Source organism: Priestia sp. SRI_019, from assembly GCF_057586255.1.
Genome location: NZ_JBYCZN010000002.1, coordinates 1,496,001 through 1,553,671 on the forward strand (window position 1 = coordinate 1,496,001; position 57,671 = coordinate 1,553,671).

The window sequence follows — 57,671 nt, forward strand, 5'->3', positions numbered from 1 at the left end:
ATCCGCTCTCCCCTTTTACCGTGATTGACTATATCTTAGCTTATTTTTTATACAGCATCTTCCATCTTGTCATAAAGAGGGTTTTTTATGTCGCGAAACGTCCTTTCCATCTTGTAAATCATGGTAAAATAGTGTGGTAATATCCAATAGAATGAAACAAAGAGGGTTTTTATTTATGAAGGTAGGATTAGTGGACGATCATTCATATGATTTAGAGAAATTGAGGATTTCTTTAGAAAGAGAAGATGATATAGACATACTTTTTTCGACTAGCAGCGCGGAGGAAGCTTATAACGAAATTAAAAAAAATCAAATTGATTTATTAATTACAGATATTGAAATGCCTAAGCTATCAGGTTATGAGCTTGCAGACTTTATCAATGCTTACGCACTTGATATTCAAGTCATCTTTGTCACTGGGCACAGCGGCTTTGCCGTTCATGCATTTGAACTCAACGTTTTAGACTACATTATGAAGCCTTATTCTAAAGAGCGTCTGTTAAAAGGCATTCAGCGTTTTCATCAAAAAAAACAATCAACTGACACAAGAGATAAGCTTATTTTAAAACAAAAAACCGAAATGCAAGTGCTGAACAAACAAGATATTATATTTGCAGAACGAACGGGTCGCTCTACCACAATCATAACGACAAATGGAGAATTTAGTACCTATCAATCATTAAACGAAATTGAAAAAGAATTAACAGCGACTCATTTTCTAAGGTCGCATCGAGCTTTTATTATCAACATTTCCTATATTCAAAATTTCTCCCTGTATACTAAGCACTCCTACTCGGTGATGTTTCAAGGCACCGAAAAAACAGCTTTAATCACGAAAACAAATTTAGACATCTTGCAAAAAGAATACTTTTAAAGGAGGGACTATCTAAAATGAAACTATTTTACACACTAGTTTTACTAACCGTGTTCGTGCTCCTCTTTTTTAAAGACCTGCCTGTTAGTTTACATCTCCTACTTAGTTCTTTTATAATGGGTTCATTTTTTATATGGAGAAAGAAATACCAAACGGCTCCTTTACTAACTATAAAAAAAGCAATCGTACTGACGTCTTTTTTCCTGCTTTTATTTAGCCTATCTTCACCTTTTAGTGTTAGCTTAACCGTTATCGCAATGATTGGTTACATGACCGACATGTTTTCGTCTTATCAACAATACATATTTGTAACCAACCGGGAAAGCAGTGCTTCACGTGAAATTCAAAAAAACAATGAGCTTTTTCAAGCGTTAAGAGCTGAAAGACATGATTTTATTAAACATGTCAGTGCCGTGTCCTATCTTCTAGAAACAAACCAAAGACAGCAGGCACAAGAGTATATTCAAGATTACGTTGAAGCTTTGAATGATACCCATTCATATATTCAAGGTGAACATTCGCACGTTGCTTCTGTTGTACATCAAAGCAAGAATCAAGCACATACGTGGGGAATACATCTGAATGTTCAATTAGATTCACCGTTATCACAGCTGCCTTTAAAGCACCTGGACCAAATGAATCTCATCATGAATTTACTGCATAATGCTTTAGAAGCCGCTCATTCTTCTGAGAAAAAAGAGATAACCGTTTCGAGTATGATTCGAAGCGGCATTTACATTTTAGAAGTCAGCAATTCTACTGCTCCTTTATCACGAGAACGTCAAGATCACTTGTTTACTTCTTTTCATGTTACAGAAAAGAAAGAACGCCACGAAGGCCTTGGCACGTGGATCATTTCTGAACTTGTTTCCAACTACCACGGACGCTTGGAATATACGTATCACGATTTAACTCTTTCCATTAAAATAAAATTTCCAATAGTCGTTGCCTCAAAACAAGCAACATAGCCGCTGCAGCCCAAGCGGCTTTTTTTCGTATGAGCCTCTTCTATACGCACACACTATAAAAAGCACCGAAAAAAAGAAATATTTCACACTTGTTTTAGCTCTTTTATCGTCACTTTTTCAGTTTTTGATTTTTTATATGCAAATCTATTGCATTTCAAGTAAAAAACGAATATTATATATCATGTTGCTTTTAATGTTCGTTATTTTTGGAGGTTACTTATGTTTAAGTTAAAAGAATATAACACGGATGCTAAAACGGAGATTTTAGCTGGTATTACAACGTTTTTAACCATGATTTATATCGTCATTGTGAACCCAGTTATTTTGTCCAGCGCCGGCGTTCCTTTTGATCAAGTATTTACAGCTACTATTATTTCAGCAGTCGTAGCTACGCTATGGATGGCTCTTGCAGCTAACTATCCAATCGCGATTGCTCCCGGTATGGGAATGAACGCGTACTTTGCTGCTTTAGTTGTTGGTTCAAATGGAAGCATCGACTATGCTACTGCTTTTTCAGCTGTATTCGTAGCGGGTATTATCTTTATCATCCTATCGTTAACATCGTTTCGTGAAAAATTAATTGAAGCTATTCCAAACAATTTAAAGCACGCGATTAGTGCTGGTATCGGTTTATTTATTGCTTTTATCGGGCTTCGTTCAGCCGGTATTATTGTTGCAAATAAGTCAAATTTAATTGGACTTGGTGATTTGCAGTCTGAAAAAGTAGTTTTAACACTGATCGGACTTGCGATTACAATCATTTTATATACGCTAAATGTAAACGGCGCTTTATTCTTCGGTATGATTATTACCGGATTAATTGCTTTCTTTAGAGGACAGCTTTCATTTGATAAAGGTTTGTTTGCTTCCCCTCACCTTCCAGACGGCTTAATGATTTCAAATCCTTTTGCTGCTTTTGGAGATGTTATTCATCATGATTTGTACACAGTTGTTTTTTCTTTCTTACTTGTGACGATTTTTGATACAACAGGTACAATGGTAGGCGTAGCTCAACAGGCCGGTCTTATGAAAGGTAATAAGATGCCTCGCGTGCGTCAAGCATTGCTTGCTGACTCATTTGGTACAACGATTGGAGCTTTATTTGGTACAAGCCCAACAACGGCTTACGTTGAATCTTCATCTGGTGTAGCAGCAGGCGGACGCACAGGTCTAACGGGCGTGACGGTAGCCATTCTATTTATTGTTGCAGCGTTCTTTAGTCCGGTTGTAAGCTCGGTTTCTGGCGTAGCAGCTATTACTTCCCCTGCATTAATTATTGTCGGAAGCTTGATGATGGGTGCTGTAGCTAAAATTAATTGGAATGACTTTGATGAAGCGTTCCCTGCCTTTTTAGTTGTTCTAGCGATGCCTCTTACATCAAGTATTGCAACAGGAATTGCGCTTGGCTTCATTTCTTATCCGTTAATGAAGCTGGTAAAAGGAAAAGGCAAACAAGTTCATCCACTTGTGTATGTCTTTGCTGTTTTATTTCTCTATCAGCTCATCTTTTTACCGCATTAAAAAAGCTTGGAGAGAAATCTCCAAGCTTTTTTTATTGAAAGTGATTGTTATTTTCTTTTGTTTGATAAAGATAATTTTCCACATAGATTTGTTTTGCATCAGAAGCATTCTTTATTCCTTCTTCTGGATCTAGCTCGATACTTCTCTTTTTAGCTATATAGTCCACTAGCGCCCCAAATCCTAAAAGACCGCCTATGATCCCAGCAAATACAATCCATATTGGCAATCGCTTCACGTCCCTTTTCTTTTAATTGTATCATCCTCAGCACAACAGGTAAATATTAACATAGTTATCCATTTGTAAATAAAACGTTTTTTACCAAATATACGTAAAAAACTTCTTTGTATTTGGTATACTAAACTCACGGCATGTTCTACAGAGAAAGGGGCTTAATTGCATATGAACAAACAGCTTGGAACATTAATGTTTGTTATTTTTATGGTATTTGTCGGCTTCGGAGTGATCATCCCCATCGTACCTGAAGTTATTCGTGCCACGGGTGCAAGCACGGTCAATTTAGGAGTACTAATGGCTAGCTATTCGATCGCATCTTTTATTACCGCACCTTTTTGGGGGAAGCTTTCCGATATAAAAGGCCGCCGTCCCATCTTACTTTGGGGCTTACTTGGCTTTAGTGCAAGCTTTTTTCTTTTTTCGGTGGCAGAAAACTCTCTGACTCTAATGTATACGTCACGCATCATCGGAGGTTTGTTTGCCGGAGCGGTTATTCCTTGTGCTTTTGCATATGCTTCTGATAGTACAGATGAAGAAAACCGCACGAAAGCAATGGGACTGTTAGGAATGTCGATTGGCTTAGGCTTTATTTTTGGACCGGCATTAGGCGGTGTCCTTTCATCTTTCGGCTTGTTTGTTCCCTTCGTTATCTCTGGTATCTTATCACTGATTATGACAGCGTTCTCATTCTTTACGTTAAAAGAATCTTTACGAAAAGAATCTGCTGATAAAGTACAGACATCGAGGTGGCATGACTTCACGTCAGATTTTCAAGGAGCTATGAAGTATTTATATGTTCTTTCATTTTTAGCGACTTTTACGCTCGCTGGTTTAGAAGCTACTTTTCAATTTTTTCAAATAGCGAAAATCAATGCTACTCCTACGACAATCGGATGGATGTTTATGGCGAGCGGTTTAACTCAAGCGCTGATTCAAGGCGGTGTGCTGCAGCGATTTAAAAAAGGAAATGAAAAAAAGCTGATGGCTATTGGCTTATTGGTTTCAGCAATAGGGTTTACGTCTATTTTATTATCTTCTAGCGCCGTTAATGCTACCTTATTTTTGTGCATATTTACAGCAGGTAATGCCCTTATTCGTCCTTGTGTCCTCTCATTAATTACGATGAGAACCAAAGTAGGATATGGCTCTGCTTCGGGGTTAACCGCCTCAATGGATAGCTTAGGGCGTATTTTTGGCCCTCTGCTTGGTGCATTTGCCTTTAAACTCAATATGACGCTGCCTTTTATTATTGGGGCAGTTGTCACTTTAGCTGCTTTACTGCTGATTCAGCGCCATACAGCTCTAGATTATTCTGAGCAAACACTCTCATCGTAGAGGCTGGGACAACATTATTTTAGTTGAAAGAAGATCCGAACGCGTTGGATTCTTGCTGGAGAATCCGGAGAATCCAACGCGTTCGGATTTTTTATTATTATGAGTATGCTAGATGCGTTGATTGGACAGCGAGGCGGAGAAGCGGAATAGGAGCGGAAGCGACGAGGAGGCTCAGCGGCCGCACGCGAAAAGCGAAGTCTTGCACGAAAATCAACAGCCAACTCCTACCTTATGTCGCTAATTTGTTGGTCTTTGGATTAATTTAACGATGTCTCAATCTCTTTTCATCGTTACTAACACAAGATTATCAGCAGCTGCAGTACGTTTTATAATTAAAAACTGATGCGCTTTGTACAGCTTAATCGCAGGTGTATTTCGCTCGGCTGTCGACACGATGCATTCACATTTTGAATATATTTGAAGTACATGTGTTAAAAGACGGCTTCCGATTCCTTTTCGAAAGTAACGAGGACGCACAACGAGGCGGCAAATCGTTAATCGCTCATTCTCTATTTCAAACGACAGCACGCCAGCTAGCTTACCTTCAATCATTTCTCCGATAAACACTTCCTTGCTGTTCATAATATCTTCTTTGCTTTCTGTAAGCTGAGGAATATCTGAAAAACCAATGAGCCTTGCTTCTTCTTGATAAGCTTCTATTTGTACAGCTACTATTTGAAGAGCGATATCCACTCTTTGATGTTCGAGGATTTGAAGCATGAAAACCACTCCATTTCTTTCACAAATTTAGACAAATTCCATGTTTTCACTATATCCAAACGCCTTCCTTGTACATATTGTATTATGTACCGAATTAGCCAGGAGGTGTTTATATGCATATCACTGCTGAAAGAATTAGAGAAGCAACAGAAGCGATTGCTTCTACTGAGCTTGAAACGTTTATGTACCAAGAGCCAACTGCTCTTCACAGACGCTCTCGTCGTCGTTCTACTCGTCGCACTACTCGCCGTTCTACTCGCCGCACTACTCGCCGCACTACTCGTCGTTCTACTCGCCGCACTACTCGCCGCACTACTCGTCGCACTACTCGCCGTTCTACTCGCCGTTCTACTCGCCGTTCTACTCGCCGCACTACTCGCCGCACTACTCGCCGCACTACTCGTCGTTCTACTCGCCGTTCTACTCGCCGTTCTAGCCGTCGCCGCTGTCGCTGCGGTTCACCTTGCTGCTCATACCCATGGTTTAATAAATCATTTGGCTGCTGCTTTAAAGGGCATGGCTGTCGCCGCTAAATAAATCTAAAGCAAGTCGAGTTTAAACTATACGCGGCTTGCTTTTTTTAAGATTTTTATTTTACATAATCATTCGTTTTACTCTTCTTAAAAAAGAAAACAACGTATAATAATGGGAAAGAATCTCTCTTAAGAGGAGGCCTATCCATGCACTTATCTTTTGATCATCTTGTTCATTTTTCACCTGATCCTATTAAAGCTCAGAAAGAACTAAACGAATACGGGATAAATGTCATTAAAGGCGGCATCCATGAAAAATGGGGCACTTTTAACACATTGGCTTATTTTAACCTCAGCTATATTGAATGGCTTGGGCTTAGAGACATCGCGTTCGCTCAAACTGTTACAGATAATGACCTTATTCAGCAGCTTGTTAACGAACATACGCCGTTTGGTCATTTTGGGCGATTTGCCCTTCGTACAGATGATATAGATTTGCTCATAACCAATCTGAAAGACAAGGGCTACAGTGTAAAAGGCCCTGTAGCGGGTTCTCGTCAAACCAATGATGGAGAAAGACTTCAATGGAAAATGTGTTTTATTGAAGCTGACCACGATTCCCTGCCTCTTCCTTTTTTTATTGAATGGGGTGAACCAGAAGAAAAACGCAAGCCAAAGCTAGCGGATCTTTCTTCCCACCAAGCTGGTCAGCTGCAGCTAAAAAATATTTACTGTGCTGTACATAACCTCGAAGAATCCATCAGCAAGTGGACGAAACTGCTGGGCGTTCAGTCTGGCGAAAGCTACAAAGACTCTTTACTTGATGCACGTTGTCAAAAACTATATGTCAATGGAGGAAACCTTATTTTTTGCAGCGGAACACAAGGTGTTGTCCATGATACATTAAAAAAAGTTGGAGAGCGTCCATTTTTGGTTGAATTGGATCACGCTCTAACATCGCAACAAATTACCGTACAAGGAGCTTCGTTTAAATTCAACAAATAAAGATCCGCAGGCGGATGTTTATTTCTGCGCTTCTTTTATAGCTTGATAAATGAAATGAGGCAAAATTTCAAAGGAATACTGAACGTCTAATCTTTCGGTCCATTGATGCGCATCTCTTCCCAGCGGTCCAATGTTCAGCACCGGCATCTTCAGCTCCTCTAGCTCTTCTAGCGGGATATGATACCCTTTATTCCATAGCGGCATATTGGCTACTAACGTGTTAAATGTATGAAGCGGATGCTGCAGGCTGGCATAGCTTAAATCCGAAATTCCGCCAAAATAACTTTGTTCAACTAGCTCCACTTGGAATTGCTCTTTGGCAGTTGCCTGTACGTTTGACAAAATCTCTTGTACAAAGGGATCATCATGTGAACAAACGGCCGGATAAAAAGGCGGCGTAAAAAATAAGACCATCATCGGAGCTGCTTCTTTACATAAACCAGCTAAAGAGTTTACTAAGTTAATGGTTTTATTTCTATCATCATCCTCTTGTTCCAAAAGTGCCGCTTCCATTTCTTGCACATATTTTTCACCGTGCTGTTTGACTGCATGAGTATAAAGTTCTTCATACGTCCATACGTTCACGTCAAGAGATGAACCCTCCATTCCCGCAGCGTACTGCCTAGCGGCTTTATTATAATGTTTTTTCACATTCAAAGCCGCTTTGTCAGCCGATTTCAACAGCAGATCTGTTACTTCTTTAAGAGAGCGGTTTAACATAAATAAATTAAATAATACAACGGCAGAGTGCGGAACTTGAACTGAATACTCTTCTTTTAAATCTTTTTGTATCAGCACCGTAGGAGGTGGACTCGTTTCATCTCTTACTTTTTCGCAAAAATCAACGTTTAATTCTATTTCTTTTGTTAAATAAGAAGCTAGTAAATTAGCATTTAACCCAGCTAGCGGTTCCCCTACATGAGTTTCTTTTCCATAACACAAAAAGCTTGGCATGATCTTCCCAATCGATCCTGAGTACACATAGTTCGTTTGATCTCCGGGATAGCGGCTGAACACTGGTTCTGCATTTAGCATGAGAGAAAAATCCAGCTGATGTTTGCGGGCAAGTTCTAAAAGAACAGGCACTGCTTTTCTCATCCCAAGCGAATTTACTTCTTCATCCGGCACCGACAGCAGCAGGATGTTTCCGTCAAACTCTCCGTTGCATGCTCGTTCAACCATACTGATATGCAGGGCAATGCCTGCTTTCATGTCCATCGTTCCTCGGCCAAAAAGCCAGTCTCCTTTTATCATATCCTTTTGTACGTGTGCTGGAACTTGTTCCATATGGTTATAAAAAGTACTCGTTAATGTATGAGCGTGAAAAGCATCTTTTTTCCACTGTCCATAATCTTGTACATCCACTACATCGTAATGACTTACGAGTACAACTGTTTTATTCGTATTTTTCCCTTGAACAAAAGCTGTGACAATCGATCGCCCGTCTCCTGTTGAATGAAGCTCGACCTGCTCGTTTTTTTGAAAGTAAGGCAGCTTCAATAAATACGACGCTATCGATTCAGCCATTTCCACTTCTGCCATCGTTCCTGTCACGCTAGGTATAGAAACCAATTCGCTTACAAGTTTTTTTAACTGTTCTTTTGTTTGATACAAAGATGTTTTGTTCGACATACCCTTCATCTCTTTCCTTTTTCTAAATTTTCTATCAAACAAAACCATTCGTCAATCCCTTTGACAGAGACCCTTTCATTCTATCCCTATGTATCATAGTATGGCGCTGCCTTTACGCACATGATAAAAAAAGAGTGCGCGGCTAGGGATAGCACCGCACACTCTTTTTTTACTTTTGGTCATCTTCTAAAAAGTCTAGGATACGATCAATAAGCTGTTCGCTTCCTGCATCGTTTCCGTGTTCAAGAGACATTTCCATTTCAATGCTCCTTTCATAAAATATTCTTGTTTTATAACATACCACAATTCATTTCGAATGTAACCTTTAATTTGTGTAAAAATTTCGACAATTTATGATTAATTTTGAAACCTAGTGAGTAATGATTATACCCACCAGATTCTTCGGTTGTCAAAAAACATGCTTTCTATTTAAAAATACTTAAAAAATAGAGGCGCGAGCAGACTTCTATAACAGACAGCCTACTCGCTCAAGCTTGGAACAGCATGATGAATAAATTTCTAGTTCATTTGCTTTTTGTACATCTTTAATATCTATGCCTACAGCATATGTACGAACTTGGTTTTCGACCACAATTTCGTAAAATGTTTCTAATTCACGATAAGCTACTTCATAATGCTTTCCTAATAATTTCACGGCTTCCTTTAATGCTTTCTCTCCTGTATGTGCTGCAACTGCTGTATGACTCATAAAACCCTCTCCTTTTAGAAAAATAAAAAAAACTCATTTTGCTTTGATGCAAAATGAGTTTTTCACCCGTTTTATCACCCAAAGCACATGCTTTGCTGGTAGGAGCACCTTACATTCGTAGGTTGCTGTGGAGTCAAAGAGCCAGATCTCTCGTCCACTCGTGATAACTTTTTTAATTTAAAATTTATTTTATCAAACAATTTCATCCGCGTAAATAGAAAAATAAAAATATTTTAATTTTTTTGGTAATGGAATGAATTCAAAAAATGAAAGCTTAGATTAGCAAAATAAGAAGCTGCTACAAGTAATGCCTCTTCATTTAATGAAAAAGAAGGATGGTGCCATTCATATTCTCCAGCTGTACCCATCCATACAAAAAATCCTGGTACATGCTGCTGATATACGGCAAAATCTTCTCCTCCAGGCGATTGTTCAGCTTCTACGACTTGATAACTAAGATCTTCTGCCGCTTTAATAGCCATTTTTTCCAGCGTATCATCATTGTTGACTACAGGAAGATATGGATACCATTTAACGTCTACTGAAGCCCCGAAAGCTGCGCCAATCCCTTCAGCAGTTCGTTTCATAAGAGCCGGTATTTTTTCTCTCGCTTCTTCTTGAAAGGTACGCACCGTTCCTTCAAGCGTTACTTTGTCAGGAATGACGTTCCACGAGCTCCCTCCGTGGATTTGAGTTATGCTGACAACAACATTTTGAAAGGGGCTGAGATTACGGCTGACAATGGTTTGTAAACTAGTAACAATTTGACCAGCAGCAGCAATCGGATCTACTGTTTTTTCAGGGATGCCCGCGTGACCTCCTACTCCTTTGACGTCAATTTCAAAACGATCAACGCTTGCCATTAAAGGTCCCGGTTTGATACCTATGGTCCCTACAGGAAGATCCGGTTTGTTATGCATCCCAAATATCGCTTCCACTCCTTCAAGCACACCTTTTTCCACTAGCATTTTTGCCCCAGAAGCCGTTTCTTCGGCTGGCTGAAAGATAAATCGAACCGTACCGCAAAGCTCCTGCTGACGCTCTTTAAGAAGGATAGCTGCTCCGATTATAGAAGCCGTGTGAAAATCATGGCCGCATGCGTGCATAACACCGTTCACTTCAGAAGCAAATGGCAGATTGGTCTTTTCTTCAATTGGCAGCGCATCAATATCAGCTCGAATAGCGATAGTAGGTCCCGGCTTTCCTCCCACAATTTCTGCTACTGCTCCTACGTCTAATTGGAATGCATCCGCTGTAGAAATATCATAGTGCTTTAACCACTTTTTAATACGTTTAGTTGTTTCATATTCTTTCATTGAAAGCTCTGGAAACCGGTGCAGCTCACGGCGTATGTCTATTAGCTCATTTAGTAGTAATTGATCTGTCATCTTTATCACTCTTTCACATTTCTTAATTTAGATCACTTCTCTATCTTTTACGACAAAGAGTGTACCTCATTGAATTTTTTATAAAGAAATACGGTCGTATAACCTTCTGCAAGGTGCTTTTCTTTAGCTTGAACATATCCTTTTCGTTCATACATCTCAACTAACCAAGGATGTTCTTTTGCTGTTCCTAAAGACACACCTGGTGATTTAAACGTATTTTTTATTACCTCTTCCTCTACTAGATACAGCAGCTTAGAACCAACGCCTTTCCTGGCAAACGACGGGTCTACTGCAAACCACCAAAGGTGCGGAACAGCAAACGGACCTGGATGTTCTCCCCAAGGCATTCGTATCGACACAGTTGCAGCGATTCTTTTATCTTCTTCATATACATAGCAAAGGTTTTGAGAAATATTTTTCTTAACGAGGGCAAGATCAGCAGTAGCTGCTAAGAAAGGAATGCCTAGCTCTCGAATAGGCTTATATGCTTGTAGAGTTAAGTTCAATAAGTTATCTGCGTCGTCATTTGTTGCCAAACGGAATTCATTTTTCATCTCTTCGTCTCCTTATGTAGTGCTTAAATATTTTATTTAACTTATAAGTTTACTAAGAATTAAAAAAGACAGACTGCCGCCTTGCGTACTCACTATACAACTGCTTTTATAACGTGTCAATTCTATTTATCGTTTTCTATAAAGGGTATAAATAAAACAAATACACGCAGAAAACTGCGCGTATTACGTACATATCAAGATAGACTTCAGGACTCACTTACCGTAGATTTTAAATTAGCGGCCAACACCACAAGTTCTTCTATAGATGCTAACTCCTCCTGTGAAGCCGCAGCTACTTCTTCAGCGTAAGCAGCTGCTTGTTTAGCGATCTCCGAAAGGGCCATGACAGACTCCATTACCTTAAATGAATACCCATCAATCTCTCCTGTTGCCTTTGTCATTTTGTTCATTTGTCCTTGAGCGGCAAAGACATCTTCAATAATTGTGGAAAACTGTTGCGTTACATCTTCGACAGTGGCAATGCCAAGCGTGACTTCTTCTGTATTGACTTCCATGTTTTGATAAGCCTGCTTTGCCTGCGCTTCAATTTCTTTTAACAGATGACTGATTTGTATAGCGGACGTTTTAGATTCTTCCGCTAGCTTACGTACTTCCCCCGCTACTACAGCAAAACCTTTTCCATGTTCTCCAGCCCTTGCAGCTTCAATAGCAGCATTAAGTGCAAGAAGATTTGTTTGTTCAGCAATTCTTGTAATCGTATTAATAATGCGGCCAATCTCTGCGGAACGATCTTCGAGCCCCTTTACTTCACTGGTGGATATCTTAACTGTTTCATAGATTTTATTCATTTGATTCGTCACCTCTTTCACCGCAACATTTCCCGTAGAAGCATGTTCAGAGGCTCTGTTCATCGATTGTTGTACCTTTGAAGAATGATCAGTCATTTTCTGAAGTAGCTTGGCCATATCCACCATAGCTTGCTCGGTTTCAACCACACTTGACAACTGCTTATCAGAACCCGCAGCAATCTCTTGAATAGACATCGTAACTTCTGTTACAGCTGTTTTTGTTTCCTCCATGCTTGCAAGCAATTGCTCTGAGGAATGACTGACCGTGCTTTTTGTTTTACTTATTTTCTGACGCAGCATTCTCATGTGAGTCATCATTTCATTAAATGAAGATATGAGTGTACTAATCTCATTTTTCCCTTTCAAAGGAACAACATCTACAGATAAATCGCCGTTTGAAATCCCTTTCATTGTTTTTGACAAATTTTCAACCGCAATTATGTAGCGACGTATGATAAAATAGAACACGGTAGTTGTAAAAGAAACAAACAGAAATGTAATCACTAGCGTAATCGAAGCTGCTTGCTCTTGTTTCACAATAAGATAATAATTTGTTACTTCAATTACAGTAGATGTTATGGCCACCATGGCTGCAATCATACATAGCATTTTCATGCGTAAACTTTGAAAAACTTTTTTCATTTTTTCATCCCCTATACAATCTAAAGACATAGAATGTCTAATCTATATTAGTAGTATCGGCATATTTTTATATTTTTTTGTAAAAACTAAAGAAGAATTGAAACAATTATTATTGGCGCTTTTCCACTAAACATTGGAATACATATCATTCTGCAAGGCGCTGCAACAGCAGTTGATAACTGTCTGATTATTCTTTCATTTGACCAAACTCTACCTTTGCTTATAAAATGAAGATTTGTAGAAAGGAGTACGAAAAATTTTATGTATACGTATCAAACAGGCAATCAAACAATTGACTACAAAATTGAAGTCGTTCCAAATAGAACCGATATCACGGTGCAAATTTGTGACAAAGAAGGGGTAAAAGTTATTATCCCGAGAGGTCTTAATGAAAACAATGTGCGTTCAATCATCGCACGCAAAGCAACATGGATTTTAAAACAACTAAACGGTTCACAGACAGCTGAGGAAAAGCCAGCTGCTCCAAAGAAAGAAGCAGTAAAAAAAGAAACAGCTAAAAAAGAGGCTCCTAAAGCAGCAGCTTCTGCAGCTAAAACTGGTTCTTTTGAAGAAGGAGACAAATTCCCTTACCTAGGACGTCAATACCGCTTAAACATCGTTCGTGGAGATGTAGCAAAGGCTGAAATGACATTCCGTGCAAAATTTATTGCTACAGTACCTGAAAGCTGGAACGAGCAGCAAACAAATGAAGGTATTGGACAACTATTAACAGAATGGTACCAAGGCCGCGCAGGTGAAAAATTCCAAGAAGCTTTGAAATCTGTTAAAAAAGCAGCAGACAATGCTCCTGAATCTGTTAAGTGGGACGAGTTAGGTGAAGAATACGCTACGACTCAAGATAATACAATTGTATTAAACTGGCGTTTGCTAACAGCTCCTCTTGCAACAATTGAATATGTCATTGCTTCTCAATTTACAAATGCAGATGAGTTATTCGAAGATGCAGCTGAACGCAAACAGTGGTTAAGCGATAACACCCTAAACGCATTTTAAGTTTATACATAAAAAAAGCACGCGGCGCACGCGTGCTTTTTTTATGACAATGAAGTATTATATCCACTCCCTCCCCTCAGAAATTCCACTCTACCAGGTCTTTGGACATGTCAAAGTTTCTACACCAATCGATATATTGTGTTTTAAAAGAAAGATATATATAATCAAGAAAATGTTTGATTTTGTTTAAATGTGGATACGTATACCTATAAGCAAGATGGCAAACACTTAAGGTAAGCAGTTTTGCTATAAAAGTTGTAAAAGAAAGGAAGTGCAGCTTATGAAAGGACAGAGCTTTTTTATTTTAGGACTTATATTTGCTCTTATCATTGCTGTTTTAGCTGTAATTAACAACGATCCTGTACAATTTAACTATGTATTTGGTTCACAAAAATGGCCTCTTATTTTAATCATCTTAACAACGGCCGTGTTTGGAGGAGTTGTTGCTGCTTCATTGAGCTTTGTGAAAATTGTTCAACTAAGAGGACAAGTGAAACAGAAAAACAAGCGAATTGCTGAGCTGGAAGAAGAAGTCAAGCAGCATAAGCCTGTTGAGCCTGTTGTGGAAGAAGAACCAAATCAACCAGCTACTCAAACTGAGCGCGCTCAGTTATAATAAAGAAGAGCCGTTATTCTAGAGAATAGCGGCTCTTTTCATTTTTTGTTCCGCCCAGCATATTTTTGGCATATACGCATAAATAGATAGATAGATATGGAAAACTTTAGTTCTGAATGGTACAATCAACACTGTTATATCTCTATGAAAAACTTAAATTGACAGTCTTACCGTTAAGAAGGTGTTCATCCATTATGGTCAATAAAAAAATAAAGCGTGAAATTCTTACATACACAAGCGTCATCCTTGGCACCGTTTTGCTTTCTATTGTCGTTCAGCACTATTGGTTTCAGCCCTACACTGTAAAAGGCGATTCTATGAAGCCTATTTTGCACGAAGGCAATCGAATTATTATTAACAAACACAGCAAGCTGGAGCGCTTTAACATTGTCGTTTTGCAAGCTCCCTATAGCAGTGATTTTCTAGTAAAGCGGATCGTGGGCTTACCAGGAGAAACGGTCGAATACAAAGATGATGTTCTCTATATAAATAACAAAGTCAAAAAAGAGCCGCATCTTCATAAATATTTATCCAAGGTGCCCGCTTACGAACGATTTACTGAAAATTTTTCCACGTACGAACTGTCTCCAGACGGCACGATACCGGATGGATACGTATTAGTGCTAGGTGACAATAGACGCATTAGCCGAGATGGCAGGCATTTTGGCCTCACTCCGATTTCTTCAATCATGGGAGAAGTCAATATGAAATACTGGCCTTTAAAGGAAATGACTTTTATGCATTAACACATAAAAAGAGGTTGAGACATAACGAAATGAATCCAATCTAAAGACGAATAAATGGGATACATGAGCTGAACCGCTTGTGACACCGCAGTCGATTTCCGTGCAAGACTTCGCTTTCCGCGGGCGGCCGATGAGCCTCCTCGTCGCGTACGCTCCTGCGGGGTCTCATCTGTTCCGCTTTTCCCGCAGGAGTCTTCGCCTTGCCCTCCAAGCAACTGCTAGAAGAATGAAACCTATGTTCACCATAACAAAAAAAACGAACCACTAATCAAACATTTTGATTAGTGGTTCGTTTTTCACTTCAGCTAAACTACTTTTGTTCCAGCCTCTTTTTATTTTGGATTTTCCTTGTTTTCTACATGCTGTTCTTCTGCAAATTCTGTGTCATACGCTAGTTTTCGCTTAAAAGCCGGACGCGTTCTCGCTGTATGTTTCGTTTCAATATGGTTGAATAAGTAGCGGTGAACAAAAACCTCGGCAAATGTAATAATAGCTGCAGAAATAATGCTTCCCCACGCAATTTGAACGTAGCTGTCTAATAACAATGTGCCAAAAATCCATACGCTCATATAGGTTAGAACAAATTCAACAATAATGGCATCGCGATTGCCCACTCGAGGCAGTACAATTCGATCCACTACTAAATATGTCACAACTGTCGTTAGCAAGCTAAAAGAAATAATGTCTCCGATGGTTGCATCAAAAAACAAATCAAGGCCTATACCAAACGCAATAAGTGCCGCTGCAAATTTAATGAGCAATAATGTTGCATGATTCATATTTGAACCCTCCTTTTTCTATATTAATTTGAACAAAAATAGGGAAATTAATACCTTTTTTGCTAAGAAGGGTATAATATAGGCAAAGCCAGTACGGTTGAGACTGCTCAAGCGTACAAGAATGATTTAGGAGATGTTGTAATGATTGTACTAGAAAATAACCAAATGAAAGTCAGCATTCAAGAAAAGGGAGCGGAAGTTGTAGAAGTATTTCATAAAGAAAAAGACCTGCAGTTTATGTGGAGCGGCGACCCCGCTTATTGGGGACGAGTATCGCCCGTGTTGTTTCCAATTGTGGGCAGATTAAAAAATGATCAGTATACCGTTGATCAGCGCATATATTCTTTGCCACAGCACGGTTTTTTACGTGATTCTGCTTTTAGCGTGATCCAACAAACAAACGAAACGGCACGGCTGCAATTCGCTACAAACGGCCGCTTTAAAGACGTATATCCGTTTGAATGTGCAGTTGAAATCAGCTATCGTCTTGAAAACAACCGATTAACGTTTCAGTGGAAAGTAGTGAATGAAGATAAAGGCGATATGTATTTTTCAATTGGAGCCCACCCTGCTTTTCGTATTCCGTTACGTGAAAACGAGCAGATTTCTGATTACTTTTTAGAAATAGAGCCTTCTGAAACTACGCCGAAGGAATTTGTGTTAAAAGACGCTCTTATTCATGAAAAAGGGGCTGCAGAAAATTTGCACCAGCTGCCGCTAAGCGCAGATTTATTTGCAAATGATGCATTAATTTTTAGCCATATTGACGGAATTACAATTAAATCTGCGGTTAATGAAAATCAAATTAACGTTCAGTTTAATGATTTCCCGTATGTCGGTATTTGGTCAAAGTATGATGCAGAAAATCATACAATTGCTCCTTTTCTTTGCATCGAACCTTGGTTTGGAATTGCAGATACGCATGATCACAACGGAAATTTCAAAGAAAAATTAGGCATCAACCGTTTATCAAAAGACGGTGTATTTCAAACAGAATTCTCTGTTTCATTTAGCTGATGCAACATATAACATAACAAAATCAATCCAATCTTAAGACGAACAAATGGGATCAATGATCTGGGCTGCTTGTTACAGCGCTGTTGATTTCCGTGCAAGACTTCCCCTTGCCCTCTAATCAATAGCTAGAAGCAGCTAAATAGATTAAGCCTGCGTTCACCATAACAATAAAAAGCTCCGAACGATTACTCGTTCGGAGCTTTCTTCAACTAAACTACTGTTGTCTCTGCTTCTTTTTATATTAGTTATTTACAACATCGCTATTTTTTAGCGCATGAACTTGCTCTATTAGCTTCTGAACGTATTCTTCGCTGAGTACACCTGTTGCTCCTCGAATAATTTCAGTCGAATAGTGATCCGGAGGTGCGACTTCTTTTTCTTTATTTAACACAAAAAAAGTAAGCACATGATCCACCATCTTACCTTCATGCTCGACAGAAATAATAGCAGGACGATAGCCGTTATTATCTACGCCTTCTCTGCCGTAAAGGTACGTAATCGCTTCAGGGGGCACGCGGTACAGTTTGCCTTCAACGACTCCGCCTTCTTCAACCATGTCTGCACGTCCTCCGTCATGAATAACGTGGTTATATCGAAGCGTATAGCCTTTAAAAGCAGCTCTGCCGAGACAGTCTTGGAAATGCTGATCCACCCCGTGCTTAATAAAACGATCGTTATCCATACATGAACCGTAAGCAAAGTACAGCATGCCTTCTAATAGATCTTCTTTCCACACGCGCCAGTTTCCGCCCGGGATAAATTCCTGCAGCAGCGAACGGTCTCTTGCTACATACACAACGGCTTCAAATTCACCTTGGTCCGTTTCAACCGTTTGCACAACTTTATCATATTCATTGTCTTTATGACCTTCATGAATGTATCCTTCTAATTCATCAAGCGCCTTCCACATAAGCTGATCGGTCACTTCATATACTTCTCCGTACGTAATATGTTCACTGTCGATATCGAGCATAGGATAGCCGTGCTTTGTGTCATATAATTTCCCTTTTGTTTTTGCCTGTTTGGCAATAGAGCGCGCATGATGCAGCAATCCGTGATTACCTTCTCCTTCAAGAAGCGTTCCGTATACAAATAAATAATTGCACATACTCCTTATTCCCCCTCTTTCTCTTCATAAAGCTCTAGCGGCAACCCGTCCGGATCAGCAAAAAAAGTGAATTTTTTTCCCGTTAGTTCATCTACCCTAATAGGTTCCACATCAATCCCTTGCTGCTCTAGTTCACGCTTGGAATCCTCTACGCTTTCAACCGCAAAAGCTAAATGGCGTAAGCCGCACGCTTCAGGTTTTGAAGGACGCTGTGGCGGATTTGGAAACGAGAACAACTCAATTTGATAGCCAGGAGCTACTTCTAAATCTAGCTTATATGAATCTCTTTCTTTTCTATATGTTTCTTCTATAATCTTGCATCCTAACACATTTACATAAAAAGCTTTTGAACGTTCATAATTACTTCCTATAATGGCTACGTGGTGCATTCGTTTTAAATTCATTTCATTCTCCCATAAAAACCCTTTTCTAATCATCCTACACAAAATGCCGGCAAACATCAAATAATTACGTTATCACCTTTGACTAGAGTGATAAAAGTCACGGACATAGCGACTCATAACAAGTAACATAACAACGAGGTGAATAACATGATTTCGTTACCATTTAAAGCAAGAATTGACCGAACTCAAAATTTAGATTCGTTAAAAGAAGAAGCTGCTATTATGCATCGTATTGCTGATCAGCTATCTCCAATGAGCCCTGAGTTCATGGAATATACTGAACGTATTCAATATGTGTATGAACGCATGCACATTATCGTACGTCATCCTACTAAAAAACTCGCTTAATATAAGCGAGTTTTTTATAAAATCTTTGGCAAACTACCTTATTTTGAGATATACTGAATGCTAATAAAAAAATGAAACTTTTTGATCTCACGCGCGTATACTTAATTACGATAGGATAAAAGATAAATAGTTACGCAGATAAAAACCATCACGTGATGGTTGACATAGTTAAAGGAGGTGGTATTCTGATGGGGTTGCGACATACAAAATTGGCGAACTTGCAGAGATGGCACATGTAACGAAACGCACGGTTGACTATTATACGAACATTGGGTTGTTAAAAGCAGAACGCTCTGCTTCTAACTATCGCTTTTATAACGAGGAAGCGCTGAAACGTCTTTACTTAATTGAAAAATTAAAAAGCGAAGGCCGTTCTCTTGAAGAGATTTCTTCTCTATTTTCTATAGAGCAATCCGAGAATAGCCACTCCAAAGACGAATTAGCATCCAAATTTTACGTACTAAACGACAGTTTAAAAGAAGTTGCACCGCTTATGGAAAAGCTGAATGAAGAAGATCGAAAAGTAATGATGAATCGGCTTTCACCAGAAAGCGTCACTCTTTTGCACTCTTTGCTGATGCTGCTGTCGTAAATTTATTATTTACAGGAGGTGTTTACTTACTTTATAGCACTATAAAGTAAGTATATTCATTGATAACCATTAACTTAATTATTTTTGCGATTTTAATTGTACTCACTGCTTTTTTCGTTGCTTCAGAGTTTGCAATTGTGAAGCTTCGTAGTTCACGGGTAGATCAACTTGTTGCTGAAGGAAAAAAAGGAGCGAATGCGGTTAAAACCGTGACGACACACTTAGATGAGTATTTATCTGCGTGTCAGCTTGGTATTACGATTACTGCTTTAGGACTCGGTTGGTTAGGAGAACCGACTGTTGCAAAGATTTTAGAACCGCTGTTTGAAAAAATGGGTGTTGCTGCATCTTTAACACATATTTTTTCATTCATTATCGCATTTGCGCTTGTAACGTTTGTTCACGTAGTCGTTGGTGAGTTAGCGCCAAAAACATTTGCGATTCAAAAAGCTGAAACAGTTACGTTATTGTTTGCTCGTCCATTAATTTTATTCTATAAAATTATGTTCCCGTTCATTTGGTTACTAAATGGATCTGCTCGTTTATTAACTGGAATGTTTGGATTAAAGCCAGCTTCAGAGCATGAGCTTGCGCACAGTGAAGAAGAGCTGCGCATTATTTTATCAGAAAGTTTTAAAGGCGGGGAAATTAACCAGTCTGAATATAAGTACGTGAACAACATTTTCGAATTCGATAACCGTGTTGCTCGCGAAATCATGGTACCAAGAACAGAAATTTCAGCTGTTTCTGAAGACGACAGCATTGAAGATTTCTTAAAGCTTGCTGTAGAAGATCGCTACACTCGTTACCCTGTTACCGTTGACGGAGACAAAGATAACATTATCGGCTTAGTCAACGTCAAAGAGATTCTAAACGATGTCGTAATTAACGATGCGTTAAAAAAGCAAAGCGTGAAGCTTTATATGAATCCTATTATTCAAGTAATTGAAACCGTAGCGATTCAAGACCTATTGCGCTCGATGCAAAAGAAACGTACGCATATGGCTGTGTTGATTGACGAGTACGGCGGTACGGCAGGTATCGTTACCGTTGAAGATATTTTAGAAGAAATCGTTGGAGAAATTCGAGATGAGTTTGATACAGATGAAAAGCCGCTTGTTCAAAAAATCAGCGATCAGCATTTTGTCTTTAACTCAAAAGTACTGCTTGAAGAAGTTAACGAAGTGCTTCATATCGAAATTGAAAACGACGATATCGATACAATTGGGGGCTGGATGCTGATGCAAAATATCGATATTCAAGAAAGCGAATCGTTCAAACTTTTCGGATACGAGTTTATCGCAAAAGAAATGGACGGTCACCAAATGAAAGAAGTAGAAGTACGTGCCCTTCCTGAAGAAGAACGCGTGCAGCCTGAAAGTCATTCACCAGAACAAGAAGTTACACAAGCATAATAAAAAGAGCCTCTTCTTCATGAAGCGGCTCTTTTTTTATTATTATTTTGCTTTAATCATGCAGCAGCTTATACACAACGTTCTCTTCTGCCTCTTCCCCAGTCTTTTCCTTCGCTTGGTCCATCGTGCCGACAAATTCCAGCTTTCCTTCCTTTAAGACCGCAAACCGATGACACACGTCTAAGATTTCATTCAAATCGTGGGTGATATAGATAATCGTCTTTCCTTTTGCCGCCAGCTGTTTAATATAACGAATGATCTCAAGCTTTGACTGCAAATCAATTCCGACCGTCGGCTCGTCCATTAACAAAACGGACGGGTCATGAATAAGTGAAACGGCTATATTTAGCTTTCGCTTCATGCCTCCTGATAAATTTTTCACTTTTTCTTTCCATCTTCCTTCGAGCTGTACAGCTGAGCAAAGAGACTGAAGCTGTTCATTCGACAGAGAGCGTGAAGTCATTTTGCTCCACATTTTCATGTTTTCTTTTACGCTAAGCTCTTCCCACAGCGCTATATCTTGTGGAACGTAGCCAATGACTTCTCGAATCGCTTTTTGATTTTTCTTAAGCGATAAGCCTCCAATCGTGACATTCCCGCTTGAAGGAGCCGTAATGGTAGACAAAATAGACAGAAGCGTCGACTTACCAGCGCCGTTTGGTCCTAAAAGACCAATGACTTCTCCACTTTCTACGGTCAGCGTAACATTTGCTAACGACCGTTTTTTTCCGTATGTTTTGCTAACATTGTTAATTTCAATCATTTGATGCTCCTCACATTCCACACTATTTTAAACGCGCACAAACATATACATGCAATGGAAACAGCTATCTCTTTCCAAATGAACGTAAGCGGCAGTGCATGCTGATACAGAAGCAGATGCTGCGGAAGCCACTGACTTATTCTTTCAATCGTTGCAGAAAGCTCTCCTACCGGGAAAAAGCTCCCTCCTATTATACTGAGTCCTGTGACCATGACGACGCTGATCATATAATAAGATCCAACTCGCTGACTTTCACTTGCAAGCCACGTGCTAAAAGCAACGCATACAATCACATAGATACACATATACAGCAGCACACCGTAAGACGCTACTCCATACAGCCATTTAAATAGAGCAAAGCTTATGAGAGCTTGAAGCACGTATAGCACGGCATAAGCGGCGCTGACGGTTCGAACATAACCGTAAAGTCCTTTTTGCATCGTTTTCATTCGTTTGAAAAGGTGCTTCCGCTCTTTAATCATCCAATCTGATGTGATACAGCAAAGTAAAAGCGTAAAGAATCCCCATAGCGGCACGTATCCGGTCATTTGAACGCTTTCTTGCTTCGTATGCTTCGTTCCTTGCGCCTCGTAATCAATTGTCATCAGCGGCTTTGGCTTCCACTGGTTATCGGTATAACGATAGGCTTCTTTCCATAAATCCGGTCCTGCATAAATGTTATAAACTTTATATAAAAAACGCACTTCATTTGCCGCTTTAACATTTGTCGTTAACCTTGTCACTTCACTCGCCACAACTTCTCGAACCGCTTCTGTGGCAACGGAAGAAGGCAGCGTGAGCAAATCAATGACCCCTTGATAATTCCCCGCTTCTACTTCTTGTTGAAATCCGTTAGGAAACATAAAAATGCTGTCAATTTTATTTTTTGCCAGCTGCTTTCTCGCTTGTTCTTCGTTCAGAGAAAGAAACTGAATTTCTGTTGTTTTCTGTAGTCGATCCATCACTTGTTTAGACATGTTGCTGTGATCTTGATCGACAAGAGCAACAGGTATTTTCGAACCACTTTGTACTTTTGCTAAAAATGAGCTGCTGATGACCGTTCCTATTAAAGGTAAAAAGAAGATCATGACAATAAGCATAGGGCGCTTCAGCAGCTGCTTTATTTTTTCACTGATCATTTTCTCCACCGCCTTTGCATAATCATCACGTAGCCAACAGCAAGAACAAAACTTCCTGCTGCCGTAATGAGAATAGGCTTAAGGTAAAGAAAAGCTTCGTTTGTGTTATATCCATCAAATTCATAAAATAACAGCTCCAAGACGCGGGTGTTGAGTGACCATTTCTGAAAACCACTCGCCCAGTCCGGTAAATAGACGACCGGCACAACATGTCCACTTAAAATCGCACTCAGCAAAATAAACAGCAAACCGGTTAGTTGATAAGCTTTTTGTGATAAAAAAAGAACCCGAAGCAGTAAAAACAAACATAAAAAAGCAACCAAACTTCCGCTTACCCCTAAAAAAAGCTCTCCGTACGTACCGGTTACAGGCAGTTTCAGTCCTTTAATGAGGCTTCCAAACAATACGACAGATACCGGCAGCAAAAGAACAAACAGAGCCGTCAGCTGCGCTAAATAAATGTGGGCAAACGATACACCTCTTGTTTTCATTCGAGCCAGCACGGGAGAAGTCTGCGTTTCACTAGCAAGCAGCCATCCGCCGTAGCTCCAAATCATAAGCAGCAAAGCAGCAAAAGACAGGACATAATATTGCTTCATATCCTGCTGAAAGAAACTCGTTTCTACTTGTTCATCAAATAAACTTCCTCTATCTAATACATGAAGCCCAAACGTTACTAAGCTCTTCTTAAACTCTGCGCGTCTATTTTCATCGGAAACATTTTCTTTTTCTAAAAAGGTATCAACCGTATTAATACCGCTTTGAGCGGCTGACGTGTAGTCGGCTGCACTTTCCATCACGTAGCGAAACAGCTGTGACTGAAGCGGCTTATTGTTGTTCCCAATGACGTGTAAAGGCTGATTTTTTCCATGAGCAATATCGTGACTAAAACCTTTTGGCAGCGTTACAATGGCTGCCACTTTATTTTCCTGCAGCAGCTGTTTAGCTTTCTGTTCATTCGTGTAAAGCGGCTTCATGATCTTGCGAAGCTTACCTTCAGTCAGCTGCTCGATGACGTATTTCGTCTGTGCAGTATCATCTTTATCCACAATGGCCACGGGAAACCGATTTACTTTCTCCTCACTTTGCATGGTCTGACTAATAATGATCCCTGCTCCAAGTAAAAACAGAGCAGGGATCATTATTAGCAGTATGAGAGATTTTATATTTTTCAATAGAGCTTTACATGTAAAAAGAGTCAAAGAGAAATATATCTTCATCTGCTTTGCACCTTTTAGTAACCAGCGGTTCCCATATTCATCATGAGACCTTGAACATTTTTAGCGAAATTTTCTTGAATCGACAGCATATCTTCAGGCGTTACATCTTTTACATTTGTTGCATTAGACGCATCAAGCTCTGGAATAGCTGCTGATTTTTTTAATTGAGAAGCAGAGTCAATTTTTAACGTAACGTTTGCCGGATCTGCTTTTGGTCCTATTTTTGTACGAATATCAAACGAATAATCTGCTTTTCCTTTTGAAGCACTTATTGCTTGATTCTGCTTTACTTCCCCGTTTACTACTAGATCTTCTTGATCACCTAAGTCTAAAGAGAAAGTACGGTCAGCCGTTTGTTTCGCATCGGTTTTACCATTGATTACTGAATTCATTTTAAACGTCATATTCGTGTCTTCATCTTTTGAATCTTTTGTTAACAAATGAATAGACATGTTTTCTTTTCGTTTTTCACTTTCCGTTGTTACGTCATTTTTCATATCAAACGTAAACGCATCATCGGTAGTGCTATCAGTTAGAACTGCTTTAAACTGCTTAGCCGTTTTGTTATCTTCATACGGAATATTTTTAGTCACTACGTTAAGCTTGCCTTTATCGTTAGAAGCATTTTTTACGCCCATGTTCATATCGCGAGCTACCACAACATCATCTTGAACGTACACAGTTGATTTAACACCGCCAGGGTAAGTCGTATCTTTTGCTTCTTTTTGGAAGTCTTGAAGACTTTCTTTTACTGATTTTTTCAATTCTTTTGGATCTGCCATATCTTTCAATTCTGGATTCGTTGCTGCTGAAGATTTAAACAGCTTAGATACGTGATTTGCATAGATGGTATGAAGCTTGTCATCTTTTGCTACCTTCGCAATAAGCTTATCCATAAATTGTTTTGTTTCTTTGTCAGACATGTTAAGCGTCACGCTTGTTAACTGAAGCGTTTTGCCATTTGTTTTATAATCCACATTTTTTTCTTTTGTAAAATAATCGCTGTCTAGCTGATCATAAATGAACGTTCCGTACTCTTTTGCAATGTAGGTCTTTTCTTTTTCCGTTAACTGTAAGTCTTCTAAACTCACGTTGCTTGTGTTAATATCAAGCGTTTCAGGACCTGAATACGAAGGATCGAACTTACGCGCTACCTGTCCATATTCGTCTAAGTTTAAATAGAAATATTCATTTGCTAGAATCGGGGCTTTAAAGCCTATTCTTTCTTTCGTTTGAAAACCTTCTAGATCAAGCGCTTTTGAACCGCCGATATTAAGAGCCAGTGAACCGTATCCTTCACTTTTTTTCGGATCTTGTTCCGCTTTAATTTTAATTTCAGCTTTACTGATAAGGTCTTGAATCATTTTAAAGCTTGGATCATAGGAAAGTGAATCCATGTTAAAGCCGCCTTTGATAGTAGCATTTGTAGTAGAAGGCTGCTTCATCGCTTTTTCCTGATAAGCCATCGTTTCACTGTACTTTGTTTCTAATTCATCAGCTGCTTTTTGATACGTATTTACTTCAGAAATTAAGTATAATTGCTTAGGGGATTTTTTAAATACCGTAGCAAATGTAATTGCTCCTCCAATAATCACAATTAAAGCTGCCAAAATGATAATCCATTTAGCCGGCGCTTTTTTGGGAGCGGGCGCTGTTTCTAGCGAAGCCGCTGTTTCGTCTGTTGTTCTGTTTTGATCTTTCTCACTCATCTACACCAGAACCTCCTATGTATTTTGTTAGTCACTTTGTACATGATAAGGAATGGTTTCCATAAATTCTACTACTTCGACAAAATAAGACAATAATTAGTCCGATAAACCGATGTCTTTCGGTGCAATATCGTGTGCAAAGTACTCTACTTAAGTACCCAATATATTGAAAATAAAACCAATTATTCAAAACTATCTCAATAACTATTAAAATAGGTAAATGACTTAACTTCTTATTTTATTACAATATATTCCTATTTTTAAGCATTTACACCTAAGAATTACAAAGCGCAGTTTTTTCCTCTTTCCTTTCATCACATACAGGTGATATCTATGTACGTCTTTATGAAAACATGATAAAAACATCAGCGTTTTGTTCCGTTTTGAAAGGGAAATAATAAATATAAGAAAGCTTTTTTCTTGCCCGTGATATAAAAATCGAATAAAGTATTCCTAAATACATTTCACACAACTTAATTTGAGGATAGACAAAGGAGGATATCATTATGAACATACGCGTCACTCCTTCTGCAAAAGAAGCGTTGCAGAACGTAGAACAAAATCAAATGGTTCAGCTTTCTTTTGACCGGGGGAGCTGCGATATTGTGAATACAATTTATGAAATGAAGATCATCTCAAAGCGCAGCCTTCAACCCTATGAAAAAGTTGTAACGGTTGAAGACTTAGAATTTATTGTTGATGATGACATGGAAGAAGTATACGACAATGAGCTGGTGATTGATCACACAGCAGGTGCTTTTGTCTTTAAAAATCACAACCAAATTTTTAATAACCGCGTAGGATTGCGCTATATTAATTCATAGAAAAAAAGCAGGGAACTCCCTGCTTTTTTTCTATGAATATGTTAGGAAACTCGCTTCTATCGATTGACCTTTAAGCGCTCTTGGATAAATAACAACACGTTCACAAGACTATTTTCTTCATATACATTCACTTGCTGGCGCTTAAATTCTCCTTGTTCATGGTAGTAAATAATATCTCCCGTCCCTTTGTCTTCATTCATATGTAAATGAAAACTAAGCGGCGTTGCCAAAATAGATCCGTCTTCATCTCGCTGAAGAATTTGACAAAGCGTTTGATTCCCTTGTTTTTCAGATAAAAAGTCATAGCCAAATTGACGTGCTAACTTCTCCACTTGTGCAGCAATAAGAGCTGTAATCGGTTGATTGTCTTTCATAAGCAGTATTTCTCCTTACTTCATCTCATTAGGGTTTTCTTATTAGTATACTATACCTTAAACTTCTGGAGCTAACGACTTAACCTGTACAAATCATGACCACATGTCCATCCGGATCTTTTATCGTAAAAAAAGAAAAATCCTCAAAAGAAGTAATCGGAGACTCAATCGTATAGTCCATCCCTTTAACAAATTCATACTCTTCTTTAATATCTTCCGTATGAAAATTAAAAATTGGATGGAGACTAGCCGCTATTTGTTTTGCTGTTCCTTCAGGACCTGCGTCCAGCGTTAATCCTGTTTCCCCATCAATGTTAAGATTATAAACGGGGCTCTTCACCTCGCTCATCTTGTATTCTTGATTCAATAGCTCGCTATACCATTTTACTGAAGACTTTAAATTGGATACGTGGATAAATACCGTATTCATTTTGTTGAAAACAGGACTCGGCATTTTTAATCCTCCTTTTTGTTGTTAGTTCATTCTATACCATTATCCACGCATCATTTTATACCTGCTACTTCCTTAACTTTTACTCATATATACAAAAAGGCTTGCGAATACTATTCACAAGCTTTTTCTTCATGAAAAATATGTATGCTGTACAACTACAATCACGACCGCAATTAAAATCGAAGGCAGTAAATTAGCAACTTTAATTTTAATAATTTCTAATAAATTAATTCCAATTGCTAAAATTAACACGCCGCCTACTCCTGTGACTTCGGCAATGATACTATTCATTAAATCTTGCGGCACAACCGCATTAATTTGCGTAGCAAATAGCGCAATGATGCCTTCGTACAGAAATACGGGCACCGCTGAGAAAATGACGCCTATTCCAAGCGTAGTCGTTAATAATAATGAGATAAATCCATCCATCACCGCTTTTGTAAACAATACGCTGTGATCGCCGCGTATTCCGCTGTCTAATGCCCCGACGATCGCCATCGCTCCAATAACAAAGATCAGCGTTCCTGTCACAAAGCCCTGTGACATACTAAATGTTTGCTTGTCGTTTTGCTGAGATTGAAATTTTCGTTCAATCATATTGCCTAAAAGGTTTAGCTTTTCATCTAAATCAATGAACTCACCAATAACCGCTCCAATGGCTAAGCTCAAAGTTACAATTAAAAACTGATGACTTTTAAAACCCATTTGCAAACCGAGGATGATAACGGATAAACCCATCACTTGCATCACCGTCACGCTTACTTTTTCAGGAATGCGGTGAGCAAGCTTGCCCATTAATGTTCCTACAACAATTGCTAATCCATTGACTAATGCTCCTATAATAAACATGCTGTCACCTTTACTCTGAATAATGCCGTTTCTTTTTTCACTTGTTCTACTCCCTCTCTGCTCCGCACTAGCTGTATCAAACACCCTAAATTTTAACACAAAATTCTCTCAATTATGAAGAAAAGAAAAAGAGATTGAAACGTAACTAGATTACCCCATATAAAAACGAACAAATAGGATACATGAGCTGATTGCTTGTAACAACGCTGTTGATTTCCGTGCAAGGCTTCGCTTTCCGAGGGCGGCCGGTAAGCCTCCTCGTCGCTTATGCTCCTGCGGGGTCTCACCTGTTCCGCTTTTCCCGCTGGAGTCTTCGCCTTGCCCTCCAATCAACAGCCAGAAGCAACTAAATAGATTGAATCTACGTTCACCATCACAATAAAAAGATCCGAACGATGAATCGTTCGGATCTTCTTTTAACTAGAACAGGTTTGTTCCAGCCTCTTTTTATTAAAATGTAATAACGTCTTTTGTACCTTGCTTTTGGTAGCCTGTTTTTAACAGCTTCACTTCTTTATCCGCTGGCAAGTTGGTAAATACAACCGGTGTCACAATAGACGGTGCATGCTTTTTAACATACTCTAAATCCACCTGTAAAAGAGGTGTTCCTTGTTGAACGCTGTCACCTTCTTGAACAAGCGCTTCGAATCCTTCTCCTTTTAAATTCACGGTATCTAATCCAACGTGAATCAGGATTTCAATTCCTTCTGCTGTTTTTAAGCCAATCGCATGTTTTGTTGGGAACACGGTCATGACTTCACCGTTAATCGGTGATACGAGCGTTCCTTCAATCGGTTCAATCGCAAAGCCGTCGCCCATCATCTTTTGTGAAAACACTTGATCTTCCACTTCACTAAGCGGCTTTACAACGCCTTCAAACGGTAACACAAACTCTGTGTGTGCATCTGTTTGAACAGCCTGTTGTTCAACAGGTGCAGCGGTTGACGCTGTACCGTATTTAACTAATTGATTCATTGCGTCTGCAACAAACTCTACTTCTGTTCCGACAATGACTTGAACATTTGTTTTGCTGAGCTTCATGATTCCTCTCGCTCCGTGACGCTTTAAAGCAGATTCGTTAATGTTGCCGGCATCAGCTACTTGTAAGCGAAGACGAGTCGCACAGTTATCAATTACGGTTAAGTTTTCTTTTCCGCCTAGATCTTCAATAAAATACGATGCCATATCCACATACTTATCGCCTGTTGCCACAACCGTTTCGTTTGATGTGTCTACTTCTTCATCATCTTCACGTCCCGGCGTTTTTAAATTTAACGCTTTGATCAGCGTATAGAAAATGACAAAGTAAATGACTGCATATACAATTCCAATTCCCGCTAACAGCAGCGGTTTTTGTGAAATTCCGTAGTTTAAGAAGAAGTCAATGGCCCCTGCTGAAAATCCAAATCCAGCGTGAATACCAAGAGCGACGGCTAAAGCCATTGATATTCCTGTTAAAACGGCATGAATAACATATAATAACGGTGCTACGAACATAAATAAAAATTCAATTGGTTCAGTAATTCCCGTTAAAAAAGAAGTAACAGCAAGTCCGATTAACATACCGCTGACTTGTTTGCGTTTTTCTTTTTTAGCTGCTGCGATCATCGCAAGCGCTGCTGCCGGTAAACCAAACATCATAACCGGGAAGAATCCAGACATAAATGTTCCTGCCGTTGGATCGCCTTTAAAGAATCGATTCAAATCTCCCGTTACGCCGTGATAGTCTCCGAATACAAACCATACTAAGCTGTTTAACACGTGATGCAGTCCAATTGGAATCAACAGACGGTTTAAAAATCCGTATATACCTGCACCAAGCGCTCCTGCTCCTGTAATCCACGTTCCTAAGTTGTTAATTTGATCTTGAATCGGCGGCCAAATAACACCGAAGATTCCTGCAAGCGCGAGCATAACGACTGACGTAATAATCGGTACAAACCGCTTTCCTGCAAAGAAGCCGAGCCACTCTGGCAGCTTAATGGCTGAGAAACGATTGTATAGTAAACCAGCCGTTACCCCCGAGACAATCCCGCCGAGTACACCCATGTTAATATCTTTATCAATAGCTACAGTACCTTTTGTTAACACAAAATAACCGACCACTCCGGCAAGTGCTGCTGCGCCGCTTCCATCTTTTGAAAGCCCTACAGCAATACCGAGTGCAAACAGTAGTGCTAAATTCGCAAAAATTGCATCTCCGGCTTGTGCCATAAATGGAATATCCAATAAGTCCTTTTGACCCAAACGAAGAAGCAATGCCGCAGCAGGTAATACTGCGATTGGCAGCATAAGCGATTTACCAATACGTTGTAAAAAATTCAGCATGTTTCTATCCCCTTTGTATAACGTATTTAACCCGATGTCACGAGCAAGGATTTTCGTAACAATATTTATCGGATGACAAGTTACCGCATTCATCCCAGCCCATGAGTACATAATCAGCTGAAATAACGGCGGTTTTACTGCATGGACTCATACTAGCACATAAAATATATAGTTGTCTATACCAATTTTCTTTTTAAAAACCTTTCTATATCAATGTTAAAAGCCCTTACAAAACTTTCTAGTTCACAAAAAATAATTAACTGGTCTAGACAACTATTCCAAAAAGCGTTACACTTAAATCAATACAACGAGCAAAGGAGTGTATGTATGGATACACATTCATCCATCATTATTTATAATGTAACCGTTTATAGTGAAAATCAGACATTAAAAAACGGGTATATTAAACTAACGAACAAGAAAATTACTGAAATCGGAGAGACACATCAATACGTCCGTCAGCCGAATGATCATGTGATTGAGCTTTCTCCTTCCTATAAAGTGATTCCTGGTGCCATTGATGTGCATATTCATGGCGTTAACAATGCGGACGCTATGGACGGTACGGCAGAAGCATTAAAAACAATGGCGCGCACGCTCCCAAAAGAAGGTACAACAAGCTTTTTAGCAACCACTATGACGCAGTCGAATGAAGCGGTTGAAAAAGCGCTTCGCAACGCGGGCGCTTATATCGAAGAACAAACAGATGCGGATGCTGAAGTAGTTGGTATTCACTTAGAAGGTCCGTTTATTTCACCGAAACGTGCGGGTGCGCAGCCTCCTACTCACATTCAAGATCCGAATGTAGCACTGTTTCAAGAGTGGCAAAAAGCAGCCGGAGGACATATTAAACTTGTTACGTTAGCTCCGGAGCAGCCAAACGGCTTAGCGCTTACTTCTTATTTAAAAGAAACACACGTCGTCGCTTCTATTGGGCACTCCGACAGCACATATGATCAAGTTGGTGAAGCCATCGAAGCAGGAGCTTCTCATATTACGCATTTATATAACGGCATGCGCGGTCTTCACCATAGAGAGCCGGGCGTATTAGGCGCCGCGTATTTGAGAGATGAATTATTTGTAGAGCTGATTACAGACGGCATCCACTGCCGACCTGAAATGGTCAAGCTTGCCTACGATCAAATTACAAGTGAACGCATGATTCTTATCACGGATTCTCTTCGTGCCAAATGGCTAAAAAACGGTACGTATGATTTAGGCGGACAGCCTGTTCACGTAAACGACACAACCGCTACCCTTGCAGACGGAACGTTAGCAGGAAGCATCTTAAAGATGAACGATGCGATTAAAAACACGATGAGCTTTACGAACTGCTCATTAGAAGACATCATAAAAATGACCGCTGAAAACCCAGCAAGACAGCTTAACCTGTTTGATACAAAAGGAAGCCTTAAAATTGGAAAAGATGCGGATATCGTGGTGTTAAATGAAAACTTAGATGTTGAAATGACATTTTGCCGAGGCACATTGAGCTTTCAAAAGGAGGACTAACAATGAATATCATCCAAGTGAAAAACTACAGTGAAATGAGTGCAAAAGCAGCTGATATGCTGATTAGCAAACTTCATGAAAAGCCAAATATGAATCTGGGACTTGCAACGGGAGGCACGCCGAAAGGATTGTATGATCGTTTAATTCAAGATCATAAAGAGCACGGCACGTCTTACAAACACGTTACTTCCTTTAACTTAGATGAATATGTCGGAATGAAGCCGCAAGATCCAAACAGCTATCACTACTATATGGCAGATGCGTTATTTAATCACATTGATATTGACGTAAGCAGCACGCACGTTCCTAACGGCCTAGCTGATACGCCTGAAGAAGAATGCCGCCGCTACGATGAAATGATTCAAAATCACGGAGGCATTGACCTTCAGGTTCTTGGAATCGGCCAAAACGGACATATTGGCTTTAACGAACCTGGTACGTCATTCAACTCTCCTACTCATATTGTGACGTTAGAAGAGTCAACGCGAAAAGCGAATGCGCGCTACTTTAATTCTCTTGACGAAGTGCCTACTCAGGCTATTACAATGGGAATTGAATCGATTATGAAAAGTAAAGAAATTTTACTGCTTATCTCCGGGGAAGCCAAAGCAGAAGCGATGTATCAGTTGCTTAACGGAGAAATTACAGAGAACTTCCCTGCTTCTATTTTAAAGAAGCATCACTGTGTTACAATTATTGCGGACCAAGAAGCTTTAGCTAAAGTATCGACTACGGTTTAATTTATAGCCTCCTCGTCTTTTTTAGATGAGGAGGTTTACATAAAGGAGAGAACTTAAGTGATTGATAAAAGCTCACCTCTTCCGATTTATTATCAAATTGAAGAACAGTTGAAAAAACAAATTGAAAACGGAGAGTTAAAACCAAATGATTCGCTTCCTTCTGAACGAGAGTTTGCAGAACGATTTGAAATCAGCAGAATGACCGTTCGCCAAGCGATTAACAATTTAGTAAACGACGGTTATTTATACCGTCAAAAAGGTCGCGGCACCTTCGTATCTGAAAAAAAACTGGAGCAGCAGCTCGTTGGATTAACGAGTTTTACAGAAGATATGAAAGCGCGCGGAATGGTGCCAAGCAGTAAGCTGCTGAGCTTTGAAATTATTGCGGCTTCAGAAAAAATTGCCGAGCAGCTGCACATTTCTCTTCATGCGCCCGTTTATGAAATCAAGCGTATTCGTTTAGCTGACGAAGTACCAATGGCCCTTGAAAGCGTGTATGTATCCGCTAACTTGGTCAAAGGATTAACAGAATCCATTGTTAATGACTCTCTCTACCGCTATATTGAAGAAGAGCTCGGGCTGAAAATTGGCGAAGCAAATCAAACGCTAGAATCCATTTTAGCTTCTGAAACCGAATTGAAGCATCTTGGAATCAGCTCATATTCACCGGTTCTACTGATTCAACGAAATACGTATTTGCAAGACGGCACGCCGCTTGAAGTGGTGAAGTCTTCGTACCGAGCAGACCGCTATAAGTTTACGATTAACATGACACGATCTTAACTAAGGAGTTTTTTTATGTCTAGTTTATATCTACAGGAACTAACAAAACTGCTTGCTAAAGTGGAGGCGCATGAACAGCAGGCAATGGAATCCGCAGCCGAGAAAATCTCACAGCAACTAGCTTCTCATCACCTCATTCATTTATTTGGGTGCGGTCATTCTCATATTTTAACGGAAGAAGTGTTTTACCGGTCCGGAGGGCTTGCACCGATTCATCCTATTTTTGTAGAAGAACTGATGCTTCATAAAGGAGCTTCGCGCTCTTCACAGCTAGAGCGTAAAAACGACTATGCCTCCACCTTTATGGAAAAAGAAGATATCGTACCAGGCGATATCATGATTGTAATTTCTACGTCGGGCGTAAACCCCGTTCCGATTGATGTGGCCTTAATTGCCAAAGAAAAAGGCGCCTTTGTGATCGGGCTTACCTCTCCTTCTTATGCCACGAGCCGGGCTTCGCGACATAAAAGCGGAAAATACCTTCATGATGTCGTGGATCTTGTTATTAATAATCATATTCCAAAAGGAGACGTTCTTCTTCGTCAGCAAGACATTTCTTTCGCTTCTGGTTCTACTGTAATTGGAGGCGCTATCTTAAATGATGTCCTATCTAAAGCCATCCAAAAACTGCTCAGCCGCGGCATCACGCCTCCTGTCTTTTTAAGCGGAAACATGGAAGGTTCAGATGAACATAACCAGCGGTTGATTGATGCTTACAAAGGAAGAATTACTGCCCTATAACAGCCCCTGCGGCTGTTTTTTGCACAAAAAAAAGATGCTTGAAAGCATCTCATCAAAGTCGGACTGTACGATTTGGACTAGATCTCCTCTTTATCAGTAGAAGTCTTGTTCACAGCACCATAACCTACTTATCCGACATAATTACTATGTTTAACATAAGTATACTCTTTTATACCTTAGGTGTCAAATAAGTTATAAGAAATTTCGCAGTGCATTCATTTGAAGATTTTTTTACGGTAATGTTCTAGCTGGCTTTTAGCTTCTTTCATAATTGTTGTATGTATGATTTCATCCGTAATGTTAAAATAATTGTCTCCGTACTGATAGTCATCTATCATATCACTAATTTCAAGCCAACCTACTAACTCCGTCGGACAGTCGAGTTCAATGAACATGGTGTATAAGTGGTTGGCTTCTGTTAGTGCCCTCTCTTCATGCTGCACAATCGTTTGAAGGCGCGTATAAATCAGGTAATCTGTACATTCCTGTTCACTCGGTTTCAATAAGGAAAGCTCTTTTAAAGTACGCTGAAAATAATCTTCTATTTCAAAGAGATTATAAGGTGGTTGGAGAGAAGCTAAAATAGAAAGAGATAAAGAATCCTGTTCATGCTCCAGCATAGAAAGTGCCCATGGTAAATAATGTTTTTCCGCTGTGACACTCTTTTGATAAATATAATAAAAGAGCTCGCGTGTATCCATAGAACTCCTCCTTTCTTTTTCGTGCCGATACAATTTCGAATAGTTTACCATACCTATAAATTTTACATGTAAATCCCTGCCGAAGCTTTATATAAGTTTTATTGTGCATCTCACAAAAAAGAACCTGCATCAAAACTGATGCAGGTTCTTCCCTTCATATCATGCTAATTATTTCATGTTCATTTGCCCTTGTGAGGCCCTTTCGCTACGTATATCGGTTCATAACGAGAGTACCAATTGTCAGATCAGAATATCTGCTTTTCATGTGAGGTAATACGTTTGCTGAAGTTGCTGTTAAGTATTCCAAAACTAAACCAGTCCCTTCATGAAGCTAAGTATTTACCTTTCACAGTAGCCTTAGAAAAATTTCTATCGGCTCTGTACTATTTGTATACCACGTTTCAATTGAACTAAACTAAAAAATTCATTTTAATCAAAAAATTCTTACCACGGAGATACAATCATTAATAGCGAATTACAAATGGAGCTTTAATCCTTCATGAGAAGCTGTGAATCCAAGCTTTTGATAAAAACGCAAAGCCTCTGACCGTTCCTTGTCAGTTGTTAATTGTACTAACTGACAGTTACGTTCTTTCGCTCGTTGAATCGCCCATGTAATCAGCTGATATCCAACCCCTTTTCCGCGCTCTGACGAAGCGGTTCGAACTCCTTCAATCGTTGCCCTCCACCCACCTTGTCGTGCAATGTGGGGCGTAAAGGTTATTTGTTGAACACCTATTACTTTACTATCTTTACATGCGACAATCAGTTCATTGTTTGGATCCGCATCAATTGCCTGAAATGCTTGAACATAACAGTCTGGAAGCGGTAATTCGTAGCGCTCTCGTTTGCTTCCAAGCATATCATCAGCAAGCATTTCAACAATTTGTTCTAAATCTTCCCGCACCGCTTCTCTAAAGGTTATTTCTCCCATTTCACACAGCACCTCTCCCATGTCTATTTATGATGGTAAAAAGAACGCTGACGAACAAGCTCAGAACCGACGCCAAGAACAAAGCAGCCGCTAAAGCACCAACCCCCATTCCTTCAAAGCCGCCAACTCCAAATATGCTATATAGAAATAGAAATATGCTTATCAGCATGCTGCTAAGTGAAATTCCGTACTGCACGGGTGAGTTGTTTCTATAGAAGAAATAAGACGCACCAAAAAGCAGCACAAAGAAAGCACCCATTAATCCAAATAAAGAAATCATTTACACCCTCCTCCTTACTTTAAAAAAGGAATTTATATCCATTATATACTATCATTTTTATTTATTCTATCTATAATTAATAGCCCTGCAGCCATAACTAAATAGACATGACCAAAACGGCCATGTCTATTTTTCTACTATATTAAAAAGAAAGTTCTTTGAACCAAAAAGAATAAGGGGCTAAGCAAGCTTCATCAATTTCATTCATGCGTTTTTTGCATCGCTGCAGCACCTCAGCAGGAATGTGTCTCTCTAAGTATGCAGATTCTCCGTTAGCTTGAATCGTTTCTTCTACTAGCTCTTCAAACACATCTAAGCATGTTAAAAACTGCGGAAAAGTTGTATTCACGAAACGCTCGCAGTCATCGTTGGACGTATCGAGCAGCACAACCGAACCGTTTTTTTGATGAAGACAAATTGGATCTCCAGCGCCTGTTGTTCCTAAAAACCAATAGTGCTGGTAGCGAGATGATAACTCAAATGTTTCGCATAGCGTTGTTAGCTTTCCTTTGGATGAAACGAACTCTAGAAATGGTGAAGCTTCTTTGGGCAATCCTTTTTCTATTAGCAACTTCTTTGTCTCTTTATCAATATCAAGGGGTGCAAGCTGTTCGGCATCAAACTTCATTCGTTTTTCCTGTCGTTGCATCACATTTGACAACTTCTTTCACTCCTTTTCACCATTTGCTCTTTCTTTGCTTTTGTTTATTATAAAAGAAATCCAGCTCGTATTATATGCTACAAATGAACTTAATTAGACTGAAAATTTTTCCAATCTTTATTTATATAGCCCGATTTCCTCTTTATAAACACAGGTAAAAAGAAACCGATCAGATTTTCTCCAACAGATTCTGCTTTTAAAAATAATTCTCATTCCCTTCTTCCCTTTTCAGCATACCCTCGCCTCTTATAAATAGGCTTAATCTTTATTATTCCAATTTTTTCTACTTTTTGCAACTAGGACTTATCTCACCATTTCTTATGCGAGATTAATAACTTGACAAAATACTAAAATAAGAAACAGTAATTATTTACAAATTTTTAAACTTTATGGTTTAATAGGTATGTAATTCCTGTTTTTTACTATATTTTTTTGGAGGTTTAACATGAAAAAAGGGTCAATTTATCGTTTTATTGCTTTTGCTTTAATGTTCACCTTGTGTTTTAGCCAATTAGGCTTACTGAAAACACAAGCGGCAGGCAATCCTCCTGCTAATGAAAAAACATTAAGCATCGGTAAAGCAGCAAAAGGAACATTTACAGAACCAGAACAAACACATTGGTACAAAATTAATCCTTCTAAGCAAGAGGTAGCAAAGTTTTCACACTACCGAATTAAGCTTCAAAGTGATGATGAAGTAAACATCACGGTTTACTCTAGTCTTGAAGATGCCAAAAATAACGTGGCATTTGACCGTTATATGGGATACTCCTACAAAGACGAGCCTGCTCAGCTAGATTTTCCAATCGCTTGGACCGGCCCTTATTATGTGAAAGTTGATTATTATGGAAGCGAAGACGACATGATTGAAGAAGATGCGGAAGATGGTTCGACTTCTCCAGAACCACAGCCGAATGAAAAAACAGAAGTTCCATATACAATCAGCTATGAAGGCGCTTCACTTCCCCCTTCTCAAATGGAGGCAGAAGAATGCCCGGCTGAATTAAGTACAAGCCAAAAAGAAAACGGAAAAGGTATTTTAAAAGATTTGCGTACGATTCGCGACGCTGTGCTTTCAAAAACAGCAAGCGGAAAAGACCTTTCTTCTCTTTATTACAAAGCCGCTCCATTTATCAGCTCTAAAATGATCATCGACAAATCGATGCGCGAACAAGTATACAAAGATTTAGTGCAGCTAAAGGGTCTATTTACAGATGTGGCGAAAAACGGCGCATCAAGCACATATATGATTACAAGTGCTGATCAAAAAGCAATCAATGATTTATACAGCATCGCTTATAAATCCGTTCCGGCTGCTTTAAAGAAAGACTTGGAAAAAGTAGCCGCACAGACAAAATTAAAAGACGTAACGGACTTAAACGTATCGTCTGTATTAGTAAGAGCTAAGTTAGTCAGCGCAAACAGCGTTTCAACAAAAGCTGAAACTCGCTATATTGTTAAATTAAAAGATGGTGCAAATGCTAAATCATTCAAAACAAAAGCACAGTCAAAATCAGCAAGCATTGAATCTATTAATCCATTAAAACAATCAGCTGCCTCTTTTGATAATATGTTTGTCATTCAATTAGATGACAGTAATGCAAAAAGCTTCAGCACGTCATCTGCTCAAGGTAAAATGACGGCAAAACAAATTCAGGCACTTCCTGAAACTGAATTTATCGAGCCGGTTCAAGAGTACCACGCTCTTTCAATGGATTCACAATATCCGTATCAATGGTCATTAAACAATACGGGTAAAAATGACGGTACGCAACATGCCGATATTCAATATGAATCGCTTGAAAAATTACTAAACGGTCAAAAATTAAAAGATACGGTTATTGCCGTTGCCGATACGGGCGTCGATTCATCACTAGCTGATTTAAAAGGCGTCGTGGATACAAAAGCAGGCTATAACTACGTGGATCGTTCGTCAAATGCAACAGACGACAACGGACACGGAACTCACGTAGCAGGTATTATCGCAGCCTCTGCAAACAATAACTATTCAATGGCCGGCATTAATTCTCATGCAAAAATTTTACCGGTTAAAATTCTAGACGCATCTGGTAGCGGAGATACAGAACAAATTGCGTACGGTATTAAATACGCGGTTGATCACGGTGCAAAAGTCATTAACTTAAGCCTTGGCGGATCTTACAGCCGCGTGCTTGAATATTCGTTAAAATACGCATACGATCATAACGTAACGGTTGTAGCTGCAAGTGGAAACGACGGTATGGAAGAACTCTCTTACCCTGCTTCATCTGCCTATGCGATTTCAGTAGGCGCATCAAACCGTTTAGATATCGTATCTGACTACTCAAACTACGGAAAAGGATTAGATATTACAGCTCCTGGCTCTGATATTCCAAGTCTTGTTCCAGACGGAAACGTCACTTATTTAAGCGGAACATCAATGGCAACACCTCACGTGGCAGCCGTTGCGGGATTATTGCTATCACAAAACCCAGGCTTAAAGCCAAAAGACGTTGAAAAACGCCTAACCGATACAGCTAAAGATATTAAGTTTGATGAAAAAGATGCTCCTGTATACGATGATGAAGAAAGTCCAGCAGAACCTCCTGCTCCAGGCTACGATTACGTATCAGGATGGGGACGTTTAAATGCGTACAGCGCGGTAAGTGCACAGCAGCTGCAAGCGCAGGTAAATACATTTGTCAGCACGCAAAAAGTGGTTACAGGTAAAGCTCAAAGCGGTTCAACTGTTAAAGTAATGAACGGCTCAAAAACACTTGGCACTGCCAAAGCTGATGCAAAAAATACGTTCTCTGTGAACATTCCAGCTCAAAAAGCTGATACCGTTTTACAAGTGGTTGTCACAAACGGAAAAGCAAGTACGAGCATTCGTGCAGTTGTTCAAAAAGCACCTGCCAAACCAGCGGTAAAAGCCGTAACGAATAAAGATGAGTACGTAACAGGAACGTCTAAAGCGAATTTTACGGTAAATGTTAAAAATAGCGCTAAGAAAGTGATTGCTTCAGCAAAAGCTGATGCAAAAGGCGCGTTCAAAGTAAAAATTCCGAAACAAAAAGAAAACACAGTCTTGTACATCACGGCTACAAACAGCCAAAAACAAGAAAGTGAAGAAGTAAAAGTAACGGTGCGTGACGTTATTGCTCCAAATGCACCTAAAGTAAATCCAGTCAGCGACGCGGATACGGCTATTAAAGGAACAACTGAAGCAAATGCATCTGTTGTAGCCAAAGTAAATAACAAAGAAATCGGCAAAGCAAAAGCCAATGCAAAAGGTCAGTACAGCATAACAATTAAGAAACAAAAAGCAGGTACAGCAATCAGCGTAACAGCAGCAGACGCAGCCAACAACACAAGTAAAGCTACGACTGTAAAAGTGAGCGATAAAACTCCCCCTGCTGCACCAAGCGTCAATGCTGTCACAACGAAAAGCATCGCTGTAACAGGTAAAGCAGAAGCAAATGCTACCGTAACGGTAACAGCAAATAAAAAGAGCATTGGCTCTGCTGCTGCTAACAGCAAAGGACAATACTCAGTAAAAATTAAAAAGCAAAAAGAAAAAACAGTCTTAAGCGTAACTGCAAAAGACAAAGCGAACAATACGAGTAAGGCAACAACAAAAACAGTGACAAAATAAAGAAAAAAGGCGCTTGGCTTATGGCCAAGTGCCTTTTTGTTATAACAGCTGTTTGTTTTTAAAGTATTTCCACATTCCCCACGTTAACACAATTAACATAACAATAATAACAGCAGTAGCCCAGTGGGAATTTTGATATGGAATCGGTACGTTCATTCCAAAAAATCCGGTTACGAACGTCAGCGGAAGCATAATCGTTGAAATTAACGTTAAGACATTCAGCTTTTCAGATGAAGTTGCATTGGTAATAGAATAATACGTATCAAGTGCACTGTTTACGAGGTCTCTAAACGTTTCAGCAGAGTCTACAATACGCTCTAAGTGGTCAAGCAAATCAATGTAGAAAGGAACATTTTCTTCTCGTATATCAAATTTCCACTTTCCATTCACCGTTAAGAAAATTCGGCGCTGAGGCAGAATAACGCGCCGGATTAAGATAATCGTTCTTTTTAACGCCAAGAACTCTTCCGTCACTCCGCGCACTTCTTTGTTGTAGATTTCGTCTTCTAATTCATCAATACGCATGTCAATTCGGTCTAAAATCGGAAAGTATTCGTCCGTGATGCCATCAATCAAAGCATACAGTAAAAAGTCGGCGCCGCGGTTCATAAACTTTGGATAACGTGAGCACACAGCATCCATTTTGCGAAGCCAGCCCATTTTATGTTTATGAATTGTTACTACGTAATTTGATCCGACAAAGGCATTTAACTCAAGCGTCGTAATCTCGTCATCACTTTCTTCGTTATAGCGAAGCGCGTGAAAAACGAAAAATTTATAGTCTTCGTAATCATCCATTTTAGCGCGAGGACTGTCGTGTAAGCAGTCTTCGATCGCCAATGGGTGAAAATCGAATAATTTAGCAATTTGAGCAAGCTCTTGTCCGTGGACATCATACAAATCAATCCACAGCAAATTATTAGGATTGCGCAATTTTTCATGCACGTCTCCTAAATCAAGATTCGTTACCATTTCTTTTGTTTCATCATCATATAAGTATGTTTTAATCATTGATTTTTCACCTCACATCATTGAGGCATTAAGGGGTATTTTCCTTCGTTGAAATGAGAGGAACATATACACCTTTGTTGCCCCTATCTTGTTTTGCAGTAACCTTCATCGAAATGGGGTCATCAGTGCCCATTCATCTCACCTCCTAATTAGTTGAAGGAACGCTGACTTGTAATACAGCTACTTCACAAAGTTTAATTTTAACATACAATCCAACTCTAGCGTAGCGCTTTTTTCAAAACCTTTTCCTCTCTATTTAAAGTTTCAAACAAAACTTCCGATACTATAAAAGCCCTACTAGTATACCCGCTATTTAATAATCCGATCGCACTCACAATCGGCAATCGATAACTAAGACCGCCTGAATCCTCCTACAAAGGTTCACCTAATCGTAGGCCACCAACCCAGCAAGGGGGGTGACCTACGATTAGGTCTAGAATATCTACCATGGCCGCCCTTTGGTTATGGTAGATATTCTACATCGATAAACATTATATGGGTCATGGGGAAAAACGTGTAGGAATTTTTAGACTTTCATCGAATACTTACTTAACAAACTTAGATTACGAAAAGGACTGATGATACATGCATTTTAAACGTGAAGAACCGTTTCGCTTTTTATTTGAGACTCCCATTGTTGGAACGTTTTCCATTGCTAAATACGACAATAAAGAAATCGATTCTAAGCCCGGTCCTTTGTCTGTTATCGACCTTTCACCAAAAGGAATCAAAATAATTACGCCGCTTGATTTACCTATTTTCAACCATCAAATTCAGCTAAAAATCAGCTTTTATTTAAATGAAAAACCCATCCATATTACCGGACTTTGCGTGTGGAAAGAAAAACGGCACACTGAATACCTTTATGGTATTGAAGCGTTTAACGATGTGGAAGAACAAGCAATTTTAATTACAGAACTCAAAACCTACGCCAAGAAAAAGCAAGATACGCAATAAAAATAGCGCTCATTTGTTTTACTCCCCTTTTAAGATGGCAATACTACGAACGAATTCGATAGAAAAAAGGTGAGACGATGAGCAGTAAAGCAAAAAAAGAGTGGATTGGCGGTCTCGTACTGTTTTTACTCGTCAGTTTTGTCAGCATCACGTTTGCAGGCTATCATACGGTGAAAGCTGCCGTGGATCAAACGTATGTACCGCTTGAGCATGGTAACAAAACACACGTCAATTTAAAAAAAGGACAACCGTTTTCCCTGCTTTTAATTCAAGAAAACCATCAAAATACGTCATTTGTATATATGACTGTTAATAAGCAGCATAAATCAATAAAAATGACCCACTTGCCCGGTTCAACTCAGCTCGGCGATGAAACGCTGCGAACTATTTATCGCCAAGGAAATATGAATGCTGTTGTAAAGAAAGTCGAAGCATATGCAAAGCTTCCTGTTGATTATTATGTCAAAATGGATCAGCAGGCAGTCGTCGATGCTGTAGATAAATTAGGCGGCATTATCGTCACAAACAAACGTGCTTTTGAACACAGCAATATTGCTTTTCCAAAAGGATCAATTCGCCTTAACGGAAAAGAAGCGCTTGTTTATTTAAAGCAGCGTAATGAACAAGACGTCTTTACTGCCCATGAAAGACAGCTGTCTGTAGCGAAAGCCATTTTCAGTCAAGCAGCCACGGTACCCAACGTTGCAAAGCTGCATTCTCTTGTATTCAAGCTCGCTGATCACATTGAAACCAACGCAACGTTTAATGATATCAAACGGATTCAAAAAACCTATAAGCCGGCCGTTGCTCACGTAGACAAGCAGCAGTTTCCGCAAAACGAATGGAACCAAAAACAAGTCACAACGCGGCTGTATAAGCACTTAAAACGTAAGGAGCTATTTTTATAAAAAACGCTTCACGAAAAAGAGGCTGGGACATAACAAAATGAAACCAATCTAAAGACGACCAAAGGAGATACATAAGCTGAACTGCTTGTGACACCGCAGTTGATTTCCGTGCAAGACTTCGCTTTCCGCGGGCGGCCGCTGAGCCTCCTCGTCGCTTGCGCTCCTGCGGGGTCTCATCTGTTCCGCTTTTCCCGCAGGAGTCTTCGCCTTGCCCTCCAATCAACTGCTAGAAGGAATGAAACAGATGAAATCTACGTTCACCATAACAGAAAAACGAACCGTGAATTAAAGATTCATGGTTCGTTTTTCACTTCGCCTAAAAGACTTTTATCCCAGCCTCTTTTTTTGCTACTTATCTTCAGCAGGCACTACTTTTTCATTTATCTTAATCACAATTTGTTCATCCCGTTCATCTTTGAGATAGCTCTTTTGATAAAAAGTATGATCATTAGGCGGTCCAATCACAACCGTATCCGTAATCGGAGCAACGGCTTCTGCTACTTCGCTTGCGCTTACCCCATATGCTTTTTGAAACACGATCGGAGGCGTTAAGCGTAGCACGTCGGATCCTTCTGTAGACTCAAATTGATCATTGTTAAAGAAGAGATGCAGATGCGCTTCTTCCGATAGAGGTTCAATCCAATGCCACCAGCCCATCGGTATAAAAACAACTTCCCCTTCTTTTATTCGGTAATTGTGCATGCTGCTTGTATCAGGGTCCAAGACAGACACCTGCACTTCACCTGAAACGACGACATCTAACTCCCATGCGTTTGGGTGCCAGTGCGGTTCTCTCATATGCCCTTTCGTCATATATAAATCAACAAAAGCACCCCCAAGCATTGCAGGCATCTGAGTTGAGGTTAGTTGATACGCTATATTTTGGTCGTTTCGTTTGAACAGGACGTTTTGCTTATAGTTCACTGACAGATTAGGCGTTCCTGAGCTTTTTTTAATATTTGAATTATCCGGTACAAATCCAGATTTACTCATAGTGTCATACCCTCTTTTCATCAAAAAGTTATATGCACTATCCTATTAAAACTATTAGCTAAGGGTGTTTTAATTAGGAAAAATAAAAAACGAGCGTTTCCACTCGTTTTTTATCCGACAAGGCGTTCAATTTTCTTTTTCTTCCATACAAATTGATAATAGCTGTACTGCAGGATTAAGCTGACCACAAACGCCGCTGGGTATCCAATCCAAATCCCTTTGATTTCAAGAGGTGTAAACTGCGATAACACGTAGGCTACGGGTACTTCCACACACCAAATAGCCATAATGCTAAATACCGTAGGCCAAAGCACCGTACCGCTTGCTCGCATCGTAGCGGTAATAATTTGCGCATGACCGAAAATCAAATAGCTCCAAAGTGTTATCACTAACAGCTCTTCAGCAATATGAAGCGTGTGCTGACTTGTTAAAAACAGACCTAAAATTTGATTGGAAAAGAGATAAATAAGTAAAATCAATACGCTGCCAATAACGTAATTCAGCATAATTCCAGAGCGGATCACTTCTTTTAAACGCTCAAATTTATTGGCGCCAATCGACTGCGCCGCAAAAATAGAAACCGCAATTCCTAAGCTGATTGCCGGCATTTGTACATAGCTTGCCACTTGGTTCACCGCTCCGTACGCTGCTGTAGCGTCTGAGCCAAATCCATTTACAAACGTAATAACCGCGATTTCAGAAAGAGAAACTAAAATCATATTGATACTAGCTGGAATCCCTAAACGCATAAGCAGCTTTAAAAGCGTTCCGTCCATTTTTAATGAAATAGATGAGTCAAACTTTAACGGATGATTTTTCTTGCGTAAATAGATAGTCATAATAACGAACGTTAATACGGTTGAAAACACTGTTGCGTACGCAGCGCCGTACACTCCAAGCTTTGGTACTCCGATCCATCCAAAAATTAAAATCGGAAGGAAAATGATATTTAAGACCGTACTCACAACTAAAAAGTAAAAAGGCGTTTTAGAGTCTCCGGTTCCGCGCATAAACGTCGTATAAACAAAGTATAAAAACAAAACAGGAATTGCCACAAACAAAATGCGCGCATAGTGAACCGTTACATCAATAATATTAGCCGGCGTTCCCATAATCCGAAGAATATCCGGAGCAAATATGCTTCCCAAAACGGCAAGCACAACCCCTACTAAAAAGGTAAACGTGAGCGTGGTGCCGATAATTTCTTTGACGCGTTTTTCATTTTGTGCCCCGTACGCTTGCCCGATTAAAATGGAACTTCCTGAACCAATTCCAATCGAAAACGACACGAGCAGAAAAAACAGAGGAAAAAAAGCGGAAATAGCGGCTAACGCATCAACTCCAAGCGCTCTTCCCACAATAATACTCCCCGCCAGCTGCCCAACTGACTGCATGGCATTACTTAACATGAGCGGAATCAAAAACACAAGCATCAGCTTACTGACGGACTTTTCTGATTCCACTACTTCAATTTTAGCATCTTGATTCTTCACACCTATTTCTCCTTTGTATCAGCTTTCGGCGAATGATAGCCTTTTTCGCCGTAAGGCTGCAGCTTCTCTAACCATTTCGCTTCCAGTTTCAGCAATTCCTTTTTTGAAAGTGCTTTTTCTTCTTCTCTTTTAATCGTTTCCAGCATCTCAATTGAAAAAGCATTCCCTCCGTACGTATTCCACTCGTTTTGAAGCTCTTTATTTTGATGAGTATTCGTCTTTAACGTGAACTTTACGCCGTTTAACGTTTTGATGTTAGGCGTAGAGCCAATGTAAATCTTATTGTTTTGAAGGTTTTTTATTTGATACACGCCGCCTTCTGTTTTTACTTCTTTCGCTAGCTGCTTCATTTGCTTTTTATAGTCTTTTTCACTCATCCCTGTCTCTACTTTCCTCCAGTAGCTGCTTCCGTCTGCGCTGCGCTCTAAGAAACCGTACTCAATTAAATAGCGACGCAGCACGGCGTAGTCATCATAAAAAGGTGCTAACCTATCATTTACTTCTTTTTCGATGTACGTTGTTCCAAAAGCAAAATGCCCGCTTAATTCTTCAAGAACAACAAGACGGTGTTTTTCTTGCAAGTGAAAGGTGCGAAGAGGTCCGTTTAAACCTTGCGGAAAATTCTTCGCTAAAATTTTTTCACGTTCTTCATCACTGACGCTGTAGCGCTGACTTCTTCTAGGCGCCGTATTTGTTACGGATACCGCCTTCTCTTCTTCCCCCTCGTTTAACAGTTCCATCAGCGTTAAAAACACTTTTGCCTGACGCTCTTTTTTCTTTAACGTAAAGCGGTGATTTCGAATGGTCGATGAACTGCCAATTCCCATTTCTTTTTGAATATCACTATCGCTTTTTCCTTCTTTAAAAAACTTCACTAAATTTTTTTGATGATCAGACAGACCCGTTACATCTTTATCTAGCGCTATTAAATGTTGGAATACAGACCCGTGCTGCTGCTCCACATGAAGCTTCATATAGCGTTTTGCTTCATAAAAAACACCTTCCACCGGATAAATAATGCCTTTTTCAATGCTTTCACCGCACAGTAAGCAGTGGTAGTGATCTTCGCTTTCCCCGTACCCTTTCTTCATATCTTCAAAAGATGATTCCCAAAACAAATCGTTCACCATATAAATAGACACCTTTCTATTTTGTTTATTAATTTATAAACAAATATATTATATGTTTATTATTATGTCAAACTTATGTTTATGATACACAAACAAAGGTTGAATTATAACGAAATGAATCCAACCTAAATACGAACAAATGGGATACATGAGTTCATATAGATCGCTTATGACACCGCAGTTAATTTCCATGCAAGACTTCGCTTTCCGCGGGCGGCCAGTGAGCCTCCTCGTCGCTTGCGCTCCTGCGGGGTCTCACCCCTTCCGCTTTTCCCGCAGGAGTCTTCGCCTTGCCCTCCAATCAACTGCTGGAAAGACCTACACACATGAAACCTACGTTAACCATAACCAAAAAAACGAACCACGAATCAAACACGTTGATCAATGGTTCGTTTTTCACTTGAGCTAAAATAATTTCGTTCCGGTCTCTTTATTCCATTCACTTAAATAAGGAAAATCCTTAGATATAACGGGCTTATCATCTAAAAGTGTAATTAACTCTAAACGGTACCGTCAGGGTCATTAAAATACACGCAAGCTGCCGGCATCCACGTATGAACAATAGGCTCTGTTTGCGGCTTTCCAAACGATGTCTCTTCCGGTTCAATACCTTTTGAACGCAGCCACATTAACGCTTCATGAATATCTGCTGCTTCAATTCCAAAAGCAAAATGACTTCTTTTCAGCTCTTTTTCATCGGTTTCCCAAAGTCCAAGCATCTGCTTTTGTTCCCCAACAAAGAAAAAAGCACAGCGCCTCTCTTCAATTTTATGAACAAACGTCAGCCCAAGACGTCTATAAAACTCAATCGAATCCTCCAAATTCCGAACCTGCACATGCGTCTCATAAATACTCTTAATCATAGCCTTCCCTCCATCCTTTTCTACTACTATAAGCCATCTCATACCAAACAGCTTCCTAACAAAGAATGAAAAACAATCAGCCTTAAGAATGAGAAACCCCAACATAAACATGCAGCCTTGAAATTCCGAAGAGCACTGAAGAACACTAAGATTTGGTTTTTACTAAGGTTTTGACCTTCACTAAGGGTTTGAGGCTACCCCGCAAGGGGTGCCTCAAACCCTTAGTTCTAGAAAAACCCCCATGGCTGTACTTTAGCCATGGGGGTTTTTCTACATCGATACATTAAGCGTGGGCTTTTGCGAGGCCGATACAGATACCGCCTGAAATAATCAGTACACTCGCAAGAGATACATAAAATAATTGACGCTTTGTTTTCTTTTCTCCCAAGAAGACAATACCGCCAAAAATTGAAATAACGATACCCATTTGCGATAATGAAAAGCTTGTTGCTACGCCTAGTCTTGATTGAGATAAGAATAAGAACATGTTTCCAGATGCCCAGATTAGACCTGGTAAGATATTACGAATCGTATATTTGTTAAATGGCTTATGTTTGTATGTAATGATTAAGCCGCCAATTAACATACCGATTGCTTGCGGGAATAGAGCTGCCCATGCGTCTACGTTGAAGATACGTGCGATAACTACGTAAACTAAGAACCCAAGACTTGAAATGATAAGAGTGATAACTCCTTTTTTCGTTTGTCCTGGAGTCCCTTGTGCTCCTTCTTTTTTACCGTCTAATGAAGAAAGCACCACGCCTGCTAGTATTAAAAGAATCGCAATAGATCCAAGTACAATCGTTTGAAGCGTTGACCATTCTTTAAATACAATAACACCAAAAAGAGCTGTTGATACTAATTGCATACCCGTTGAAATCGGCATTGACTTTGAAACACCAAGGTATGGAACACTTTTAAACTGATTGCTTTGACCTACTGACCAGAACAAACCTGAAACAATTCCGACAATAACGAGCGTTGGCGTTAACACCGGCTGCACAATCATAAACTGAACAAATGAAAGAATCAAAGCTCCAATAATTGTTCCCAGCGTTTGACTGTAAGGTCCACCGCCCATCTTCATACTAACTAAAATCATGCTTCCCCACGCAACGGAAGGAAGAACACCTAGCAAAATATCCATCTTTCTCTTAACCTACTTTCCTATTTCTAATCTATGTACGTAGTACGTAATAACTTACTGCTTTTCTTTCACCAAGGGTTACGCGCTTATTCCCCTTGAATATTCCCCCAAAGGTTCACCTATGCGGATGATGCCTACCCCGCAAGGGGGGCATCAACCGCTTAGGTTTAGAAAATTTAATAGGATCGCTCTTTGATCCTATTAAATTTCCTACATCGATAAATATATAACGTTTTCATAAATGGTGGTAAAACTGCTATTTCTTGCTGCTCGTATTATACTAACACGAACATTTATTATTTAGCTAGAAATTTTTTTGATTATTTTTTAAAAACAGAAAAAATTTTTTTCTTCTTACTCCGCAGCTCGCTTCTCCCTCTTATGTGATCTGCAATCAGCAGAAACGGACGCCTCTGCTGATTGAAAATAAGAAGAGATAAAGCCTTTTCATTTTAGTAAGCTACTTAGTTAGCTACAGGCTTACAAAATTGCTCTACTACTTCTTTAGCTGGAATTGAACTGATCGCACCTTTTCCAGTTGTCGTTAAGGCACCGCTTGCATTTGCAAAGCGCAAAATAGCATCATGGTCGCGGTCAAGAATAGCCGTTAAGTTTTCTTGTGACACATCGCGGCTTAATAGCTGATAAAGGAATCCGCCAATAAACGCATCTCCTGCACCTGTTGTATCAACAACCGCTACTTTGTAACCGTTTGATTCATAGACAGCTTGTTTTGTATAAAGCGTTGCGCCTTCTGCACCTTTTGTGAACACAACTACTTGAACGTCACCTGTAAATAGAGACTGAATTGCTTGCTGTTCATCTTCAATGCCTGTGATAAACGATAGCTCGTCGTCTGAAATTTTGACGATGTGCGCTTTTGGAATAAATTCTAAAATCGTTTGACGGCATAGCTCATGGTCTTTCCATAGGGGAAGACGTACATTTGGGTCAAAGCTGATAACTCCGCCTTTTTCTTTCATGCTTTTAATCGCTTTCATATGAGCGTATTTCATAGGACTTTCAACTAAATCAACCGAACAGAAGTGAAGAACATCGTTGCTTGCAAACCAATCAGGGTTAATTTCGTCTTCAGTTAGCAATAAATCTGCTGAAGGATTACGATAGAAACTGAAATCTCTTTCTCCGTCTTCACGCAGGGAAACGAAAGCTAAAGCTGTGTTTGCTTCTTCTGTACGATAGACCATATCAGTACCTACTCCTACTTCACGAAGCGTGTCTACTAGAAAGTCTCCAAACGCATCTTCTCCAACTTTTGTAATAAGCGCTGACTCATTACCATATGTAGCAACAACTGCTGCAACGTTTGCCGGCGCTCCGCCTGGCACACGCGTAAACGATTCCACTTCTTTCAATTGAAGACCTTTTTGAGCTGGAATCATATCAATTAATACTTCACCGATACTAAATAACTTACCCATTCTATTCACCTTACTTTTCTTTTTTGTCATATTGTCATACTATGTTCCAAAAAATCCTTAAATCAAATTATACGTCCCAAACATCTTTTTCGTAAAGAGAAATTTCCAATTTATTTTAAAAAAATCGCAAATTATCGTTTTTTTCTCACAATCTTTTATTCATTAAACCTTTTCCACCCCTTGTCAAATCTGGGATTTAAATGACCTTGTTAAACAAAGATCACAGAATAAAAAAAGTTAATTTCCAGTTTAAACTGTTTATTTATTCATTTTTCGTTCGACATCTCTTTTTTCGTTCGACATCTCTTTCCTTATTTCCTGTTTATTCGCCGTGAATATGCAAATAATGATAAAAATTCGTGTTTTTACCCCTATTTAAGAAGGAATAGCTTAAAACGTGTCGAATAGACTTAGGTAGGTATATGACATTATGTATGTTACACTAAATACAAGGCAAGGAAGGGAGAATCAGTCATGAAAATCAATGTTTTTCTAGACGACTATCGCAAATGCCCTGACGGTCATGTTTTAGCCGAAACGATTGATGAATGTATTGATCTGCTAAGATCATTCGATGTTGAACATTTATCACTCGATCACGATTTACTGAGTAAGACACGGAATGGATTAATGCTCGTGCATTTTATGGTAAAGCATCATTTATATGCCGATCGAATTACAATTCACTCCGCTAATCATTCAGGCAGCAAAGCAATGTACAACTGCTTTAAGGATGCTCAAAAAGAGCATAAAATGCCAAACAACATTAAAATTCTAAGATGCCCTCTGCCTCTTCGATGATACCTGCACCCTCACACATTCATTTCAACAGAATCTGTCCGGATTCAATTCTCACAGACTTCCTGTTTCTATAAAATGAAGAACAATACTGCTTGTTCGATACGTATAGATGTGAATACGCTTTAAGCAGTTTATATTATATAGAAGAAACCGCTCTAAAATACCGTGATGTTAGCTTTAAAAAGCAGACTATATGGTACAAAGAGCGGTTTTTTGCTATTTAGACAGTTTAGCAGAATCCAAGTCAGCTGAGAGAGCAGCCGGCCGCTTTTTAGCTTCTTTTAGCTGCCTAGCGTTCACAAACCAGTAAATGCTTCCTACAAACAATCCTCCCCCTACGATGTTTCCAAGTGTAACAGGAATTAAGTTATGAAATAGTCCAGCAGCCGAAATCGCCTCAGGATGGGGAAGCAATAAAGCTAGACCAAGAAACGTCATATTTGCCACGCTGTGCTCGTATCCTGAAGCCACAAATGCAAACAGCATCCAAAAAATAAGCATGATCTTTGCCGCATCGCTTTTAGTACGCGCAGCCGTCCAAATTGCCAGACACACAAGCCAGTTGCAAAGGATGCCGCGAAAAAACAATTCACTGACCGGCAAATTCATTTTTTTAGCTGCCAGCGTCATAAGTAAATGGTTCGGTTCAATTCCTTTAAACAAACCGGTTCCGGTAATTAACAAACAAAGCCCAAACGCACCTATCGCATTTCCGATAAAACACCACGTCCAGTTTTTAAACGTATCTTTCCATGTCGTGACTCCCGATAGCGTACTGATCGTATAAATCATATGATTCCCCGTAAACAATTCAGCTCCTGCAAATACGACAAGCAGGAGAGCAACAGCAAAAGATAACCCCATCACAAGAGAAACGACCGGTAAAGAAGCAGAAGCTAAAGGCGCTCCTACCGATAGAGCTAATATAACGCCAAGTCCTACGTAAGCACCCGCAAGCACAGCTAACAGCAAATAACTCGGCAAATGATCATTCACAAGCTTCGTTTTTTCACGGGCTAACTCATTCATCGACTGCAGTGAATTCTTAAGCAAAAGCGTTTCCTCCTTTTATTCATCTTAGACGCATACTTTTTCTTCTGTTTTTTCCAAAAACCAAGAAAGAGCAGAAGCTTGCTTCACCACTTCACCAATCACAATCATCGCAGGATTACTCACTTGCTGTTCAGCAGCCGTGTCTACAATAGTGCCAAGCGTGCCTGTAACCGTGCGCTGATAAACCGACGTACCTTGTTCAATAAGAGCGACCGGTGTATCCGCGCTTTTTCCGGCGTCTAAAAGCTGACGGCAAATATAAGGCAAGTTTTTAACGCCCATATAAATCGCAAGCGTATCAACTCCTTTTGCTAAATGCTCCCAGCGAATACTTTCCGGCTTGCCGCTCAAACAGTGTCCCGTCACAACGGCAAACGAACGGCTCAGCTCACGATGCGTCACAGGAATCCCAGCATAAGCCGGTGCCGCAATTCCCGCTGTAATACCCGGAACGATTTCAAATGGTATTCTATGCTGAGCGAGCACTTCTGCTTCTTCACCGCCTCTTCCGAAAATAAACGGATCTCCGCCTTTTAACCTCACGACGGTGTTTCCTTTTCTTGCGTAGAATACAAGCAAATCATGAATATCCTCTTGAGAAACGCAGTGATCACCAGGCTTTTTCCCGCAGTAGACGAGTTCGGCTCCTTCTTTTGCATACTGAAGAAGAACAGGGTTCACTAATCGGTCGTATAAAATAACATCTGCTTTTTCTAAACATTTGGCTGCTTTTATCGTTAGTAAATCTGGATCTCCTGGTCCGGCTCCTACAATGTACACTTTTCCTGTTCTCATTTTTGCTTCGCTCCTTTTAGTGTGTCCCCTTGAATTTTTGTGGCGCGTTGAAAATCAACGCGCCACGGTACTTATTCTTCAATTAAAAGATACAGTAAATCTCCTTCAACAGACGCTTCGTACGTATCGACACATCCGCTGTCAGGCTCTTGCACGTTACCGTCATGCAAGCAAATTTTCCAGTCGTGCATCGGACAAAACACCGAGTCGCCGCTCACGATTCCTTCACTTAACACCCCGCCTTTATGCGGACAGCGATTTTCAATTGCCCGTATTTTTCCGCTTGATAGCTTAAACACCGCAATTTCTTTTCCGTTTACTTTCACTGTTTTACCTAGGCTTACCGGAAAATCATGAATCGACCCTACGCATACTTTTGTAATGTTTTTATTCACCATTTTTATTTCCCCCCAGCTTTATGATGTGACAACTGTTTCGAACAGCTCTTTTTTCGTCTTTTTGCTTTCGACGATTTCTTTCCAAGGATCACGGTACGTAGATAACGCTTCGTCTATACGCATATTCAGCTCTCTTCTCGTCTCAGCGTCATCAAGCACGGACTGAATGTGCGAAAGTCCCATGCGCTCAATCCATGCAGACGTACGCTCTAAGTAATTAGCCGTTTCTCGGTAATACTGCAAATAAGCTCCTGTAATGTCCATCAATTCTTCGTCTGTTTTTACTTTATACAATAAATCTCCGCCGCGAAGATGCGTACCTCCATTTCCGCCCACGTAAATTTCCCAGCCGCCGTCAATTCCAATAAAGCCAATATCTTTAATACCTGACTCAGCACAGCTTCTCGGACAAGCAGATACAGCCATTTTCACTTTATGAGGCGTCCATAGTCCTTCAAATTTTTTCTCAAGCGCAATTCCAACGCCCATTGAATCCTGCGTGCCAAAACGGCAAAACTGTTCGCCCACGCATGTTTTCACCGTCCGCAGCGACTTACCGTACGCGTAGCCAGAAGGCATATCTAACTCTTCCCATACGCTAGGCAAATCTTCTTTTTTAACACCAAACAAATCAAGACGCTGACCACCCGTCACTTTTACGAGCGGAATCTCATATTTATCAACAACATCTGCAATTTTTCGTAAATCTTCTGCATTTGTGACGCCTCCGTACATGCGAGGAACTACAGAATACGTGCCGTCTTTTTGAATATTTGCGTGCATGCGTTCATTCACAAATCGCGATTCGCGTTCATCAACGTATCCGGTTGGATTCACCATACCTAAATAATAATTTAGCGCCGGACGGCATTTCGAACAGCCTTCTTCATTATTCCAGCCAAGTACATTCATCACTTCACGCGTATGCGAAAGGCCTTTTGCTTTAATCTCTTCGACAACTTCATCTCGTGACAGAGTCGTACAGCCGCAAATCGCTTCTTTTTGCACCGCCGTGTCAAAGTCAGCGCCAAGAGTATGCTGAAGCACTTCCGCTACAAGCGGTTTACATCCTCCGCAAGAACGAGAGGCACTTGTACAAGCTTTGATTTCATCAACCGATGAGCATCCTTGTTTTTGGATCGCTTCCACAATCGTACCTTTTGTTACGCCGTTACAGCCGCAAATAATATCATCGGCGCTCATGCTTGCTACTAAGCTTTCACCCGCGTTACCGCCAGATGGCTGTAAAATCGATACTTTTGCGACATCGGATACATCTTCTTGCTTTTGAATCATTGAAAACAGTCGATTTCCGTCGCTGCTGTCTCCAAAAAGAACGGCTCCTACGATTTGATTGCCTCGCAAAACAAGCTTTTTATAAATGCCGTCTTGTTCATCGAACACTTTGATCGCTTTTTTCTCTTCATCTTCCGTGAAATCTCCTGCGGAGAACACTTCAACACCTGACACTTTTAGCTGTGTTGATAAAACCGACCCTTCATAAGCCACTTTTTCTGCTCCGCAAATCGCTTTTGCTAATGCTTTTCCTTGTTCATACAAAGGTGCCACCAGTCCATATACCATTCCTCTATGCTCTGCACATTCTCCAACCGCGTAGATGTTTGGAATATCCGTTTGCATATAGTCATTTACAACAATTCCTCGGTTTACGTTAAGTCCCGCTTCTTTTGCAAGCTGAACGTTTGGCTTAATTCCAACGGCCATCACGACTAAATCAGCGTCTAAAAACGTCCCATCTTTAAAAGATAATCCTTCAACTCGCTCATCGCCGACGATTTCCGCCGTTTGTTTTTCAAGCAAAAACTTCATGCCTTGTTTTTCTAATTCGTTTTGAAGCAATTTGCCCGCTGTTGGATCAAGCTGGCGTTCCATTAAATACGGAGCTAAATGAATCACAGATACGTCCATTCCCAAATTTAACAGTCCGCGCGCTGCTTCTAATCCAAGCAGTCCGCCTCCAATAACCGCTGCTTTTTTATACTGCTGAGAAGCCTGCAGCATTTCATCCGTGTCTTTTATATCTCGAAAAGCCGTAACTCCTTTTTTATCAGATCCTGGAATCGGAAGAATAAAAGGAAGAGAGCCCGTTGCTAAAATCAACTCATCATACGATTCTACTCTGCCGCTGTTTGTCGCTACTTCTTTTTTTATCGAATCGATACTAGTAACCGTTTCGCCCGTATATAATGTAATATTGTTTTCTTGATACCAGTTCCAATCGTTTAACGTAATGTCTTCAACATTCGTATCTCCTTGCAGCACTTTTGATAGTAAAATACGATTATAGTTCGGATGAGGCTCGCTTCCGAAAATCGTAATTTCAAACGCTTCGCTTGAAACCTTCAATACTTCTTCAATCGCTCGAACTCCAGCCATTCCATTTCCAATCAATACGAGTTTCTTTTTTTGCATCTTCCATTCCTCCCCTGGCGTCTATACCTGCTTGTTTCAAAGATATATTTCCTATGCATCTTTAAAGATACATTTAAGATATATGAATTTTCTGAATCGTTCAACTTATGTGTTAGGTTATCTAACACTATAATGGTATGTATGCGATTCCATTGCTTTAACAGCAAGCAAAAAAAATAAGTGCTCTAATTACATTTTAATTTGAATCATCCTTTGCATTTTATTTTGTGATGTTTTTCACAACGTTAATGTAACAAGAATAAATAACCTGAGCTATGATAAAAATCACTCCTATTAAAAATGAGCGATAGTTTGATAGTCTTGTTCTAAAGACTTGAGTTAGTATCTTGTGATCTACCCCTTTTATCAGCAGATAAATCGACTATTGCGGCTACTGCAGATCAAGCACTCCTAACTATTTATGTAACAAAAATAGTTATTCCAAAAAATTCTTTATAAAGAATTTTTTAGATAACCTGTTCTTTATAGTATTTACTATCCCTCTTAAGTTCTTTATAATGAATTAATATAAACTCTATAAAGAACAGGATGAGGAATCGTAATGCCACTCGTAAACATCAAAAAGGTTTGGACTCCTTTAGAGATTTTTGGTTTTAAACTTTATAAGTGTAGAGATACCAAAAATTACTACTATAAAACGAAGAAAAGTCACAATCTAGCAAAATTATGAAAAAAACAAGCCTTCTTTCAAAAGAAAGAAGGCTTGTTTTTTATTTTCCCGTAAACCAATTCACAACGTACTCTCCCCACACTTCATTTCCTTTTTTCGTTAAATTACCGCTGTCTTTATTTATATACTCGCCTAAATGAAACGGCCAAATGAGCGAGTGATTCATATAATATACCCAGTTTGCTTCAGAGACTCCCCTGATCGCTTCTACCCCTTCTTCATAGGACTCCGTTTGTGAAATATATGGCTGTGACGGCTGAATCATAAGGGTTTTTTTCAAGTCTTTGAGCTGATGAATCAGCTTGTCTGTATTTTCAAGCGTCTCATCTAGCGTAAGGTGCTGGTAGTCATTTTTAAGAGGTGCTTCAAACAGAATAATGTTTGGCTGAAGTTGATCAATTTGATCGGCAATATGTGAGGATAAAAGCACATCCGTTGTCCCGTTACCATATGAAAGTGTTTTAACCGTAAATAGATCACTTCCATATGTAGCTGCTAGTTCTTTTTTTAACTGCTGAGGCCACCCTGCTTCCTTTGCGGATGTGGCAATTACAAGAGTCAGAGGTTTTTTATTTGCGACAGACGACTCAATTTGCTTTGTAATAAAGTCTGGAAGATTTTGTGTATAAGCAGATACATCAGAAAACTGTTTTTCTTTATGTACAACAGCCGACTTCACTTCACTTGCCTGCGCTTCCGTTTGCTCCTGCCAGTGCTGCGTTCCTGCATACATCACCGCGCCGCACAAAACAGCCGCCGCCACATTTATCCCAACCATCGCCTTCATTCAATCTCCCCTTTACCCATTTTTAAAAACTACTATATCCTCTCCACCAAACTTACATTCAATAGAATAAACAAAAGGACCAACACAAAAATACTCCACTGAATTTGCCCAAAAAGGTTCACATATGCGGCAGGCGCAAACCCGCAAGGGAGGGTGACTGCCGCTTAGGTCTAGCAACTCTACCATCACCGCTCTTCCGTGATGGTAGAGTTGCTACAT

59 protein-coding genes, 1 pseudogene and 1 riboswitch are annotated in these 57,671 nt (G+C 39.7%); of the genes and pseudogenes, 22 read left to right on the forward strand and 38 right to left on the reverse strand.

What is annotated here, in order from left to right:
* The first annotated feature begins 175 nt into the window (after window positions 1-175).
* The 3 genes from AC2YJL_RS17840 (at window position 176) to AC2YJL_RS17850 (ending at window position 3,363) form a co-directional block, all read left to right on the forward strand.
* Complete coding sequence (locus AC2YJL_RS17840) at window positions 176-874, forward strand: LytR/AlgR family response regulator transcription factor (RefSeq protein WP_251567543.1); 699 nt, start codon at window positions 176-178, stop codon at window positions 872-874.
* 17 nt (window positions 875-891) lie between these two features.
* Entirely contained in the window at window positions 892-1,842 is a 951-nt protein-coding gene (locus AC2YJL_RS17845) for a sensor histidine kinase (protein WP_230932027.1), read from the forward strand.
* 219 nt (window positions 1,843-2,061) lie between these two features.
* A complete protein-coding gene (locus AC2YJL_RS17850; protein ID WP_013055916.1) occupies window positions 2,062-3,363 on the forward strand; it encodes an NCS2 family permease in 1,302 nt (433 codons plus the stop codon).
* A gap of 31 nt (window positions 3,364-3,394) precedes the next feature.
* On the opposite strand, the gene AC2YJL_RS17855 is transcribed toward AC2YJL_RS17850, so the two are convergent.
* Window positions 3,395-3,589, reverse strand: coding sequence for a hypothetical protein (locus tag AC2YJL_RS17855; RefSeq protein ID WP_269067487.1), 195 nt, complete (start codon window positions 3,587-3,589; stop codon window positions 3,395-3,397).
* A 174-nt stretch (window positions 3,590-3,763) separates the two neighbouring features.
* Here AC2YJL_RS17855 and AC2YJL_RS17860 point away from each other — a divergent pair, with 174 nt between their 5' ends.
* Entirely contained in the window at window positions 3,764-4,933 is a 1,170-nt protein-coding gene (locus AC2YJL_RS17860; protein ID WP_050688235.1) for an MFS transporter, read from the forward strand.
* A 273-nt stretch (window positions 4,934-5,206) separates the two neighbouring features.
* Here AC2YJL_RS17860 and AC2YJL_RS17865 read toward each other — a convergent pair whose 3' ends face one another.
* A complete protein-coding gene (locus AC2YJL_RS17865; RefSeq protein WP_487374821.1) occupies window positions 5,207-5,653 on the reverse strand; it encodes a GNAT family N-acetyltransferase in 447 nt (148 codons plus the stop codon).
* 113 nt (window positions 5,654-5,766) lie between these two features.
* On the opposite strand from AC2YJL_RS17865, the gene AC2YJL_RS17870 reads away from it, so the two are divergent.
* Window positions 5,767-6,186 (forward strand): CotG/ExsB N-terminal domain-containing protein, encoded by a 420-nt coding sequence (locus AC2YJL_RS17870; protein ID WP_487374822.1) that lies wholly within the window; start codon window positions 5,767-5,769, stop codon window positions 6,184-6,186.
* A gap of 147 nt (window positions 6,187-6,333) precedes the next feature.
* Window positions 6,334-7,131 carry a VOC family protein gene (locus AC2YJL_RS17875; RefSeq protein ID WP_230932023.1) on the forward strand — a complete coding sequence of 266 codons (798 nt, stop codon included), beginning with the start codon at window positions 6,334-6,336 and terminating at the stop codon, window positions 7,129-7,131.
* An 18-nt stretch (window positions 7,132-7,149) separates the two neighbouring features.
* Here the strand turns inward: AC2YJL_RS17875 and AC2YJL_RS17880 are convergent, their stop codons facing one another.
* From AC2YJL_RS17880 to AC2YJL_RS17900, 5 genes are all read right to left on the reverse strand, one after another.
* Complete coding sequence (locus tag AC2YJL_RS17880) at window positions 7,150-8,763, reverse strand: M20/M25/M40 family metallo-hydrolase (RefSeq protein ID WP_230932022.1); 1,614 nt, start codon at window positions 8,761-8,763, stop codon at window positions 7,150-7,152.
* Window positions 8,764-9,229: 466 nt separating this feature from the next.
* Window positions 9,230-9,472, reverse strand: a complete 243-nt coding sequence (locus tag AC2YJL_RS17885; RefSeq protein ID WP_045293042.1) for a hypothetical protein — start codon at window positions 9,470-9,472, stop codon at window positions 9,230-9,232.
* A gap of 68 nt (window positions 9,473-9,540) precedes the next feature.
* A riboswitch (SAM riboswitch) is annotated at window positions 9,541-9,642 on the reverse strand.
* 63 nt (window positions 9,643-9,705) lie between these two features.
* Window positions 9,706-10,860 carry an amidohydrolase gene (locus AC2YJL_RS17890; protein ID WP_230932021.1) on the reverse strand — a complete coding sequence of 385 codons (1,155 nt, stop codon included), beginning with the start codon at window positions 10,858-10,860 and terminating at the stop codon, window positions 9,706-9,708.
* A 47-nt stretch (window positions 10,861-10,907) separates the two neighbouring features.
* Complete coding sequence (locus tag AC2YJL_RS17895) at window positions 10,908-11,414, reverse strand: GNAT family N-acetyltransferase (RefSeq protein WP_195695066.1); 507 nt, start codon at window positions 11,412-11,414, stop codon at window positions 10,908-10,910.
* Between the two features lie 206 nt (window positions 11,415-11,620).
* Entirely contained in the window at window positions 11,621-12,865 is a 1,245-nt protein-coding gene (locus tag AC2YJL_RS17900) for a methyl-accepting chemotaxis protein (protein WP_230932020.1), read from the reverse strand.
* A gap of 261 nt (window positions 12,866-13,126) precedes the next feature.
* Here AC2YJL_RS17900 and AC2YJL_RS17905 point away from each other — a divergent pair, with 261 nt between their 5' ends.
* From AC2YJL_RS17905 to lepB, 3 genes are all read left to right on the forward strand, one after another.
* Window positions 13,127-13,879, forward strand: coding sequence for a M48 family metallopeptidase (locus AC2YJL_RS17905; RefSeq protein ID WP_153254297.1), 753 nt, complete (start codon window positions 13,127-13,129; stop codon window positions 13,877-13,879).
* A gap of 280 nt (window positions 13,880-14,159) precedes the next feature.
* Window positions 14,160-14,495 (forward strand): LapA family protein, encoded by a 336-nt coding sequence (locus AC2YJL_RS17910; protein ID WP_487374823.1) that lies wholly within the window; start codon window positions 14,160-14,162, stop codon window positions 14,493-14,495.
* 194 nt (window positions 14,496-14,689) lie between these two features.
* A complete protein-coding gene (gene lepB, locus AC2YJL_RS17915) occupies window positions 14,690-15,241 on the forward strand; it encodes a signal peptidase I (RefSeq protein WP_195695068.1) in 552 nt (183 codons plus the stop codon).
* Here lepB and AC2YJL_RS17920 read toward each other — a convergent pair.
* Both AC2YJL_RS17920 and AC2YJL_RS17925 read right to left on the reverse strand, forming a co-directional pair.
* On the reverse strand, window positions 15,238-15,456 hold the full coding sequence (locus AC2YJL_RS17920) for a hypothetical protein (protein WP_251567537.1): 219 nt from the start codon (window positions 15,454-15,456) through the stop codon (window positions 15,238-15,240). The two genes, lepB and AC2YJL_RS17920, sit on opposite strands and share 4 nt — an antisense overlap.
* A 117-nt stretch (window positions 15,457-15,573) precedes the next feature.
* On the reverse strand, window positions 15,574-16,020 hold the full coding sequence (locus AC2YJL_RS17925; RefSeq protein ID WP_016763336.1) for a YndM family protein: 447 nt from the start codon (window positions 16,018-16,020) through the stop codon (window positions 15,574-15,576).
* A gap of 141 nt (window positions 16,021-16,161) precedes the next feature.
* Here AC2YJL_RS17925 and AC2YJL_RS17930 point away from each other — a divergent pair, with 141 nt between their 5' ends.
* Window positions 16,162-17,037: an aldose 1-epimerase family protein gene (locus tag AC2YJL_RS17930; RefSeq protein ID WP_195695070.1), complete on the forward strand. Its 876-nt coding sequence runs from the start codon at window positions 16,162-16,164 to the stop codon at window positions 17,035-17,037.
* Between the two features lie 241 nt (window positions 17,038-17,278).
* Here AC2YJL_RS17930 and AC2YJL_RS17935 read toward each other — a convergent pair whose 3' ends face one another.
* Both AC2YJL_RS17935 and gloA2 read right to left on the reverse strand, forming a co-directional pair.
* Window positions 17,279-18,145, reverse strand: a complete 867-nt coding sequence (locus AC2YJL_RS17935; protein ID WP_195695071.1) for a gamma-glutamylcyclotransferase family protein — start codon at window positions 18,143-18,145, stop codon at window positions 17,279-17,281.
* Between the two features lie 5 nt (window positions 18,146-18,150).
* The gene (gene gloA2 / locus AC2YJL_RS17940) at window positions 18,151-18,549 is read right to left on the reverse strand and encodes an SMU1112c/YaeR family gloxylase I-like metalloprotein (RefSeq protein ID WP_195695072.1); all 399 of its coding nucleotides are present in this window, start codon (window positions 18,547-18,549) and stop codon (window positions 18,151-18,153) included.
* A gap of 147 nt (window positions 18,550-18,696) precedes the next feature.
* Here gloA2 and AC2YJL_RS17945 point away from each other — a divergent pair, with 147 nt between their 5' ends.
* The 3 genes from AC2YJL_RS17945 to AC2YJL_RS17955 all read left to right on the forward strand — a co-directional run bounded on the left by AC2YJL_RS17945 (window position 18,697) and on the right by AC2YJL_RS17955 (window position 20,904).
* Window positions 18,697-18,897, forward strand: a complete 201-nt coding sequence (locus AC2YJL_RS17945) for a hypothetical protein (RefSeq protein ID WP_195695073.1) — start codon at window positions 18,697-18,699, stop codon at window positions 18,895-18,897.
* Between the two features lie 226 nt (window positions 18,898-19,123).
* Window positions 19,124-19,489 (forward strand): MerR family transcriptional regulator, encoded by a 366-nt coding sequence (locus AC2YJL_RS17950; protein ID WP_050688249.1) that lies wholly within the window; start codon window positions 19,124-19,126, stop codon window positions 19,487-19,489.
* 59 nt (window positions 19,490-19,548) lie between these two features.
* Window positions 19,549-20,904: a hemolysin family protein gene (locus tag AC2YJL_RS17955; protein WP_195695074.1), complete on the forward strand. Its 1,356-nt coding sequence runs from the start codon at window positions 19,549-19,551 to the stop codon at window positions 20,902-20,904.
* Between the two features lie 52 nt (window positions 20,905-20,956).
* Here AC2YJL_RS17955 and AC2YJL_RS17960 read toward each other — a convergent pair whose 3' ends face one another.
* Genes AC2YJL_RS17960 through AC2YJL_RS17975 form a run of 4 tightly spaced genes read right to left on the reverse strand, consistent with a single transcriptional unit; the run spans window position 20,957 to window position 25,735 of the window.
* Window positions 20,957-21,667, reverse strand: a complete 711-nt coding sequence (locus AC2YJL_RS17960; protein WP_487374824.1) for an ABC transporter ATP-binding protein — start codon at window positions 21,665-21,667, stop codon at window positions 20,957-20,959.
* Window positions 21,664-22,806 carry an ABC transporter permease gene (locus AC2YJL_RS17965; RefSeq protein WP_487374825.1) on the reverse strand — a complete coding sequence of 381 codons (1,143 nt, stop codon included), beginning with the start codon at window positions 22,804-22,806 and terminating at the stop codon, window positions 21,664-21,666. The genes AC2YJL_RS17960 and AC2YJL_RS17965 overlap by 4 nt, the downstream gene beginning before the upstream one ends.
* Entirely contained in the window at window positions 22,803-24,026 is a 1,224-nt protein-coding gene (locus tag AC2YJL_RS17970; protein ID WP_487374826.1) for an ABC transporter permease, read from the reverse strand. Before AC2YJL_RS17970 ends, AC2YJL_RS17965 begins: the two co-directional genes overlap by 4 nt.
* Window positions 24,027-24,040: 14 nt before the next feature.
* Window positions 24,041-25,735, reverse strand: a complete 1,695-nt coding sequence (locus AC2YJL_RS17975) for a DUF6583 family protein (RefSeq protein WP_230932014.1) — start codon at window positions 25,733-25,735, stop codon at window positions 24,041-24,043.
* 506 nt (window positions 25,736-26,241) lie between these two features.
* Between AC2YJL_RS17975 and AC2YJL_RS17980 the strand changes: the two genes are divergently transcribed.
* Complete coding sequence (locus tag AC2YJL_RS17980; protein WP_195695077.1) at window positions 26,242-26,559, forward strand: iron-sulfur cluster biosynthesis family protein; 318 nt, start codon at window positions 26,242-26,244, stop codon at window positions 26,557-26,559.
* Window positions 26,560-26,615: 56 nt separating this feature from the next.
* Here the strand turns inward: AC2YJL_RS17980 and AC2YJL_RS17985 are convergent, their stop codons facing one another.
* The 5 genes from AC2YJL_RS17985 to nagE all read right to left on the reverse strand — a co-directional run bounded on the left by AC2YJL_RS17985 (window position 26,616) and on the right by nagE (window position 30,564).
* Window positions 26,616-26,933, reverse strand: coding sequence for a hypothetical protein (locus AC2YJL_RS17985; protein WP_016763330.1), 318 nt, complete (start codon window positions 26,931-26,933; stop codon window positions 26,616-26,618).
* 79 nt (window positions 26,934-27,012) lie between these two features.
* On the reverse strand, window positions 27,013-27,387 hold the full coding sequence (locus AC2YJL_RS17990) for a VOC family protein (RefSeq protein ID WP_407819083.1): 375 nt from the start codon (window positions 27,385-27,387) through the stop codon (window positions 27,013-27,015).
* A gap of 129 nt (window positions 27,388-27,516) precedes the next feature.
* Window positions 27,517-28,236 carry a DUF554 domain-containing protein gene (locus tag AC2YJL_RS17995; protein WP_487374877.1) on the reverse strand — a complete coding sequence of 240 codons (720 nt, stop codon included), beginning with the start codon at window positions 28,234-28,236 and terminating at the stop codon, window positions 27,517-27,519.
* 150 nt (window positions 28,237-28,386) lie between these two features.
* On the reverse strand, window positions 28,387-28,569 hold the full coding sequence (locus tag AC2YJL_RS18000) for a hypothetical protein (RefSeq protein WP_487374827.1): 183 nt from the start codon (window positions 28,567-28,569) through the stop codon (window positions 28,387-28,389).
* 117 nt (window positions 28,570-28,686) lie between these two features.
* The gene (gene nagE, locus AC2YJL_RS18005; protein WP_115653303.1) at window positions 28,687-30,564 is read right to left on the reverse strand and encodes an N-acetylglucosamine-specific PTS transporter subunit IIBC; all 1,878 of its coding nucleotides are present in this window, start codon (window positions 30,562-30,564) and stop codon (window positions 28,687-28,689) included.
* Between the two features lie 327 nt (window positions 30,565-30,891).
* Here nagE and nagA point away from each other — a divergent pair, with 327 nt between their 5' ends.
* From nagA to AC2YJL_RS18025, 4 genes are read left to right on the forward strand one after another with little or no spacing between them, the layout of a single operon-like run.
* Window positions 30,892-32,076, forward strand: a complete 1,185-nt coding sequence (nagA, locus tag AC2YJL_RS18010; RefSeq protein ID WP_349768522.1) for an N-acetylglucosamine-6-phosphate deacetylase — start codon at window positions 30,892-30,894, stop codon at window positions 32,074-32,076.
* Between the two features lie 2 nt (window positions 32,077-32,078).
* Window positions 32,079-32,816 (forward strand): glucosamine-6-phosphate deaminase, encoded by a 738-nt coding sequence (gene nagB, locus AC2YJL_RS18015; protein ID WP_349768521.1) that lies wholly within the window; start codon window positions 32,079-32,081, stop codon window positions 32,814-32,816.
* A gap of 57 nt (window positions 32,817-32,873) precedes the next feature.
* Window positions 32,874-33,599 carry a GntR family transcriptional regulator gene (locus AC2YJL_RS18020; RefSeq protein WP_487374828.1) on the forward strand — a complete coding sequence of 242 codons (726 nt, stop codon included), beginning with the start codon at window positions 32,874-32,876 and terminating at the stop codon, window positions 33,597-33,599.
* Between the two features lie 15 nt (window positions 33,600-33,614).
* A complete protein-coding gene (locus AC2YJL_RS18025) occupies window positions 33,615-34,340 on the forward strand; it encodes an SIS domain-containing protein (protein WP_487374829.1) in 726 nt (241 codons plus the stop codon).
* Window positions 34,341-34,555: 215 nt separating this feature from the next.
* Here AC2YJL_RS18025 and AC2YJL_RS18030 read toward each other — a convergent pair whose 3' ends face one another.
* The 4 genes from AC2YJL_RS18030 to AC2YJL_RS18045 form a co-directional block, all read right to left on the reverse strand.
* On the reverse strand, window positions 34,556-35,041 hold the full coding sequence (locus AC2YJL_RS18030) for a hypothetical protein (RefSeq protein ID WP_487374830.1): 486 nt from the start codon (window positions 35,039-35,041) through the stop codon (window positions 34,556-34,558).
* Window positions 35,042-35,516: 475 nt separating this feature from the next.
* Window positions 35,517-35,975: a GNAT family N-acetyltransferase gene (locus tag AC2YJL_RS18035; protein ID WP_407819085.1), complete on the reverse strand. Its 459-nt coding sequence runs from the start codon at window positions 35,973-35,975 to the stop codon at window positions 35,517-35,519.
* A gap of 1 nt (window position 35,976) precedes the next feature.
* Window positions 35,977-36,255 carry a YesK family protein gene (locus AC2YJL_RS18040; RefSeq protein WP_407819086.1) on the reverse strand — a complete coding sequence of 93 codons (279 nt, stop codon included), beginning with the start codon at window positions 36,253-36,255 and terminating at the stop codon, window positions 35,977-35,979.
* A 142-nt stretch (window positions 36,256-36,397) separates the two neighbouring features.
* Entirely contained in the window at window positions 36,398-36,907 is a 510-nt protein-coding gene (locus AC2YJL_RS18045) for an SUKH-4 family immunity protein (RefSeq protein WP_230932170.1), read from the reverse strand.
* A 454-nt stretch (window positions 36,908-37,361) separates the two neighbouring features.
* Between AC2YJL_RS18045 and AC2YJL_RS18050 the strand changes: the two genes are divergently transcribed.
* Window positions 37,362-40,550, forward strand: coding sequence for a S8 family peptidase (locus tag AC2YJL_RS18050; RefSeq protein WP_487374831.1), 3,189 nt, complete (start codon window positions 37,362-37,364; stop codon window positions 40,548-40,550).
* Window positions 40,551-40,589: 39 nt separating this feature from the next.
* On the opposite strand, the gene corA is transcribed toward AC2YJL_RS18050, so the two are convergent.
* The gene (corA, locus tag AC2YJL_RS18055; RefSeq protein WP_251567515.1) at window positions 40,590-41,561 is read right to left on the reverse strand and encodes a magnesium/cobalt transporter CorA; all 972 of its coding nucleotides are present in this window, start codon (window positions 41,559-41,561) and stop codon (window positions 40,590-40,592) included.
* A 585-nt stretch (window positions 41,562-42,146) separates the two neighbouring features.
* Between corA and AC2YJL_RS18060 the strand changes: the two genes are divergently transcribed.
* Window positions 42,147-42,518, forward strand: a complete 372-nt coding sequence (locus AC2YJL_RS18060; RefSeq protein WP_034270461.1) for a PilZ domain-containing protein — start codon at window positions 42,147-42,149, stop codon at window positions 42,516-42,518.
* A gap of 77 nt (window positions 42,519-42,595) precedes the next feature.
* A complete protein-coding gene (locus AC2YJL_RS18065; RefSeq protein WP_487374832.1) occupies window positions 42,596-43,426 on the forward strand; it encodes an LCP family glycopolymer transferase in 831 nt (276 codons plus the stop codon).
* On the opposite strand, the gene AC2YJL_RS18070 is transcribed toward AC2YJL_RS18065, so the two are convergent.
* From AC2YJL_RS18070 to AC2YJL_RS18105, 8 genes and pseudogenes are all read right to left on the reverse strand, one after another.
* Complete coding sequence (locus AC2YJL_RS18070; RefSeq protein WP_230932004.1) at window positions 43,377-43,649, reverse strand: hypothetical protein; 273 nt, start codon at window positions 43,647-43,649, stop codon at window positions 43,377-43,379. The two genes, AC2YJL_RS18065 and AC2YJL_RS18070, sit on opposite strands and share 50 nt — an antisense overlap.
* A gap of 125 nt (window positions 43,650-43,774) precedes the next feature.
* A complete protein-coding gene (locus tag AC2YJL_RS18075; RefSeq protein WP_251567509.1) occupies window positions 43,775-44,419 on the reverse strand; it encodes a cupin domain-containing protein in 645 nt (214 codons plus the stop codon).
* Window positions 44,420-44,529: 110 nt separating this feature from the next.
* Window positions 44,530-45,852: an MATE family efflux transporter gene (locus AC2YJL_RS18080; RefSeq protein WP_487374878.1), complete on the reverse strand. Its 1,323-nt coding sequence runs from the start codon at window positions 45,850-45,852 to the stop codon at window positions 44,530-44,532.
* A gap of 62 nt (window positions 45,853-45,914) precedes the next feature.
* On the reverse strand, window positions 45,915-47,042 hold the full coding sequence (locus AC2YJL_RS18085; RefSeq protein ID WP_487374833.1) for a DUF2087 domain-containing protein: 1,128 nt from the start codon (window positions 47,040-47,042) through the stop codon (window positions 45,915-45,917).
* Window positions 47,043-47,209: 167 nt separating this feature from the next.
* Window positions 47,210-47,347, reverse strand: coding sequence for a hypothetical protein (locus tag AC2YJL_RS18090; protein WP_195695091.1), 138 nt, complete (start codon window positions 47,345-47,347; stop codon window positions 47,210-47,212).
* Window positions 47,348-47,447: 100 nt separating this feature from the next.
* A pseudogene (locus AC2YJL_RS18095) lies at window positions 47,448-47,905 on the reverse strand (VOC family protein).
* Window positions 47,906-48,188: 283 nt separating this feature from the next.
* Window positions 48,189-49,052, reverse strand: a complete 864-nt coding sequence (locus AC2YJL_RS18100; protein WP_014461163.1) for a GRP family sugar transporter — start codon at window positions 49,050-49,052, stop codon at window positions 48,189-48,191.
* A gap of 464 nt (window positions 49,053-49,516) precedes the next feature.
* Window positions 49,517-50,494 carry a carbohydrate kinase family protein gene (locus tag AC2YJL_RS18105; protein WP_487374834.1) on the reverse strand — a complete coding sequence of 326 codons (978 nt, stop codon included), beginning with the start codon at window positions 50,492-50,494 and terminating at the stop codon, window positions 49,517-49,519.
* A gap of 474 nt (window positions 50,495-50,968) precedes the next feature.
* Between AC2YJL_RS18105 and AC2YJL_RS18110 the strand changes: the two genes are divergently transcribed.
* Complete coding sequence (locus AC2YJL_RS18110; protein ID WP_025749520.1) at window positions 50,969-51,295, forward strand: cyclic-phosphate processing receiver domain-containing protein; 327 nt, start codon at window positions 50,969-50,971, stop codon at window positions 51,293-51,295.
* A gap of 216 nt (window positions 51,296-51,511) precedes the next feature.
* Here the strand turns inward: AC2YJL_RS18110 and AC2YJL_RS18115 are convergent, their stop codons facing one another.
* The 5 genes from AC2YJL_RS18115 to AC2YJL_RS18135 form a co-directional block, all read right to left on the reverse strand.
* Window positions 51,512-52,348, reverse strand: a complete 837-nt coding sequence (locus AC2YJL_RS18115) for a formate/nitrite transporter family protein (protein ID WP_407819088.1) — start codon at window positions 52,346-52,348, stop codon at window positions 51,512-51,514.
* A 24-nt stretch (window positions 52,349-52,372) separates the two neighbouring features.
* Window positions 52,373-53,143, reverse strand: coding sequence for a uroporphyrinogen-III C-methyltransferase (gene cobA / locus AC2YJL_RS18120; RefSeq protein ID WP_050691768.1), 771 nt, complete (start codon window positions 53,141-53,143; stop codon window positions 52,373-52,375).
* 71 nt (window positions 53,144-53,214) lie between these two features.
* Window positions 53,215-53,541, reverse strand: a complete 327-nt coding sequence (nirD, locus tag AC2YJL_RS18125) for a nitrite reductase small subunit NirD (RefSeq protein ID WP_013055862.1) — start codon at window positions 53,539-53,541, stop codon at window positions 53,215-53,217.
* Window positions 53,542-53,559: 18 nt separating this feature from the next.
* Complete coding sequence (gene nirB, locus AC2YJL_RS18130; protein ID WP_487374835.1) at window positions 53,560-55,974, reverse strand: nitrite reductase large subunit NirB; 2,415 nt, start codon at window positions 55,972-55,974, stop codon at window positions 53,560-53,562.
* A 731-nt stretch (window positions 55,975-56,705) separates the two neighbouring features.
* On the reverse strand, window positions 56,706-57,452 hold the full coding sequence (locus tag AC2YJL_RS18135; RefSeq protein WP_487374836.1) for an SGNH/GDSL hydrolase family protein: 747 nt from the start codon (window positions 57,450-57,452) through the stop codon (window positions 56,706-56,708).
* Window positions 57,453-57,671 lie beyond the last annotated feature (219 nt).

Coding starts and splice junctions, on each gene's coding strand:
- nagB (WP_349768521.1), top strand. CDS start 32,079: ATGAATATCATCCAAGTGAAAAACTACAGTGAAATGAGTGCAAAAGCA.
- AC2YJL_RS17860 (WP_050688235.1), top strand. CDS start 3,764: ATGAACAAACAGCTTGGAACATTAATGTTTGTTATTTTTATGGTATTT.
- AC2YJL_RS17910 (WP_487374823.1), top strand. CDS start 14,160: ATGAAAGGACAGAGCTTTTTTATTTTAGGACTTATATTTGCTCTTATC.
- nirD (WP_013055862.1), bottom strand. CDS start 53,541: ATGGTGAATAAAAACATTACAAAAGTATGCGTAGGGTCGATTCATGAT.
- AC2YJL_RS17945 (WP_195695073.1), top strand. CDS start 18,697: ATGATTTCGTTACCATTTAAAGCAAGAATTGACCGAACTCAAAATTTA.
- gloA2 (WP_195695072.1), bottom strand. CDS start 18,549: ATGAATTTAAAACGAATGCACCACGTAGCCATTATAGGAAGTAATTAT.
- AC2YJL_RS17895 (WP_195695066.1), bottom strand. CDS start 11,414: ATGAAAAATGAATTCCGTTTGGCAACAAATGACGACGCAGATAACTTA.
- nirB (WP_487374835.1), bottom strand. CDS start 55,974: ATGCAAAAAAAGAAACTCGTATTGATTGGAAATGGAATGGCTGGAGTT.
- AC2YJL_RS18135 (WP_487374836.1), bottom strand. CDS start 57,452: ATGAAGGCGATGGTTGGGATAAATGTGGCGGCGGCTGTTTTGTGCGGC.
- corA (WP_251567515.1), bottom strand. CDS start 41,561: ATGATTAAAACATACTTATATGATGATGAAACAAAAGAAATGGTAACG.
- AC2YJL_RS17960 (WP_487374824.1), bottom strand. CDS start 21,667: ATGATTGAAATTAACAATGTTAGCAAAACATACGGAAAAAAACGGTCG.
- AC2YJL_RS17995 (WP_487374877.1), bottom strand. CDS start 28,236: ATGTTTATTATAGGAGCATTAGTCAATGGATTAGCAATTGTTGTAGGA.
- AC2YJL_RS18025 (WP_487374829.1), top strand. CDS start 33,615: ATGTCTAGTTTATATCTACAGGAACTAACAAAACTGCTTGCTAAAGTG.
- AC2YJL_RS17885 (WP_045293042.1), bottom strand. CDS start 9,472: ATGAGTCATACAGCAGTTGCAGCACATACAGGAGAGAAAGCATTAAAG.
- AC2YJL_RS18100 (WP_014461163.1), bottom strand. CDS start 49,052: ATGGATATTTTGCTAGGTGTTCTTCCTTCCGTTGCGTGGGGAAGCATG.
- AC2YJL_RS18085 (WP_487374833.1), bottom strand. CDS start 47,042: ATGGTGAACGATTTGTTTTGGGAATCATCTTTTGAAGATATGAAGAAA.
- AC2YJL_RS17980 (WP_195695077.1), top strand. CDS start 26,242: ATGAACATACGCGTCACTCCTTCTGCAAAAGAAGCGTTGCAGAACGTA.
- AC2YJL_RS17905 (WP_153254297.1), top strand. CDS start 13,127: ATGTATACGTATCAAACAGGCAATCAAACAATTGACTACAAAATTGAA.
- AC2YJL_RS18035 (WP_407819085.1), bottom strand. CDS start 35,975: ATGGGAGAAATAACCTTTAGAGAAGCGGTGCGGGAAGATTTAGAACAA.
- AC2YJL_RS17875 (WP_230932023.1), top strand. CDS start 6,334: ATGCACTTATCTTTTGATCATCTTGTTCATTTTTCACCTGATCCTATT.
- AC2YJL_RS18075 (WP_251567509.1), bottom strand. CDS start 44,419: ATGAGTAAATCTGGATTTGTACCGGATAATTCAAATATTAAAAAAAGC.
- AC2YJL_RS17900 (WP_230932020.1), bottom strand. CDS start 12,865: ATGAAAAAAGTTTTTCAAAGTTTACGCATGAAAATGCTATGTATGATT.
- AC2YJL_RS18030 (WP_487374830.1), bottom strand. CDS start 35,041: ATGGATACACGCGAGCTCTTTTATTATATTTATCAAAAGAGTGTCACA.
- AC2YJL_RS17870 (WP_487374822.1), top strand. CDS start 5,767: ATGCATATCACTGCTGAAAGAATTAGAGAAGCAACAGAAGCGATTGCT.
- AC2YJL_RS17930 (WP_195695070.1), top strand. CDS start 16,162: ATGATTGTACTAGAAAATAACCAAATGAAAGTCAGCATTCAAGAAAAG.
- AC2YJL_RS18040 (WP_407819086.1), bottom strand. CDS start 36,255: ATGATTTCTTTATTTGGATTAATGGGTGCTTTCTTTGTGCTGCTTTTT.
- AC2YJL_RS17970 (WP_487374826.1), bottom strand. CDS start 24,026: ATGAAGATATATTTCTCTTTGACTCTTTTTACATGTAAAGCTCTATTG.
- AC2YJL_RS17935 (WP_195695071.1), bottom strand. CDS start 18,145: ATGTGCAATTATTTATTTGTATACGGAACGCTTCTTGAAGGAGAAGGT.
- AC2YJL_RS17985 (WP_016763330.1), bottom strand. CDS start 26,933: ATGAAAGACAATCAACCGATTACAGCTCTTATTGCTGCACAAGTGGAG.
- AC2YJL_RS18105 (WP_487374834.1), bottom strand. CDS start 50,494: ATGGGTAAGTTATTTAGTATCGGTGAAGTATTAATTGATATGATTCCA.
- cobA (WP_050691768.1), bottom strand. CDS start 53,143: ATGAGAACAGGAAAAGTGTACATTGTAGGAGCCGGACCAGGAGATCCA.
- AC2YJL_RS18080 (WP_487374878.1), bottom strand. CDS start 45,852: ATGCTTGTGTTTTTGATTCCGCTCATGTTAAGTAATGCCATGCAGTCA.
- AC2YJL_RS17990 (WP_407819083.1), bottom strand. CDS start 27,387: ATGCCGAGTCCTGTTTTCAACAAAATGAATACGGTATTTATCCACGTA.
- AC2YJL_RS17890 (WP_230932021.1), bottom strand. CDS start 10,860: ATGACAGATCAATTACTACTAAATGAGCTAATAGACATACGCCGTGAG.
- AC2YJL_RS17925 (WP_016763336.1), bottom strand. CDS start 16,020: ATGAATCATGCAACATTATTGCTCATTAAATTTGCAGCGGCACTTATT.
- AC2YJL_RS17865 (WP_487374821.1), bottom strand. CDS start 5,653: ATGCTTCAAATCCTCGAACATCAAAGAGTGGATATCGCTCTTCAAATA.
- AC2YJL_RS17845 (WP_230932027.1), top strand. CDS start 892: ATGAAACTATTTTACACACTAGTTTTACTAACCGTGTTCGTGCTCCTC.
- AC2YJL_RS18110 (WP_025749520.1), top strand. CDS start 50,969: ATGAAAATCAATGTTTTTCTAGACGACTATCGCAAATGCCCTGACGGT.
- nagA (WP_349768522.1), top strand. CDS start 30,892: ATGGATACACATTCATCCATCATTATTTATAATGTAACCGTTTATAGT.
- AC2YJL_RS18050 (WP_487374831.1), top strand. CDS start 37,362: ATGAAAAAAGGGTCAATTTATCGTTTTATTGCTTTTGCTTTAATGTTC.
- AC2YJL_RS18060 (WP_034270461.1), top strand. CDS start 42,147: ATGCATTTTAAACGTGAAGAACCGTTTCGCTTTTTATTTGAGACTCCC.
- AC2YJL_RS18065 (WP_487374832.1), top strand. CDS start 42,596: ATGAGCAGTAAAGCAAAAAAAGAGTGGATTGGCGGTCTCGTACTGTTT.
- AC2YJL_RS17880 (WP_230932022.1), bottom strand. CDS start 8,763: ATGTCGAACAAAACATCTTTGTATCAAACAAAAGAACAGTTAAAAAAA.
- AC2YJL_RS17950 (WP_050688249.1), top strand. CDS start 19,124: ATGGCACATGTAACGAAACGCACGGTTGACTATTATACGAACATTGGG.
- AC2YJL_RS17975 (WP_230932014.1), bottom strand. CDS start 25,735: ATGAGTGAGAAAGATCAAAACAGAACAACAGACGAAACAGCGGCTTCG.
- nagE (WP_115653303.1), bottom strand. CDS start 30,564: ATGCTGAATTTTTTACAACGTATTGGTAAATCGCTTATGCTGCCAATC.
- AC2YJL_RS17965 (WP_487374825.1), bottom strand. CDS start 22,806: ATGATCAGTGAAAAAATAAAGCAGCTGCTGAAGCGCCCTATGCTTATT.
- lepB (WP_195695068.1), top strand. CDS start 14,690: ATGGTCAATAAAAAAATAAAGCGTGAAATTCTTACATACACAAGCGTC.
- AC2YJL_RS17840 (WP_251567543.1), top strand. CDS start 176: ATGAAGGTAGGATTAGTGGACGATCATTCATATGATTTAGAGAAATTG.
- AC2YJL_RS17850 (WP_013055916.1), top strand. CDS start 2,062: ATGTTTAAGTTAAAAGAATATAACACGGATGCTAAAACGGAGATTTTA.